General features: G+C 61.3%; 53 protein-coding genes (2 of these 53 running past the window's edge). 30 read left to right on the forward strand and 23 right to left on the reverse strand.

All coding sequences use genetic code 11. The annotated features are described in order from the left end of the window. Nucleotides 1-1,206, forward strand: partial view of a sensor histidine kinase gene (locus C1J04_RS15170; protein WP_114865449.1) — the 3' portion only. 186 nt of this gene lie to the left of the window's left edge; 1,206 of the gene's 1,392 nt are visible here — the last part of the coding sequence; its start codon lies beyond the left edge, outside the window; the stop codon is at nucleotides 1,204-1,206. Here C1J04_RS15170 and C1J04_RS15175 read toward each other — a convergent pair. The 9 genes from C1J04_RS15175 to C1J04_RS15215 all read right to left on the reverse strand — a co-directional run bounded on the left by C1J04_RS15175 (nucleotide 1,188) and on the right by C1J04_RS15215 (nucleotide 10,490). Beyond that, a complete protein-coding gene (locus C1J04_RS15175; RefSeq protein WP_114865450.1) occupies nucleotides 1,188-2,573 on the reverse strand; it encodes a cytochrome P450 in 1,386 nt (461 codons plus the stop codon). The genes C1J04_RS15170 and C1J04_RS15175 overlap by 19 nt on opposite strands. Before the next feature lie 102 nt (nucleotides 2,574-2,675). Further along, nucleotides 2,676-3,074, reverse strand: a complete 399-nt coding sequence (locus C1J04_RS15180; protein WP_114865451.1) for a type II toxin-antitoxin system death-on-curing family toxin — start codon at nucleotides 3,072-3,074, stop codon at nucleotides 2,676-2,678. Next, nucleotides 3,071-3,307, reverse strand: coding sequence for a type II toxin-antitoxin system Phd/YefM family antitoxin (locus C1J04_RS15185; RefSeq protein ID WP_005848692.1), 237 nt, complete (start codon nucleotides 3,305-3,307; stop codon nucleotides 3,071-3,073). Before C1J04_RS15185 ends, C1J04_RS15180 begins: the two co-directional genes overlap by 4 nt. A gap of 86 nt (nucleotides 3,308-3,393) precedes the next feature. Further along, complete coding sequence (locus C1J04_RS15190; RefSeq protein WP_114865452.1) at nucleotides 3,394-4,662, reverse strand: tetratricopeptide repeat protein; 1,269 nt, start codon at nucleotides 4,660-4,662, stop codon at nucleotides 3,394-3,396. A gap of 207 nt (nucleotides 4,663-4,869) precedes the next feature. Then, nucleotides 4,870-5,847 carry a bile acid:sodium symporter family protein gene (locus C1J04_RS15195; RefSeq protein WP_114865453.1) on the reverse strand — a complete coding sequence of 326 codons (978 nt, stop codon included), beginning with the start codon at nucleotides 5,845-5,847 and terminating at the stop codon, nucleotides 4,870-4,872. A 98-nt stretch (nucleotides 5,848-5,945) separates the two neighbouring features. Further along, nucleotides 5,946-7,535 carry a gamma-glutamyltransferase family protein gene (locus C1J04_RS15200; RefSeq protein WP_114865454.1) on the reverse strand — a complete coding sequence of 530 codons (1,590 nt, stop codon included), beginning with the start codon at nucleotides 7,533-7,535 and terminating at the stop codon, nucleotides 5,946-5,948. Further along, nucleotides 7,519-9,036 (reverse strand): tripartite tricarboxylate transporter permease, encoded by a 1,518-nt coding sequence (locus C1J04_RS15205; RefSeq protein ID WP_064215692.1) that lies wholly within the window; start codon nucleotides 9,034-9,036, stop codon nucleotides 7,519-7,521. Before C1J04_RS15205 ends, C1J04_RS15200 begins: the two co-directional genes overlap by 17 nt. After that, the gene (locus tag C1J04_RS15210; RefSeq protein ID WP_240790874.1) at nucleotides 9,037-9,507 is read right to left on the reverse strand and encodes a tripartite tricarboxylate transporter TctB family protein; all 471 of its coding nucleotides are present in this window, start codon (nucleotides 9,505-9,507) and stop codon (nucleotides 9,037-9,039) included. A gap of 35 nt (nucleotides 9,508-9,542) precedes the next feature. Then, complete coding sequence (locus tag C1J04_RS15215; RefSeq protein WP_074637074.1) at nucleotides 9,543-10,490, reverse strand: Bug family tripartite tricarboxylate transporter substrate binding protein; 948 nt, start codon at nucleotides 10,488-10,490, stop codon at nucleotides 9,543-9,545. A gap of 133 nt (nucleotides 10,491-10,623) precedes the next feature. Here C1J04_RS15215 and C1J04_RS15220 point away from each other — a divergent pair, with 133 nt between their 5' ends. Continuing rightward, the gene (locus tag C1J04_RS15220) at nucleotides 10,624-11,508 is read left to right on the forward strand and encodes a LysR family transcriptional regulator (RefSeq protein WP_114865456.1); all 885 of its coding nucleotides are present in this window, start codon (nucleotides 10,624-10,626) and stop codon (nucleotides 11,506-11,508) included. Here C1J04_RS15220 and C1J04_RS15225 read toward each other — a convergent pair. Then, complete coding sequence (locus C1J04_RS15225; protein WP_114865457.1) at nucleotides 11,505-12,917, reverse strand: MATE family efflux transporter; 1,413 nt, start codon at nucleotides 12,915-12,917, stop codon at nucleotides 11,505-11,507. The genes C1J04_RS15220 and C1J04_RS15225 overlap by 4 nt on opposite strands. A 159-nt stretch (nucleotides 12,918-13,076) precedes the next feature. On the opposite strand from C1J04_RS15225, the gene C1J04_RS15230 reads away from it, so the two are divergent. From C1J04_RS15230 to C1J04_RS15260, 7 genes are all read left to right on the forward strand, one after another. Next, nucleotides 13,077-13,535: a winged helix-turn-helix transcriptional regulator gene (locus tag C1J04_RS15230; RefSeq protein WP_114865458.1), complete on the forward strand. Its 459-nt coding sequence runs from the start codon at nucleotides 13,077-13,079 to the stop codon at nucleotides 13,533-13,535. Between the two features lie 91 nt (nucleotides 13,536-13,626). Beyond that, entirely contained in the window at nucleotides 13,627-13,968 is a 342-nt protein-coding gene (locus C1J04_RS15235; RefSeq protein WP_254693874.1) for a hypothetical protein, read from the forward strand. Nucleotides 13,969-14,117: 149 nt separating this feature from the next. Next, nucleotides 14,118-14,360, forward strand: coding sequence for a hypothetical protein (locus C1J04_RS15240; RefSeq protein WP_114865459.1), 243 nt, complete (start codon nucleotides 14,118-14,120; stop codon nucleotides 14,358-14,360). Beyond that, a complete protein-coding gene (locus C1J04_RS15245) occupies nucleotides 14,360-15,823 on the forward strand; it encodes a TolC family protein (RefSeq protein ID WP_114865460.1) in 1,464 nt (487 codons plus the stop codon). The genes C1J04_RS15240 and C1J04_RS15245 overlap by 1 nt, the downstream gene beginning before the upstream one ends. Nucleotides 15,824-15,834: 11 nt before the next feature. Next, nucleotides 15,835-17,193, forward strand: a complete 1,359-nt coding sequence (locus C1J04_RS15250; protein ID WP_107277643.1) for a multicopper oxidase family protein — start codon at nucleotides 15,835-15,837, stop codon at nucleotides 17,191-17,193. Between the two features lie 47 nt (nucleotides 17,194-17,240). Next, on the forward strand, nucleotides 17,241-17,981 hold the full coding sequence (locus tag C1J04_RS15255) for a copper-binding protein (RefSeq protein WP_114865461.1): 741 nt from the start codon (nucleotides 17,241-17,243) through the stop codon (nucleotides 17,979-17,981). Between the two features lie 54 nt (nucleotides 17,982-18,035). Beyond that, a complete protein-coding gene (locus C1J04_RS15260; protein WP_114865462.1) occupies nucleotides 18,036-18,476 on the forward strand; it encodes a c-type cytochrome in 441 nt (146 codons plus the stop codon). 51 nt (nucleotides 18,477-18,527) lie between these two features. On the opposite strand, the gene C1J04_RS15265 is transcribed toward C1J04_RS15260, so the two are convergent. Then, nucleotides 18,528-20,555: a TonB-dependent receptor domain-containing protein gene (locus C1J04_RS15265; protein ID WP_254693875.1), complete on the reverse strand. Its 2,028-nt coding sequence runs from the start codon at nucleotides 20,553-20,555 to the stop codon at nucleotides 18,528-18,530. Nucleotides 20,556-20,771: 216 nt separating this feature from the next. Between C1J04_RS15265 and C1J04_RS15270 the strand changes: the two genes are divergently transcribed. From C1J04_RS15270 to C1J04_RS15320, 11 genes are all read left to right on the forward strand, one after another. Further along, nucleotides 20,772-21,827, forward strand: a complete 1,056-nt coding sequence (locus tag C1J04_RS15270; protein WP_114865463.1) for a hemin-degrading factor — start codon at nucleotides 20,772-20,774, stop codon at nucleotides 21,825-21,827. After that, nucleotides 21,824-22,684 carry a heme/hemin ABC transporter substrate-binding protein gene (locus C1J04_RS15275; RefSeq protein WP_114865464.1) on the forward strand — a complete coding sequence of 287 codons (861 nt, stop codon included), beginning with the start codon at nucleotides 21,824-21,826 and terminating at the stop codon, nucleotides 22,682-22,684. The genes C1J04_RS15270 and C1J04_RS15275 overlap by 4 nt, the downstream gene beginning before the upstream one ends. Nucleotides 22,685-22,688: 4 nt before the next feature. After that, on the forward strand, nucleotides 22,689-23,753 hold the full coding sequence (locus tag C1J04_RS15280) for a FecCD family ABC transporter permease (protein WP_174226633.1): 1,065 nt from the start codon (nucleotides 22,689-22,691) through the stop codon (nucleotides 23,751-23,753). Beyond that, complete coding sequence (locus tag C1J04_RS15285) at nucleotides 23,753-24,541, forward strand: heme ABC transporter ATP-binding protein (protein WP_114865466.1); 789 nt, start codon at nucleotides 23,753-23,755, stop codon at nucleotides 24,539-24,541. The genes C1J04_RS15280 and C1J04_RS15285 overlap by 1 nt, the downstream gene beginning before the upstream one ends. A 146-nt stretch (nucleotides 24,542-24,687) precedes the next feature. Further along, nucleotides 24,688-25,788, forward strand: a complete 1,101-nt coding sequence (locus tag C1J04_RS15290; protein WP_114865467.1) for an HWE histidine kinase domain-containing protein — start codon at nucleotides 24,688-24,690, stop codon at nucleotides 25,786-25,788. After that, nucleotides 25,785-26,159: a response regulator gene (locus C1J04_RS15295; RefSeq protein WP_005848648.1), complete on the forward strand. Its 375-nt coding sequence runs from the start codon at nucleotides 25,785-25,787 to the stop codon at nucleotides 26,157-26,159. The genes C1J04_RS15290 and C1J04_RS15295 overlap by 4 nt, the downstream gene beginning before the upstream one ends. Nucleotides 26,160-26,270: 111 nt before the next feature. Next, nucleotides 26,271-27,506 carry a putative DNA modification/repair radical SAM protein gene (locus C1J04_RS15300; protein ID WP_114865468.1) on the forward strand — a complete coding sequence of 412 codons (1,236 nt, stop codon included), beginning with the start codon at nucleotides 26,271-26,273 and terminating at the stop codon, nucleotides 27,504-27,506. Further along, nucleotides 27,506-28,927, forward strand: a complete 1,422-nt coding sequence (locus C1J04_RS15305; RefSeq protein ID WP_114865469.1) for a UdgX family uracil-DNA binding protein — start codon at nucleotides 27,506-27,508, stop codon at nucleotides 28,925-28,927. Before C1J04_RS15300 ends, C1J04_RS15305 begins: the two co-directional genes overlap by 1 nt. A gap of 78 nt (nucleotides 28,928-29,005) precedes the next feature. Next, on the forward strand, nucleotides 29,006-29,422 hold the full coding sequence (locus tag C1J04_RS15310) for a CopG family transcriptional regulator (RefSeq protein WP_114865470.1): 417 nt from the start codon (nucleotides 29,006-29,008) through the stop codon (nucleotides 29,420-29,422). Nucleotides 29,423-29,452: 30 nt separating this feature from the next. Then, entirely contained in the window at nucleotides 29,453-30,526 is a 1,074-nt protein-coding gene (locus tag C1J04_RS15315; RefSeq protein WP_114865471.1) for an extracellular catalytic domain type 1 short-chain-length polyhydroxyalkanoate depolymerase, read from the forward strand. 1 nt (nucleotide 30,527) lies between these two features. Beyond that, the gene (locus C1J04_RS15320; protein WP_114865472.1) at nucleotides 30,528-31,622 is read left to right on the forward strand and encodes a C45 family autoproteolytic acyltransferase/hydolase; all 1,095 of its coding nucleotides are present in this window, start codon (nucleotides 30,528-30,530) and stop codon (nucleotides 31,620-31,622) included. A gap of 101 nt (nucleotides 31,623-31,723) precedes the next feature. Here C1J04_RS15320 and C1J04_RS15325 read toward each other — a convergent pair whose 3' ends face one another. Next, nucleotides 31,724-32,365, reverse strand: a complete 642-nt coding sequence (locus C1J04_RS15325) for a response regulator transcription factor (protein WP_114865473.1) — start codon at nucleotides 32,363-32,365, stop codon at nucleotides 31,724-31,726. Beyond that, complete coding sequence (locus tag C1J04_RS15330; RefSeq protein ID WP_114865645.1) at nucleotides 32,362-34,530, reverse strand: sensor histidine kinase; 2,169 nt, start codon at nucleotides 34,528-34,530, stop codon at nucleotides 32,362-32,364. The genes C1J04_RS15325 and C1J04_RS15330 overlap by 4 nt, the downstream gene beginning before the upstream one ends. Before the next feature lie 171 nt (nucleotides 34,531-34,701). On the opposite strand from C1J04_RS15330, the gene C1J04_RS15335 reads away from it, so the two are divergent. Next, entirely contained in the window at nucleotides 34,702-35,406 is a 705-nt protein-coding gene (locus C1J04_RS15335; RefSeq protein ID WP_114865474.1) for a hypothetical protein, read from the forward strand. Between the two features lie 83 nt (nucleotides 35,407-35,489). Beyond that, the gene (locus tag C1J04_RS15340; protein ID WP_254693876.1) at nucleotides 35,490-36,764 is read left to right on the forward strand and encodes a surface lipoprotein assembly modifier; all 1,275 of its coding nucleotides are present in this window, start codon (nucleotides 35,490-35,492) and stop codon (nucleotides 36,762-36,764) included. Between the two features lie 155 nt (nucleotides 36,765-36,919). On the opposite strand, the gene C1J04_RS15345 is transcribed toward C1J04_RS15340, so the two are convergent. The 4 genes from C1J04_RS15345 to C1J04_RS15360 form a co-directional block, all read right to left on the reverse strand. Continuing rightward, a complete protein-coding gene (locus C1J04_RS15345) occupies nucleotides 36,920-37,678 on the reverse strand; it encodes an enoyl-CoA hydratase (protein ID WP_114865475.1) in 759 nt (252 codons plus the stop codon). Nucleotides 37,679-37,722: 44 nt separating this feature from the next. Further along, the gene (locus C1J04_RS15350) at nucleotides 37,723-38,589 is read right to left on the reverse strand and encodes an alpha/beta hydrolase family protein (RefSeq protein ID WP_114865476.1); all 867 of its coding nucleotides are present in this window, start codon (nucleotides 38,587-38,589) and stop codon (nucleotides 37,723-37,725) included. Then, nucleotides 38,582-39,052, reverse strand: coding sequence for a MarR family winged helix-turn-helix transcriptional regulator (locus C1J04_RS15355; protein ID WP_114865477.1), 471 nt, complete (start codon nucleotides 39,050-39,052; stop codon nucleotides 38,582-38,584). Before C1J04_RS15355 ends, C1J04_RS15350 begins: the two co-directional genes overlap by 8 nt. Nucleotides 39,053-39,192: 140 nt before the next feature. After that, a complete protein-coding gene (locus tag C1J04_RS15360; RefSeq protein ID WP_114865478.1) occupies nucleotides 39,193-39,894 on the reverse strand; it encodes a haloacid dehalogenase type II in 702 nt (233 codons plus the stop codon). A gap of 170 nt (nucleotides 39,895-40,064) precedes the next feature. Here C1J04_RS15360 and C1J04_RS15365 point away from each other — a divergent pair, with 170 nt between their 5' ends. From C1J04_RS15365 to C1J04_RS15390, 6 genes are all read left to right on the forward strand, one after another. Beyond that, complete coding sequence (locus C1J04_RS15365; protein WP_005848616.1) at nucleotides 40,065-41,045, forward strand: LacI family DNA-binding transcriptional regulator; 981 nt, start codon at nucleotides 40,065-40,067, stop codon at nucleotides 41,043-41,045. Nucleotides 41,046-41,155: 110 nt separating this feature from the next. Then, nucleotides 41,156-42,124 (forward strand): TAXI family TRAP transporter solute-binding subunit, encoded by a 969-nt coding sequence (locus C1J04_RS15370; RefSeq protein WP_114865479.1) that lies wholly within the window; start codon nucleotides 41,156-41,158, stop codon nucleotides 42,122-42,124. 67 nt (nucleotides 42,125-42,191) lie between these two features. Then, entirely contained in the window at nucleotides 42,192-44,096 is a 1,905-nt protein-coding gene (locus C1J04_RS15375) for a TRAP transporter permease (protein WP_114865480.1), read from the forward strand. 21 nt (nucleotides 44,097-44,117) lie between these two features. Beyond that, on the forward strand, nucleotides 44,118-44,882 hold the full coding sequence (locus tag C1J04_RS15380) for an HpcH/HpaI aldolase family protein (RefSeq protein ID WP_114865481.1): 765 nt from the start codon (nucleotides 44,118-44,120) through the stop codon (nucleotides 44,880-44,882). Between the two features lie 104 nt (nucleotides 44,883-44,986). Further along, on the forward strand, nucleotides 44,987-46,318 hold the full coding sequence (gene hisD, locus C1J04_RS15385; RefSeq protein ID WP_114865482.1) for a histidinol dehydrogenase: 1,332 nt from the start codon (nucleotides 44,987-44,989) through the stop codon (nucleotides 46,316-46,318). Nucleotides 46,319-46,343: 25 nt separating this feature from the next. Beyond that, nucleotides 46,344-47,108, forward strand: a complete 765-nt coding sequence (locus C1J04_RS15390; RefSeq protein ID WP_114865483.1) for an SDR family NAD(P)-dependent oxidoreductase — start codon at nucleotides 46,344-46,346, stop codon at nucleotides 47,106-47,108. Nucleotides 47,109-47,157: 49 nt separating this feature from the next. On the opposite strand, the gene C1J04_RS15395 is transcribed toward C1J04_RS15390, so the two are convergent. The 6 genes from C1J04_RS15395 to C1J04_RS15420 are packed head-to-tail and all read right to left on the reverse strand — an operon-like array spanning nucleotide 47,158 to nucleotide 54,288. Next, entirely contained in the window at nucleotides 47,158-48,525 is a 1,368-nt protein-coding gene (locus tag C1J04_RS15395; RefSeq protein ID WP_114865484.1) for an FAD-dependent oxidoreductase, read from the reverse strand. Further along, the gene (locus C1J04_RS15400; RefSeq protein ID WP_009824166.1) at nucleotides 48,512-49,372 is read right to left on the reverse strand and encodes an isocitrate lyase/PEP mutase family protein; all 861 of its coding nucleotides are present in this window, start codon (nucleotides 49,370-49,372) and stop codon (nucleotides 48,512-48,514) included. Before C1J04_RS15400 ends, C1J04_RS15395 begins: the two co-directional genes overlap by 14 nt. Continuing rightward, complete coding sequence (locus tag C1J04_RS15405; RefSeq protein ID WP_114865485.1) at nucleotides 49,369-49,971, reverse strand: cysteine hydrolase family protein; 603 nt, start codon at nucleotides 49,969-49,971, stop codon at nucleotides 49,369-49,371. The genes C1J04_RS15400 and C1J04_RS15405 overlap by 4 nt, the downstream gene beginning before the upstream one ends. Further along, nucleotides 49,968-52,034 carry a hydantoinase/oxoprolinase family protein gene (locus C1J04_RS15410; protein ID WP_114865486.1) on the reverse strand — a complete coding sequence of 689 codons (2,067 nt, stop codon included), beginning with the start codon at nucleotides 52,032-52,034 and terminating at the stop codon, nucleotides 49,968-49,970. Before C1J04_RS15410 ends, C1J04_RS15405 begins: the two co-directional genes overlap by 4 nt. Further along, a complete protein-coding gene (locus C1J04_RS15415; protein WP_114865487.1) occupies nucleotides 52,031-53,725 on the reverse strand; it encodes a hydantoinase B/oxoprolinase family protein in 1,695 nt (564 codons plus the stop codon). The genes C1J04_RS15410 and C1J04_RS15415 overlap by 4 nt, the downstream gene beginning before the upstream one ends. After that, nucleotides 53,722-54,288 (reverse strand): tautomerase family protein, encoded by a 567-nt coding sequence (locus C1J04_RS15420; RefSeq protein WP_064215980.1) that lies wholly within the window; start codon nucleotides 54,286-54,288, stop codon nucleotides 53,722-53,724. The genes C1J04_RS15415 and C1J04_RS15420 overlap by 4 nt, the downstream gene beginning before the upstream one ends. A 141-nt stretch (nucleotides 54,289-54,429) precedes the next feature. Between C1J04_RS15420 and C1J04_RS15425 the strand changes: the two genes are divergently transcribed. Together C1J04_RS15425 and leuC are read left to right on the forward strand one after the other, a co-directional pair. Then, nucleotides 54,430-55,245, forward strand: coding sequence for a GntR family transcriptional regulator (locus C1J04_RS15425; protein WP_114865489.1), 816 nt, complete (start codon nucleotides 54,430-54,432; stop codon nucleotides 55,243-55,245). Continuing rightward, nucleotides 55,242-56,460, forward strand: the 5' portion of a protein-coding gene (gene leuC, locus C1J04_RS15430) for a 3-isopropylmalate dehydratase large subunit (RefSeq protein WP_114865490.1). The gene runs 179 nt beyond the window's last position; only the first 1,219 of its 1,398 coding nucleotides appear in the window; the start codon lies at nucleotides 55,242-55,244; its stop codon lies off the right edge, out of view. Before C1J04_RS15425 ends, leuC begins: the two co-directional genes overlap by 4 nt.

Genomic DNA, 56,460 nt, shown 5'->3' on the forward strand with positions numbered 1-56,460 from the left:
TGCGAAATCTATGACATCGTCGTGCTGCGCTACATCCTGCGCAACACCCGGTCCAAGACCCTCAAGATCCGCAAATCGCTGTTCCACATCTACATGACCACGGCGCTCAGTGCGACGACGATTGCGCTTTTCTGCATCTCGATCGCGATCCAGCAGGGCGTGGGAAACAGCCACTTTCTGCCGCTTTTCCTGTTGATTTCCGCCTCTATCTTCGCGGCGATGAACAACCACCAGTTTTTGTATGTGCTGGGGTTTCGGCTGGCGATCTACATCGGGGCGATCCTCTATATCCCGATCCGCGATGTCGTCGTGGCGCGCCCGTCGCTGGACTCTGAAATCTGGCTGAACCTCTTTACCGCGCTGTTTGTTCTGGGCTTCGTGTTCGAACTCGCCCGGACCTTCATCAAGGGGTATTCCGCGCTCATGAAGAACCGCCTCGCGCTTCAGACCGAGAACAAGAATGCCCTCGCCGCAAGCGAGGCTAAGACCCGTTTCCTGTCCACCGTCAGCCACGAATTGCGCACGCCGCTCACGTCGATCCGCGGTGCGCTTGACCTGATCAACGCAGGGTCAGCGGGCGAGGTGCCGGACAAAATGTCGCGGCTGCTCGATATCGCGACGCGCAACTCGAACCGTCTGGGGGATCTGGTCGGGGATTTGCTGCTTTTGCAATCAGCGGATGTGGGGAAATTCTCGCTTGATCTGGGTAACGTGGATCTGGCCGAGGTCGTGAACACGGCCGCCCATTCGTTCCAGCCCTATGCCAGCCGCTTTGGCGTCGCGGTAGAGATCAACGTTGCCGCAGACCAGCCCATCGTGCGCGGCGACAAGAAACGGCTCGATCAGGTGATCGTGAACCTGCTGTCCAATGCCGCCAAATTCTCGGAAGCGGGGGGCACTATCCGTGTGGGCCTCAAACGCGAGGACGAGAACCTCGTGATTTCGGTCGCGGATCAGGGCATCGGGATTCCCGAGGGCAGTGAAAGCGTCATCTTCGAGGAATTCGGCCAGATCGATTCAAGCGATCAACGCAAGTTCCAGGGTACGGGCCTTGGCCTGTCTATCTCGAAACGTATCGTGGATGCCCACGGCGGCAGCATCGCCTATGAAAGCAAGCTCGGCGTGGGCACCACCTTCTGTGTTGTGCTCAAGGCAGCGGATGCGGCCAAGGCGGTTAAGCCCGAAAGCTATTCCACCGCCGCCTGATCTATCGGCACGGCCCGCAACATCAGCGGGCCATCGGGCCGCATGGTAAAGGTCAGGTTCGGTGGCGCGACAGGGTGGTCCGTCAGTTCAAAAGACGCCCGCCGCAGCGCCGAGGCAAGCAGCACCATAATCTCTGTCTCGGCATATTGCGCCCCGATGCAGATGCGCGGCCCGTCCCCAAAGGGAATATACTGTCCGCGCGGGTACTTACGGTCCAGAAACCGGTCGTGCTGATACAGCGCGGCGTTGTCCCACAGCAGCTCGTTCCGGTGCAGCGCATAGACCGGGAACATGATCACGTCGCCCTTCTTGAACGTCACATCCTTGATCGTCACCTCATCCGTCGCATCACGGGCGAACAAGGCACCTGCGGGGTACATCCGCAGGGTTTCGCGCACATGCGCGTGCAGCTTGGGCATCTTGGGCAGATCGTGAAAGCCGATGGGCCCGTCACCGCAGGCCTCCATCACCTCGGCGCGCAGATCGGTCTGTACCTCGGGGTGCATCGCCAGCAGATACAGCCCCCAAGCGATTGTATTGGCCGAGGTTTCATAGCCCGCCGCGACAAAGGTCAGCAGGTTATCGACCGTCGTTTCTACATCTTCCTTATCCGTCTCAAGCGCCTCGATCAGCAGGTCAAGAAAATCGACCGCCTCTGCATGGCGCTGCGCGCGGCGGTTGGCGATCACGTCATGGGTCAACTGCCTCAGATCACGGATCGCTTTCTTGCTGCGCAGCCATTTCAGACGGGGCACCCACTTCGGCAGACCCATCAGATCGAACAGCGACATATAGCTGATATAGTCGGTGAACCGTCGCATCCCCTGACGGACATCCTGCTTGGACACAGCCTCGTTCCCCGAGAACATCACCCGCGAGATATTGGTGAGCGTCGCCTCTTGCGCCGCATCCGATACATCGACCTCGCCCGCCGTGCGCGCAAAGAAATCCGCCAGCTCGTCGCCGGTCTGGGCAAAGTGTCGGGTCAGCACGGGCAGGTTGCGCGCGGCAAAAAGCGGGGCATAGCGATGCCGTTGCGCGCGCCATTTCTCGCCTTCCGACAGGATCATGCCGTTGCCGACAACGGGGCCGATGACGTTATGTGTAAACTCCGCCTTGGGAAAGCGACGCCCGACACCGGCCAGCAGTTCGGTCACCATATCGGGGTCACAGACATAATGGATCTTGGCCGGCCCTTTCAGATAGCTTTGCGTGCGCGTCGCATCGGGGATCACCGAAAAGATGTTCTTCCCCGCTTTTTTGGCAAAGTCGATCAACCCGACATCGGTCTTGGCCAGATCCGCCTCGACAGGGATCGGGTGCGCCGGTGTCGCCCCATCGGGCGCAGGCATATTCTGTGTATTCATTGTCGTCTCCTTGCCGGCCCACGGGTGGCGTTTATCACACCGGTGTTTCTAGCAGGGAAACAATGATTAATTCTATCTAAAGTTACGCGCCAACGCGAAACGTCAGGTCGCAGAGGTCTTGATGCTGTAGGTGCGTAAATGTGCGGCAGCGTCGGCGCGGGTCATTTTGCCTTGGGCCAGTTCCACCATCATATCGGCGTGTTCCTGATCCACAGCGGCCTGCAGCTCGTATCCGTTCTGGTCCAGAAAATCGCTGGCGACAAAGAAGGCCGTGCGCTTGTTACCATCGACAAAGGCCTGGTTGCGGGCGATGGCTTCGGCATAGCAGGCGGCCAGTTCAAAAAGCGACGTTTCACCAAAGGCATATAGGTTCATCGGGCGGGCCAGTGCGGATTCCAGTAGGTCACCATCGCGCAACCCGCGTGCGCCGCCGGCCAGCTCCAGTACGCAATCGTGCATGTATTCAACAAGTTCGCGGGTGACCCAGCGGGGCTCCGTCATCGTTTGGCGAGTTCCAGTATCGTGCTGCGATGCCGTTCAAGCCCGCGCGCCACGCGGTCTTTATCCTGCGCGGTCACCCCTTCGGTCAGGGCGGTCAGGCGACGGTATTCATCTGCTGACAACAGCACCAGACGGTCACGTTGGTGGCTGGTGATGATGACAGGCTCGCTCATCGCCGCATCGCTGAATGCGCCGATGTTGTTCTTGAATTCGGTGGCGGTGACACGTGTCATGGGGCTCTCCTGTAGCGTCACCGCACAATATAGGCAAAATGGACATTTTGTCCATATGGGCCGTGGTCACAGCTTCGGCTGGACCGTTAAGGTAAGACCAGCTCTTCCCCGTTCTGCCAGCTTTGCGCCAGCGCCTTTGCCTCACCTTTTTGCTGGGGTGCCAACTGTTGGCCCATTTGCATCAACCGTTCTTCGGGCGCATCCAGCGCGCCGTCGCGGTCATAGGCCATGGCGGTATCCTGCAACGCCCATGCGGTCACGGGGTCCGGTGTGACGCTGATCCCTTCGGCATAGAAATGCGCGAGCTTGGAAAGGGATCGCGGCTCTCCGCGTTCGGCGGCGGCACGGTACCAGCGCGCGGCCTCTGCCGGATCAGCGGGGCGGCCCTGACCGTTTTCATACAGCAATCCGACGTTCAGATAGGCAACGGGTTCGCCGTATTCCGCAGCTAGCTGATACCAGACCATCGCCTCGTCAAAGTCCTGCTGCACACCGCGTCCAAGCGCATAGTGCTTACCCATGTTGACCTGCGCAGCGGGGACGCCATTGCGCGCTGCCTCATAGTACCAGCCGACGGCTTTCTCGTCATCTTGCGAGGTGCCAAGCCCCTCGGCATAGAGGTTGCCCAGATTGATCTGCGCGGGGGCATAGCCCTGTTCTGCCGCGAGCCGATACCATTCAAGCGCTTGTCCGTGGTCCTGCTTTACCCCGACGCCGTGGTTGGCCATCCACCCCAGCGAATATTGCGCGTCGGCCAGACCCTGTTCCGCCGAGGCACGCAAAAGCTGTTGTGCTTCTTCGGGGGCCGCCTCGCCGCCGCGACCTTCCAGCAACAGGATGCCCAAGCGGTACTGGCCCATGGCATTGCCTTGCTCTGCCGCTTTGCGATACCAGGCGCGGGCCTCTGCATCGCTTTGCGCTGTGCCTTCGCCCAGTTCATGCATGTTGCCCAGACTGAATTGTGCCTTGTCAAACCCTTGGGCCGCAGCGCGGGTGAAATAGTCGAACGCGGTTTTCGCGTCGGGGTCGACGCCTTGCCCAAAGCGGTAGGACACGCCCAGAGAGTTCAACCCGCAGGGGTTGTTCTGTTCGGCAGACTTCTTCGCCCATGCGACTGAATCATCAAAGCTTTGCGGCACACCATCACCGCCGCGGTAGTACAGGCGGCCGACCTGACATTGCGCCTCGGCGTCGCCCTGTTCGGCTAGCGGCAACAGCAGTTCCAGCGCGTGGGTATAATCGCCTTGCTCGAACGCGGCCATGCCGTCCTGCACAGTCTGGGCCTGCGCGGCCACGGGCATCACCGCGGCCAGTACGGTACGGCCAAACCAGCTTCGTTTTGTTTTATCTGCCATCGAAAGGGTCCTTCTTGTCGGGTGGGCAGCCTGCTGCCTTTTCGCGGTTTCGTAACGCGTTTCCCCTATCGATGCACGCCGCCACCCCGCCAAATCTCGGCGGAAAATTGCGTGTTTCTGCTGTGGCTTAGGCCGTGGTGCCCCGACCGGCAAAGACCCGCGTGCGGGCGCGGGGGTGATCGGCAAAAAGGATACCCATGGGTAACTTTAGGCAGGTGCCGCACCGGCCCGACGCGACGCGCGCTGCGAGACGAAGGCGCAGACCAGAAGCTGCGAGATATGGTAGATCATCAGCGGCAAAACGATGGCACCGACCAGATCGGGCGCAAAAAGCGCCGTGGCAATGGGCAACCCGCTGGCAAGGCTTTTGGTGGACCCGCAGTAGAACAGCACCGCGCGATCCGCGTCGGGCATTCCCGTCGCCTTGCCAAGGGCGATCATCGACCACATGCCCACGGCCAGAAACAGCCAGACCACGGCAAAGAGCAGCATCAGCGTGGTGACGGGAATAGCGGACCAAAGGCCCGAGACTGTCCCCGCGCTGAAAGCAGAGTAGATGATCAGCATGATCGACCCGCGGTCCACGATCATGGTCAGCAGCTTGTGGCGTTGCACAAACCCGCCCACCAGCGGACGCATCACCTGCCCGACGATGAAAGGCAGCAAGATTTGCACGCCGATTTTGCCGATGGCATCCAGACTGACGCCGCCGTCGCCTTGATGCAGCAGCAAGGTCACCAGCACCGGCGTCAGAATGACCCCGATGAGGTTGGAGACGGACGCCGCGCAGATCGCCGCAGGCACATTGCCGCCCGCAATCGAGGTGAAGGCGATAGAGGATTGCACGGTCGAGGGTAGCACCGACAAAAACAACAGCCCCATGGTCACCGTCGCCCCGAGGATCGGGCTGCACAGCGTCGCCAGCAGCAGGCCAATCAGCGGAAACAGCACATAGGTCGCGCCAAAGGTCATCCCCTGCAGGCGCCAATTTGTGATGCCAGCCTTGACCGCGCTTGGATCCAGCTTGGCCCCATAAAGAAAGAACAGCAACGAGACGGCCCAGAAGGTCACCCCGCGCAGGCCTTCGGCCGCAACACCTGTGGCAGGCAGCACAATGCCCGCGATCACGGTGGCCAGCAGCAAGATCATATAGGCGTCGATGCCGATGCGTTTGATATAGTTCATGGGAATGCCTGCGTTGTCGAAAGATCGATATAGGGGCGCTGCCGGCCCGTAAAGGGCGAGCGGAGGCGTGACCCTCCGCTTGCCCATGTGGCGCGGGATCAGAAGCCTGCGGCTTGCCCGTCTTTGCGCGGATCAGAGCCCGCGGCGTAACCGCCTGCCGCGTTGCGTTGCACCAGTTGCGCGCCGCCGAAGCCAAAGGCGTTGTCCGGTGCCTCGATCTGGATCGCATGGCCAAGCGCCTTGAGCCCGTCGAGCAGATCGGCAGGCATCGACGGTTCGCAAGCGACGGCCAACCCCTCGATCGCGCGCCAGCGGGGGGCATCGGCGGCGGTCTGGGGGTCTTGGTCCCACAGCTGCGTGCGCAGCAAAAGCTGCATATGGCCCTGTGCCTGAATGGGCCCGCCCATCATGCCAAAGGCCATCAGGGGCGCGCCGTTCTTCATGGCGAAGCCCGGAATGATCGTGTGAAAGGGGCGTTTGCCCGGTGCGACCTGGTTGGGGTGGCCGTCCTGTGTCGTGAAGCCAAAGCCGCGGTTCTGCATGGACACACCCGTGCCCGGCACCACCACGCCAGAGCCGAAGCCCGCGTAGTTCGACTGGATAAAGCTGACCATCATGCCCGAGGCATCACCGACGTTCAGCAACACGGTGCCGCCCTGTTTCGGGGCCCCCGCGCCAAAGTCCTGCGCCTTGTTGACATCAATCAATGCGGCGCGGGATTCAAGGTAATCGGGGTCAAGCAGGGCCGCTTCGTCCACGTCGGTCATGTGATCGCGATCGGCGACATAGGCGTGCAGATCGGCATAGGCGAGCTTGATCGCCTCGATCTGCAAATGCACGGCAGCCAGATCGTCGGGGCCGTGGTCGCGGATGTCGGTGTGCTGCAACATGCCAAGCGCCATCAGCGCGGCGATGCCCTGACCGTTTGGCGGGATCTCGTGCAATTCCACGTCGTCAAAGCTTTGGCTGATGGTGCCGCACCAGTCGTTGTGATGCGCTGCCAGATCGTCGGCTGTCATCGCGCCGCCATTGGCCTTGGCGAAGGCCGCGATCTCTTGCGCGATCTCGCCTTCGTAGAAGGCGCGGCCCTTGGTCTCGGCAATAGCGCGCAGGGTGCGCGCGGCACCGGGGTTGCGGAAGCGTTCGCCGGGTTTGGGCGCGCGTCCCTCGGGCATGAAAGTCTCGGCAAAGCCGGGCTGGTCCTTGAGCACCGCGGCCCCTTTGGCCCATGCCGTGCCCACGACCGGCGACACGATAAAGCCGTCTTCGGCATAGCGGATCGCGGGGGCCAGCACGGTCGACAGGCCGAGGCTGCCGAATTTTTCAGACAGTTCGACCCAGGCGCTGACGGCACCGGGGACGGTCACGGCGTCCCAGCCATGTTCGGGGATGCCGTCCTTGAAATACTCGGGCGTCCAGGCGGCGGGCGCGCGGCCCGAGGCGTTCAGCCCGTGCAGTTGCTTGCCGTCCCACAGGATGCAGAAGGCGTCAGAGCCAAGGCCGCAGCCCGTGGGCTCGACGATTGTTAGCACAGCCGCCGTGGCGATGGCCGCATCCACAGCGTTGCCGCCTTGTTGCAGGATGGACAGACCGGCTTGGGTCGCCAGCGGTTGCGAGGTGGCGACGACATTCTCGGCCAGGATAGGCGAGCGGCGCGACGGGTAGACGGGATCATGACGTAGGCGCATGGGATGGCCTTTCTGTAGATGTACGGTTTTTGAGGTGACTGCGGATGGCCCAGACAATGGACACGAAAGCCGCAATCAGGAAAATCAGGCTGATGGGGCGGGTGAAGAACAGCGTCGGGTCTTCGTCCGTCATCAGCGCGCGCCGCAGGTTGGTTTCGGCGATCGGGCCCAGAATGACCCCCAGCACCAAAGGTGCCAGCGCATAGCCAAGGGCGCGCAACGTGTACCCGGTGATGCCGATAAAGATCAGCAGGTAAAGGTCGGTCACGCGGTTGTTCAGCGCAAAGGTGCCCACGACGCAGCAGGTCATCACCACCGGCACGATCAGCCATTTGGGCACTTCGGTCACCCGCAGGAACAGCCGCATGGAGCAGATCGAGACGATCAGCATCATGAAGGACGCGACCACCATCGCGATGAACATGCCATAGACAAGGTCACCGTGATCCATGATCAGCCGTGGCCCGACCGAGATGCCATGCACCATCAGCGACGCCATAAGGATCGCATCGACAGCCGACCCGGGGATGCCCAGACCGATAAGCGGGATCAGCCCGCCGCCCGCGGTCGCGGAGTTGCCCGCCTCGGAGGCGACGATGCCGTCGGGTTCACCGGTGCCGAATTTGTCACTGTTTTTGGACCCGCGTTTGGCCTGATCATAGGCGACAAGGTTGGCGATGGACCCGCCCGCACCGGGCAGGGCGCCGATCAGCACCCCCACGATGGACGACCGCAGCAGGTTGACGGGCCGCATCAACACTTCTTTCATCACGGTCCATGTCTGGAAATCGATGGCCCCTGTGACCAGCGCATTGCCCGACCGCACACTGTCGGCATTCTCTACCTCTGACACAAGCTGCGAGATGGCGAAGATCCCGATCAGCACGACCAGAAACGGCAGGCCGGCCTGTAGCATCTCTATGCCGAAATCAAAGCGCGGGCGGCCCATGATCGGGTCTGTCCCCACGGTAGAGATTGCAAGCCCGATCAGCCCCGCCAGAATGCCGCGCATGGCTGAGGTGCCGACAAGGCTGGCGACGATTGTCAGGGCAAAGACGATGAGCGAGAAATACTCCCACGGGCCAAGGCGCACGGCGAAAAGCGCCAGCGGCGGTGCGGCGAAAATCAGCACGATGGTCGAGATCACGGTGCCAAAGAAGGACGCCCAGACCCCGATGGACAGCGCGCGCCCCGGTTCGCCGTTGCGCGCCATGGGGAAGGCGTCAAAGGTGGTGGCGACCGACGATGGCGTGCCGGGGATGCCCAGCAACGCCGCCGAGATCAGCCCGCCAGTATAGCCGCCCACATAGACCGAGAGCATCACGGCGATGCCTTGCAAAGGCTCCATCGTGAAGGTCAGCGGCAGGGTCAGCACAATCGCCATGGTGACGGTGAAACCGGGGATCGCCGCCGCAACGATGCCCGCGACGGACCCCGCCAGCATATAGGCGAGCGTCGCCAGCGTGAAAATCTGCGCGGCCCCTGTCATGAAATCAGTCATTCAAAGCACTCCGCGCGGTAGGAAAACGGTGAACACTTCGGCAAAAAGCCAGTTCAGCCCGAAGGAGAAAACCACAGCCACCACAGCAGCGAGGGCAATAGACTTGGGTGTGCGTGGCATCAGGATCACCTGAAGCACGAACAGGAAGATCAGGCTGGCGATGGAAAACCCCAGCACCGGAATGACCAGCAGATAGGCGGTGAGCGCGCCAAGGCATACAAACACCAGATAGCAGCGTTTGGCCCATGCTACGGCCTGTGCTGCGAAATCACCGTAAGCGTGGCGGGGGATCTGGCGCAGCGCATCAATGATCGCGATGGCTGATACGATCGCCATCGCGCCAAAGATGATCTTGGGGAACGCCCCCGCGCCAAGCTTTTCAAAACGCGAGGTCGCAATGCCGCTGGCCGAGATGAACAATGCGATTGAGGCCAGCAGGAGGAAGACATAGCTCAGGAGGCGGGCAACCAAGCCCGCCTCCTGAGCCTTCATGGGGTCGTGCCCGTTCATGGGGCCAGAACCGACGACAGCGATTTCACTGTCTCGTCCAGTTTGCTCAGATAGGCGCGGTAGTCTTCCTGGCCGCGGAACCCGACATCGGCACCCGCGTTGTTGGTCTGCTCGATATAGGTGGGGTCTTGGGCCATCTCTTGCAGCGCGGCTTCAAGCGTGTCGCGGACCTCTTGCGGGGCTCCTTTGGGCATCACGATGCCGCGGGTCACGTTCAGCTCAAGATCCTGACCCAGCTCTTTGAAGGTCGGCACATCGGGGGCGGCGTCCACCCGGTCGGTCGCGCCGACGGCAAGGAAGGTCAGATCGCCGTTGTCGACGAATTGTTTGGAGGAGCTGATGTCGCCGATCGCCACATCAAGGTTGCCGCCGACCAGCGCGCGCACGCGTTCGCCCGTGCCCTCATAGCCGACGTATTTGAATTCAAGCCCGAAGGCCTGTTCGATCATCGCGGCGTGCAGATGCGGGACGCCGGCCAATGTGACGCCCATCGAGATCTCGCCGGGATGTGCCTTGGCGTAGGTCACGAATTCTTCGAAATTGCTGTAGTTGTCGGATTTGCCCGCCACCAGATATTGGGGCGATGCCGTCATCAGCGCGATCGGGTCGAAGTCATCCCATGCCAGATCGGTGATGCCGGTTTCGGTGGCGACCAGCAGACCTTCGTGCACTTGGCTGATGGTATAGCCATCCGCGGCGCGGCGCGAAGCCTCGCGCAGGCCCACAGTGCCGCCGACGCCGGGCATGTTGATCACGGGCATTTCAGCGCCAAGGAACGGCTGCACGTTGTTGGCCACAAGACGCATCAGCGTGTCAGAGCCGCCACCGGGCGACCAGGGCACGATGAACTCTACCGCGCGCTCGGGGTAGGTGTCGGCTGTGGCGGGGGCTGCAATCAGGCTGGCAGCGGTGAAAAGGGCGGCAAGGCCCGAACGAAACGTCATAGGAGGACTCCCTGTGAGAGAAGCAGCGGTTTATCCGCCACGGGTTTGGTGTCAGTTTCGTGAATAACACAAGAATAACCATATCAAAGCGCGTAATTCTTGCCATTACATTTAGTATATCTTATCTTGAGGTATGGATACACGTCAGCTTGAGACTTTATTGGCCATTAGCCAGCACGGCGGCTTTGCCGCGGCGGCGCAGGCCGTGAACCTGACCGCCTCTGCCGTCAGCCAGCAGATCGCGGCGCTTGAGGCAGAGATTGGCACACAGTTGTTCGACCGCACCCGCCGCCCGCCCGCCTTGACCACCAAGGGCGCCGAAATGGTCCGCTCGGCCCAGTCGATCCTGCAGATCGTGTCGGACACAAAAGCCTCCGTCGCGGGGGAGCAGATGCGCGGCACCGTGGCGCTCGGGTCGTTGCGGACCGGGGCGAATTCACTGATGCCGCAGGCGCTTACGACGCTGCGCGCCAGCTTTCCGTACCTGAACTTTCGGCTGCGGGTCGGTGTGTCCGAGGAGCTGATGAGCGAGGTCGTGTCGGGCCAGCTGGATGCCGCGGTTGTGGCGGATCACGTGGCGGTGCCCAGCAGTCTGCGCTGGACCCCTGTGCTGACCGAACCGTTGATCGTTCTCACACCGCCCGGCACCGGGACGATCACGCTGGATGATTTGATCCGCGACGTGCCCTATATCCGCTATCGCACGCAGGTGCCGCTGGCGCGTCAGATCGACACCGAAATCGCCCGCCTTGGTGCCGCGCCGCGCCAGATCGTGTCGGTGAATACGATGCCTGCCGTGGTGGGCTGTGTGCGCGCGGGTCTGGGCTTTGCCATTATCCCGCAGATCGCGCTGCACGACGCCGAGACAGCCTCGCTTGACTGGTTCCCTTTCGGGGCGCCGCCGATCCATCGCCGTCTGGGGCTGGTGCAGCGGGTCACCTCGCGCCGCGCCGAGGTGCTGGCGGCTTTGGTCACCGCGCTGATCCAGCAGGGGCTCACGGCAGAAGTCTATGATTAGGCCCGCGCGCGCCAGCCCTTACGCCAGATCGCAAGGCCGATCACCGACCCATAGACCACCATCGCGCCGCCGATGGCGATGAAGATGCCGCGCAGGCCTAGGCCGCCGGTTTGCATCAGGATCAGCGCGCCGATCAGCGCCACCGCCATCCTGCTGAGGCTGCTGACCACCGGCCAGACCATATGCCCCGCCCCCTGCGACGCGAAATAGAGCGCGAGACCGAGGGCGAAGAAGGCGTAGAACGGTGCCACGAGCCGGAAATAGCTGCGTCCCGCGTCCAGCGCGCCGGTGTTGGACGGGTCAAGGAACATGCCAAGCCAAAGGTCGGGAAAAACCGCGAGCAGCAGCCCGATACCGCCGACGATCACCGCCGCCGCGCAAGATCCGGTCCAGGCCACGCGCAGGGCGCGGTCCAGCTGACCGGCGCCCATATTCGCCCCGACCATCGCCGTCATCGCGGCACCAATGCCAAAGATCACGGGGATCATCAGAAATTCGAGCCGTGCGCCAAGCCCGTAACCGGCCAGCGCTTCTTCGCCGAACCGGCCCACGAGCCCTGTCATCATGATGATGGTGATCGTGGTCAGCAGGGTATTCACCGCCGCCAGCGCCCCAACGCTGAGGATATCGCGGAACATGCTGATATCGATCCGGCCCAAGGCACCGCCAAAGCTAAGCCCCGTGCGCCCCGACAGGATATGCGCCATCGCCAGCACAGCCCCGATAGCAAAGGCGAGCACGACGCCGATGGGCAGGCCCGCCACGCCAAGCGCGGGCAGGGGGCCCCAACCCAAGGCAAAACCGCCCGACAAGGGGATCGAGATGACGGACACCAGCAGCAAGAGCACGGCAGGGGTCTGCATATCGCCCGTGCCACGAATAATGCTGAGCGAGGCATTGCACAGCCAGATCGCCATGCAGCCGGGAAAGAAGATCAGCGCATAGGTCGCGGCGGCAGAGACGGCATCGGCACCGCCCCCCAGCAGGGTAAAAAACGCCACGCCAAACAGCCCGACCAGAAGGGCCATGATCACGGCAAAGGCACCCGCGATCATCCACGCGACTACTGCTAATGTGGCCGCCCGCGCGCTGTCTTGTGCGCCAAGTGCGCGCGCCACCGCGGCCGAGATCGCCCCGCCGATGGCCCCCGCCGACAGCATTTGCGTCAGCATGACCAGCGGGAACACCAGCGCCAGACCGGCCAGCGCTGTCACCCCAAGGAGGCTGGCGAAATACGCCTCGGATATGCTTTGCACGGTTTGTACGAACATCGCCAAGACATTGGGTGCGGCAAGCTTGGCCAACGTCGGCGCGATTGGTGCCTCAAGCAGGGCGCGGGTCCGGGTGGCGCGAGCCTGCGTCGCGGCGGCGGAAAGGGCAGGGGCGGCGTTCGGGGTGACGCGGGCCATCAGCTGGCCCTGCCGAGCTGCGATGTGGCGACCTGATGTGGCATGGTTTCCCCCGTTCGAATGCTTGGAGTGGCGAGTTTTCGCCTCTCGGTTCCTTTTTGGAATGCACTACGGGTAAGTTCTCTTTCAGAACCTGTCAATGCCTGCTAGGATCACGGGATGAAATGGAACGAACTACAGAATGAATCCTGCCCCGTGGCGCGGGGGCTGTCCGTGGTGGGCGACCGCTGGACCATGCTGGTGCTGCGCGATTGTTTTCTGGGCATTCGCCGGTTCGAGCAGATGCAGGACCGGCTGGGGATCACGCGGCATGTGCTGGCGGACCGGTTGCGCAAGCTGGAGGGGGCCGGCGTGCTGCGCCGCGAGGCCTATCAGGAGCGCCCCCCGCGCCACGAATACCGGCTGACCGAACGGGGCAAGGCGCTGTATCCGATGCTGGTGTCGCTGATCGACTGGGCCAACGCTCATGTCCCGATTGAAGGCAGCCCGTCGGTCACGCTGGTCTCGCGCAGTGCGGGTACGCCGATCGCGCCCATGCTGGTCGACCGTGTCACCGGAGAGGAGATTACCCACCGCAGCGTCAGCGCCATTTCGAACGCCGGTGCCAAAAAAGCATAGCGGCTTTCCGCCGCCCACCGGGTAAAAAACTTCGAAACCTTCCAGCGCAGGACCGATTGACAGGAAGGGGCAGGTGCATCAACTGTCTCCCATGGCTTTTGAACGCACCATATCTTTCTGGCTGAACGCAGTGGCATGTCTTGCCTTTGCTGCGGCGCTGGTGCTGTTTCCGCCGTCCGCGTCCCACGCGGCGTCGGGGATGCATGACGGGCATTATGCCGCGGTCATGGACGATGTGGCCGATATAACCGCGCAAGACGCCCTGCATGATCATAGCACTATGGATCGTGCCGCTGTCGACAATCACAGTGACAACGCCCCTTCAAGCGCGCCTGACGACAGTGCAGGCAATTGCTGCTACGGGATGTGCCTGTCCATTGTGTTGATGGACCACGCGCATCCACAAGACGATGCGGTCACTGCGGGCACCTAGAAGATCGGCCATGCGCAGGCGCGTTCGCTTGAGGCGCAAGGCTTTCTGCGTCCTCCACAATCCTGATCTGATTTAGACCCGCTTTGGGGTCTTTGCGTCGCGCCAGCGTTCCTGCGCGCGATCCCTAGGAGATCAATCAGGTACATCACATGAAAATCCATTTCGTTTTGGGGGCTTGCACCCTGACCCTTGGCGCCTGCACGCAGGATGTCAGACCCTTGCCCTATACGCCGACACCGCTGCCTGCCGTGGCCACGCAAGAAGCCACGCTCAGCACGACCGTCGTCTCTCCCATCAGCCACCCGAACCCGCTGGCCGGCTATACGTATCGTGGGCCCACCGGTCCGCGTGACTGGCACACCGTGAATCAAGAACAATCGGAGGGAAACTGATGCACGTCCGTACACTGCCGCTGATCATCGGCTTTCCCCTTGTGCTCGGGGCCTGCGCCACGGCGATCCCAAGCGCTTATACCGACCCCAAAGCCGGCTTTGCCAATGTCGCCAGCCAGATCACGCCCGCGCTTGGTAAACGCACCGTCTTTGCCGAGACTCAAGCCGAAAACGAAGCGGTGAAACGCGAAGTGCGCGCGATGGTGCAGGGCAAGACAATCTCGGCCGATACGGCGGTTCAGGTTGCCTTGCTCAACAACAAGGGGCTTCAGGCGTCCTATGCGAATGTCGGATTGTCCGCCGCCGAAGCATCGCAGCAATCGACGCCGGAAAACCCGATCGTGTCCATTGGCGTGCTCGGGATCGGGGCGCCCGAACTGGGGGCCTACCGTGCGATCGAAGGGTTGATCCGCGCCAATCTTCTGGATGCCACCACGCGTAAACAACGCCGTGCAATCGCTGACGCGAGCTTTCGTCAAGCGCAGCTGACGGCGGTGAACGATACGCTGACATTGGCCAACCAGACCCGTCAGGCATGGGTAAATGCCGTGTCCGCCTTCGAGGTGGTGGGGTATTTGAAACGCGCCAAGGCGACCTCGGACGCCGGATCGGAGCTGGCACGCAAGCTGGGGGAAACCGGCGCGCTCAATAAAGCCGCCCAAGCCCGCGAGCAGGCGTTCAACGCGGAGCTGGCCGGACAGCTTGCCAAGGCACGGCTGGATGCGACCACAGCGAAGGAAGAGCTGACGCGCCTTATGGGGCTTTGGGGGGCTGACGTGAACTACTATGTGCCTGATGCCTTGCCGGGGCTGCCGCGGTCCGTGGGCGGCGTTGCCAATGTCGAAGCCAAGGCGCTGCGCAACCGTGTCGATCTGCGTGTCGCAAAGCTGGGGCTTGAAGCGCAGGCAAAAGCCTTTGGCCTGACAGACCAGACCCGCATCGTCAGCGATCTTGAGATCGTCGCAGGGGCCGAGCTTGAGCGTGAAGCCGAGGGGGACGATATCGAGAAAGAGATCACACCTCAGGTAGAGCTGGAATTCGCGATCCCGATCTATGACAGCGGCAAGGCGCGGATGCGCAAGGCAGAGCTGTCGTATCTGCAGGCGGCGAATGTGCTGGCGGAACGGGCGGTCAATGTACGATCCGAAGCGCGGGGGGCCGAACGGGCCTACCATGCCTCTTACAAGATCGCGCGCCACTACCGCGATGTTCTTGTTCCGCTACGCAAGACCGTCGAGAACGAAGCCCTGCTGTCTTACAACGGCATGATCACCAACACCTTCGAACTACTGACCGATGTGCGTGAAAAGCTCGGTGCCGAGCTGGAAGCCGCGGATGCGAAGCGGGCGTTCTTTATGGCGCAGGCGGATCTGACCGCGGCCATCTACGGCGGCGGTGCAGGCAGCGGCGGCGGGGGCTCCGAAGGCGCCACGTTGGCCGCTGGTGGCGGCGCAGGACACTGAAAGGAAACGATATGATGAACAGACGTCAACTACTCGGTGCCGGTGCGGCGGGGGCGACACTTGTGTCCTCTCAGGCGTGGGGCAAAACTCTGAACATGGGGCTGCCGGAAGCGGCGCATATGGACAGCGCTGCGACTGCGGTCACGGCGCGCCCCTCGACGGGGGTGGATTACACGCCCGTGGTCACGCTGAACGGCTGGACGCTGCCCTACCGCATGAACAACGGCGTCAAGGAATTCCACCTTGTCGCGGAGCCCGTAGAACGCGAACTGGCCGATGGCATGATCGCGCATCTGTGGGGGTATAACGGCCAGTCCACCGGCCCCACGATCGAAGCGGTCGAAGGCGACCGTGTGCGGATTTATGTCACCAACAAGCTGCCAGAAAACACATCCGTCCACTGGCACGGGCTGATCCTGCCTTCGGGTATGGATGGCGTGGTCGGGCTGAGCCATCCGGGGATCAAACCGGGCAAGACCTTTGTCTACGAGTTCGACCTGACCAAATCCGGCACCTTCATGTACCACCCCCATGCGGATGAGATGGTGCAGATGGCGATGGGGATGATGGGCATGTTTGTCGTCCACCCCAAAGACCCGACGTTCATGCCGGTGGACCGTGACTTCCTGATCATGCTCAACGCGTTCGACATTGACCCCGGTACCTATGTGCCGCGCGTCATGACGATGAACGACTTTAACCTATGGACATGGAACAGCCGGATTTTCCCCGATATTGATCCGCTGGTCGTGAACAAGGGCGACAGGGTACGGGTGCGCGTCGGAAACCTGACGATGACAAACCACCCGATCCACATGCACGGCTATGATTTCAAGGTCACCTGCACCGACGGCGGCTGGGTGCCGGAAAGCGCGCAATGGCCCGAGGTCAGCATCGACATTCCTGTCGGCGCGATGCGCGCCTATGAGTTCACGGCGGACCATCTGGGCGATTGGGCGATCCACTGCCACAAGTCGCACCACACGATGAATGCCATGGGCCACGACGTGCCGACCTTTATCGGTGTCGATAAATCCCAGCTTACCCCCAAGATGCGCAGCTTCAAGCCGGGCTACATGCCGATGGGCACGGCGGGCATGGGGGACATGGGCAAGATGTCGATGGAACTGCCCGAGAACACGATCCCCATGATGAACGGCTGGGGTAAACACGGGCCGATCGAAATGGGCGGCATGTTCTCTGTCGTGAAGGTACGCGACGGCATCGCGCCGGACGATTATTCCGACCCCGGATGGTACGACAACCCCCCCGGCGAGGAAGCCTATGAGTGGACCGGAGAACTACCGGAATTCGCCACGAACAACAGCCCCAAAACGATCCTGACCCCGAAACCAACGCAAAAGGGATAACCCCTTTTGCATCCATATAAAACATTGAAACAATACAGGAAAACACGATGAAAAACCTTCTGATGACCACCGCCTTCGCCATTGCTTTGACCGGCCCTGCCTTTGCGGCGGGTTCCCACTCTGGCGGGCATGGTGACGACCACGCCGACAAGCATGCCGAAATGATGGCAGTGGGCAAACCCGGTACGGCGGCTGACGTCACCCGCACCATCGCTGTCACCATGCGCGAGACCGAAGACGGGGATATGATCTTTGAACCCGACAACTTTGCGTTCGAGCAGGGGGAAACCATCCGCTTTGAGGTCACCAACAAGGGCGAGCTTGAGCATGAATTCGTGATCGATAACGCCGAAGGCAACGCCAAGCACAAGGAAATGATGGCGAAGATGGATATGGAACATGATGACCCCAATTCGGTCCGTCTTGAGGGCGGCCAGTCGGGCGAGGTCATCTGGACCTTTGCCAATGCCGGTACGTTTGAATTCGCCTGCCTGATCCCCGGTCACTATGAATCCGGCATGTACGGCCCCATCGAAGTCAGCGCCAAAGCCGAGGCAGAAACCGAAGCGGCAGAGGTCGTCTATACCAAGGGCACCGTCAAGAAAGTTGACACCAAAGGCGGGAAGGTCACCATCGATCACGGACCTTTGGTCAACCTTGATATGCCCGCGATGACCATGGTGTTTCGCGCCGATGAAACCATGATCGGCAAGCTCTCTGCGGGTCAGAGCATCGAATTCGTCGCAGAGCCCGTCAAAGGCAAGCTGACCGTCGTCGAGTTGAAGTAATCCGCGCGCGGGCTCCGGTCATGTATCGGTGCCCGCCCCATAAGAGGCGAAGACATGAAAACATCGCGTGTATTGCTGTGGGTTGTCCCCTTTGCGTTGCTGACGGCAGCGGCGGGCGGGTGGTATTTCTCGCATCATGATCAACCCGAGACCAGCCCGACCGAGCTTGCGGAGGGTGCCTTGGCACCCGTGAAGGTGCCGGACAGTTTCACCGATCAGGAGCAGCTGGGAAAGCGCGCCTATGATGCGGTTTGCGCGGCCTGCCACGGGGCCAATGGTCAGGGGCAGGACGGCGTCGCACCGCCTTTGGTGCATGTGATCTACGAGCCCAGCCACCACGGCGACCGGGCGTTCCTGCTGGCCGCGCAAAACGGGGTGCGGGGGCATCACTGGCCGTTTGGAAACATGCCTCCCGTCGAAGGGATCACGCAGGCCGATGTGATCGACATTGTGGCCTATATCCGCCGCCTTCAGCGCGAGAACGGGATCGACTAAGCCAAAGGGCCGGGCCCCGAGGTGCGTTACACCCCGGGGGGCCGCGCCGTTTCAGAACATCCGCGAGATCGAGAATTTCACGTTCCGACCCGGTGCCGTGCGGGTCGACAGATGCGGCGTATAGGTTTTGTCGAAAGCGTTCTCCAGCCCGACGCGGAACTGCGTATCCTTGAGGATACCGTTTTGCGGGACATAGGTGGCGCGCAGATTATGGACCCCAAATCCTGCCGAGGTCTCGCCGTCGTCTGTTACGGATGTGTTGCCCACGACCTCCCAGCTCAGGTCAAGCTCTTTGCCGAATTTCTTGCCCACGGTGACCCGCAGACTGTCCGCGGGCAGCAACCGCCAGTCGCCGGAAGAGCCGCCCGGTTCATACTCCGTCCCGCGCACCACATTGGCATTCACGTCAAAGTAAAGACCGGTGTCCAACGCGTAAGAGGCTTCAAGCTCCAGCCCCGAGGTTTCGACCCGGTCCAGCGCCGGTGCAGGCGGGCGTACCCCCGAAACCGAATAGCTGCTGACATCGGTCAAGGTGGTCTCGTAGTAGACGCCCTTGATCGCGAATTGGTCCCCGCTGCGGAACAGATCATGGCGGTCAAACGAGGCGCCGATCTCGTATGTTTCGGCCTTCTCGGATGAGGTGATCGCGGCATCGGTGCCCAGATGGTCGATCATCGGCAGCACTTCGGTATAGGCGGCACTGGTGAACAGGGCCAAACCATTCCCGAAGGCATAGCGCACCGACAGCCCGCCCATCAGCGCGTTGTTATCATAGGTGCCATCATTCGGGGCCGCTGATCCGGTGATCTTCGACGTCTCGTAGCGCAGCGCCGGTGTCACGGTCCATGCATCGCCAATGCGCATATCGTCCACCGCATAGACAGCGACGCGACGGTCCTTGCCGCCGGGGGCGTTGCTGGCATCAAGGCGTTCTTTGTGGATCAGTTCAAGCCCGGTCCGCAGATCATGGGAGACAACGCCTGTGGTGAACAGGCTTTGGTTTTTAAACGCCAGTTTCGTTGTTTGATACCGATGATCCGCATTCGCCAAGGCAAGAACACCGGCCCCTTGCGGGGTGCCTTCAAGGGGGGAGCTGCCCGAGACATAGCTTTGGTCGATCTGTTGGTCGGCGTAGGATAGCACGACATCAAGGTTCACCAGATCATTGTCAGCCGGGTTGAAGTTGTACGTGAGCACCGCGGTCGTAGACTCCGTATCGCGGTCAACGGTGCCAAAGGAATCCGCAGTGGTGGTAAAGCTGTCAAAGGGCACGTCGCGATCGCTTGCGGTGGTGTGCGACAGGCTGAAGGTCAGCGATTGATCGCGGTTCTGGCCAAAGCTGTATTTTGCCTTGATCAGACCCGACGGCAGGGTGAAGGCGCTGTTACCGATAGTCGCCCCGTCCCCATCCACCTGATCGTTCTGGTCGCGCCACGTGTAGTTCAGCAAAAATTCCATATCTTCGGTCGGTTGCCACGCCAGCACGCTGGAAGACGTGATGCCGTCGCCGTTCGTGCTGAACTCCAGCGTTTGACCCAGCACATAGCCAAGCTCACCGCCCGTCAGATCCGACGCGTCTTTCGTCTCAAGCCGGACGACACCGCCCACGATGCCGGATCCGTATTCAAAGCTGCCGACGGAACCGCGGATCACATCGACCGACTTATAAAGGAACGGATCGGTGAACAGCTGGGTGCCGATCCGGTAAAGCCGCTCTGCCCCGGTGGTGGCCCCGTCGATCTGCACGGCGACTTTGGAATCCGCACCGTAGATATCGTTCGCGCCGAAGCCGCGGATGTTGATGCCGGACCCTTGCGGGGTAGACCCGTTCACAAGGCTCACGCCGGGAACTGAATCGATCAGCTCTGCCACGGTGCCCGCCTGACGGTCGTCGATCTCCTCTTGGTCGACTGTGGTGATGGATACTGCCGTATCGGTCTGCACCTCGCGTTTGCTTTCGCCCAGAACGAGCGTGCCTAGAAAGCCCTCCTGCGCGGCGAGGGGGAGCGGGGTGAGGGAAAGAAGTATCAGGCTTGTCGTACCCCTCAATAGGGCACGGGTTCCAGTGGCTTTGGTCATCGAAGACATCCTTGCAAGCAATAGGTTTGACGGAATGCTTGCGAGGGGCTGGCGGTGAAAAAAGGGGCGTAGACGGGTTGCGCTCTTGCGGGTTCTAAAAAGACCGACTAAAAGTGTCAACATTAAAGGGCAGGTTCTGATCTGCGCCTTTGCCAGCGGATGCCCGACGCGCGTCGCCAGCCCCCTCTCATTCAATCTATATGGCGAAGGTGCTGCATGACCCATTCCGTTCCCCCGACCCCCGAGGATATTCGCGCCTTCCGCGCCGACCACGCAAAGCTGCGCGAACGTGATGTGGCCGACAAGCTCAAGATCAGCGAGGCGCAGTTGCTGGCGGCCTATACCGGCGATGGCGTGCGGCGTATCAATGCGCACCCCGACAAGATCATGCGCGCCGCCCAGACCCTGGGCGAGGTTATGGCGCTGACCCGCAACCCGTCCTGCGTGAACGAAAAGGTCGGCACCTATGATAACTATCACCCCGGTCCCCATGCATCGATGATCCTCACCGATGACATCGACCTGCGCCTCTTTCCCAGCCGGTGGCATCATGCCTTTGCCGTAGAGAAGCAGACGGACGCCGGTACGCGCCGCAGCCTGCAGGTGTTCGATGCGGCGGGGGATGCGGTACATAAGATATTTCTGCGCGAGGGGTCCGAGGTGGCGGCCTTTGATCGCGCCAAAGCGGGGCTGACGCTGGAAGACCAATCCCCCACCCTTAACGTGGTGCCGCGCGACCCTGACGAGGTGCCGAAATCCGATCTGTCGAAGCTGGACATCCTGCAAAAGGAATGGGCGCGGCTGACCGACACGCATCAGTTCTTGCGCCTGACCTCCAAGCTCAAGATGAACCGCTTAGGGGCCTACCGCATCGCGGGCGAGCCCTTTGCACGCGCTTTGCAGCCTTCTGCTGTCGATGCCATGCTGCATCAGGTGGTCGCGCAAGAGCTTGAGATCATGGTCTTTACCGGCAATCGCGGGTGTATCCAGATTCATTCGGGCCCGATCACCACGCTGAAATCCATGGGTCCGTGGCAGAATGTGCTGGACCCCCGCTTTAACCTGCATCTGCGGCTTGATCACATCGCCGAGGTCTGGGCCGTCGACAAGCCCACGCAACGCGGCCCCGCTGTTTCGGTCGAGGCGTTCAACAAGGATGGGGGGCTTATCCTTCAGGTCTTTGGCGTCGGCAAGGAAGGGCGCGATTGTCGTCCCGCATGGGGCAAGCTTGTCGCGGGGCTGGAGAGCCTGAACGTCGAGGTGCCCGCATGATCCGCGCTTTCACGACCGCTATCAGCGTCGCGGCGCTTGGCCTGATTACAGCACTGCCCGCCACGGCACAGGAACCCACAGGGGGCGTCGTCTCCATCGGCGGCGCGGTGACAGAGATCGTCTTTGCCCTCGGCGCGCAGGACCAGCTGGTTGCGCGGGATACGACCTCTAGCTATCCGCCTGAAACCGCTGCCTTGCCGGACGTGGGCTATATGCGCGCGCTCTCGCCCGAAGGGGTGCTGGCCACAGGCCCCAAGCTGATCATCGCCGAGGAAGGTGCCGGACCGCCCGAAACAATCGAGGTGCTAGCGCAGGCGGATATCCCCTTTGTCATCGTCCCTGACGACTATACCGCCGAAGGGGTCAGCGCCAAGATACACGCCGTCGGGCAGGCCCTTGGGAAAGGGCCGCAGGCCGAAGCGCTGGTTGCTGAAGTGCATCAAAAGCTGGCAGCCGTATCCCGTGCGACGCAAGACCGGCCCGCGGCAGAGCGCAAGCGCGTGATGTTCATCCTCAGCACCCAAGGCGGGCGGATCATGGCGTCGGGCACGGATACGGCAGCCGCGTCGATGATAGATCTGGCTGGCGCGGTGAATGCGGTCACGGGGTTTGCGGGCTACAAACCCATCACGGACGAAGCCGTGCTGGCCGCAGCCCCCGATGTGCTGGTGATGATGGCGCGTGAAGGCGATCACAACAGCACCGAGGCAGAGCTTTTCGCGATGCCTGCCATATCCGTCACCCCTGCGGCGAACAGCCGATCGGTGGTGCGGATGGACGGGCTTTATCTGCTGGGGTTCGGGCCGCGCACGGCAGATGCGGTCGCCGATCTGCACGCCGCGCTTTACGCCGACTGATCCGATGACAGCGCTTGCAGATTTCGCCCCGCCCCGCGACCGCCGCCGTGCTGCGCGCAAGGCGCATGTGTGGATGGCGGCTGTTCTGGCAGTCGCCGCCATCGGCAGCCTTGCGATCGGGGCGTCGGGCACATCGCTGTGGCATGCCCTGGCCAAGATCGTGACCGGTGCGCCGCTGACGCAGCTTGAACGGGTAGTGCTTTGGGATATCCGTTTGCCGCGGCTGATCATGGGCATCTGTGTCGGGGCCGCGCTGGCTGTGTCAGGCGCGGTGATGCAGGGGCTGTTTCGCAACCCGCTCGCGGACCCGGGCCTGCTTGGGGTAAGTGCGGGTGCCGGATTGGGCGCGATCGTGGCAATCGTTCTGGGCGGGCTGTTGCCGGCGGCTGTGCTCACCGTGGCGGGCTTTTGGCTGATCCCGCTGGCGGCCTTTCTGGGCGGATGGGCGGCAACCTTGCTGCTGTATCGCGTATCGACGCGGCGCGGGCGCACCTCTGTCGCGACGATGCTGCTGGCGGGCATTGCCTTGGGTGCGCTGACAGGGGCCTTGGGCGGGCTGTTGATCTATTTCGCCGATGACACGCAGTTGCGCGATCTGACGTTCTGGGGGCTCGGCTCGCTTGCCGGTGCCACATGGACCAAGGTCGCCATCGCGGGGCCGCTGATCCTTCTGGCGACGGGTGTGGCTATGCGCTTGGGCGGCGGGCTGAACGCACTCGCTTTCGGGGAGGCAACCGCCGCGCATATGGGGGTGCCGGTGCAGCGGGTAAAGCATACCGCCATCCTCACGGTCGCCGCCGCCACCGGTGCCGCGGTCGCTATGTCCGGCGGGATCGGTTTTGTCGGGATCGTCGTGCCCCATCTGTTGCGTCTTGCCACGGGGCCGGATCACGAACCCCTGCTGGTGAACGCTGCACTGCTGGGAGCCACGCTGTTGCTGACCGCCGACATCATCAGCCGCGTGATTATTGCGCCGGCGGAACTGCCCATCGGGTTGATCACCGCCATTCTGGGCGCACCGGTGTTTTTCTGGATCCTACTGCGGCGCCGTGGGTTGGTGGACCTGTGATGCTGCGCGCCTGCGATATTGTAGCCCGTATCGGCAAGAAGGAGATTCTGCACGGGGTCAGCTTCACCGCCCCTGCCGGCGCGCTTACGGCGATTGTCGGGCCCAACGGGTCGGGCAAATCAACGTTGCTCAAGGCGATCACGGCCGAGGTCGACTTCACCGGCCGCATTCTGCTGAATGGCGAAAACGTCGCCGATCTGCACCCGTGGGAACTTGCCGCCATGCGCGCGGTGCTGCCGCAGTCAGCCACGCTTGCGTTCCCCTTTACCGTGGCCGAGGTCGTGCGCATGGGGCTACGACGCGGCATATCGGGACACCGCGACGATATCCCCGCCCGCGCCCTGCATGCCGTCGGGCTAGAGGGCTACGCAGACAAGCTTTATCAAGAGCTTTCCGGCGGAGAGCAGCAACGCACGCAGCTGGCGCGCGTGCTCTGTCAGGTTTGGCATCCGGTGCAGAACGGCTTACCCCGTTGGTTGCTGCTGGACGAACCTGTTGCCAGTCTGGATATCGGCCATCAGCTTATGGTGATGCGGCTTCTCAAAGATTTCGCCAATCGCGGCGGCGGCGTGGTCGCGGTCATGCATGATCTGAACCTGTCGGCCATGTTCGCTGATCACATGGCGATGATCAAAGACGGCCAGATCCTGAAGCACGGCGCGCCCGCCGACGTGATGCAAAACGCCATCCTGTCCCAAGCCTATGGCTGCACCCTGACCGTCAATACGCCCGCCGCAGCCGGTCAAAGCTATATCCTGCCACACGTCGCGCAGGAGCGTATGCGGTAGGGGCGGGACCACGCCAGCGCGCTGACATATATATCGGTTGACGTATGAGCTTCGACAGAATGACGTAAATGTGACACTACACCTAGACACCAGCGTCTGACGGTCTATGTCAACCGACACACCGCACCAATCACCCAGGACAAACCATGCCGACACAGCCCACCGATAAGATGGCGACAGAGCTTTTGCATGTGCAAGAGGAGCTGGCGGCAAAGAATGTTGACGCGGATGCGCCGAAGAAACAGGCGCAGCGGGCGTCGCATCGCTTGAACTTCCTTGAAGCGATGATGGAGACGGTGCCCGTCGGGGTCGTCATGGCCGATGCCGAAGGCAAGATTATCTACGGCAACAGCCACGTCGAAAAGATGGTGCGCCATCCTGTGTTGCATTCGGACGACGTGAACGCCTATGGCGAATGGGTATCGTACCACGCTGATGGGTCCCGTGTACAAAGCCACGAGTACCCTTTGGCGCGGGTGATCCAGAACCGCGAGGACCATGTCGAGATCGACGTGGATTATCAGCGCGGCGACGGCACCCGTTTTTGGATGCGAATCATCGGCGAGCCAGTGCTCGACGGGGAGGGGGAGCGGATCGGGGCGACCGTCGCCCTGATTGATATCGACGAAGAGCGCCGCTTGCGCGAGGCGCAGAACATCCTGATTGCCGAGTTGAACCACCGTGTGAAGAACGCATTTAGCGTGGTGAAATCCATCGTCAGCCAGTCGCTGCGCAAGATGAGCATTCAACGCGGTATCCGTGAAACGATTGACCAACGGCTTAACGCCTATGCGACGGCCCACTCCAAACTGGTGGGCACCACTTGGGACCGTGCTGCGATTGGTGCCGTGGCTGCCGATGTGCTCGACCCTATAGGCGGCGGTCGGATCACGTTGACGGGGCCGGAGGTAGAGGTGCCATCGCGCCAGGCGCTGTCCTTGTCGATGGCATTTTACGAACTGGCAACAAACGCGATGAAATACGGCGCCCTGTCGGTTCCTGACGGTGTTGTGAACTTATCTTGGGAACAAGGAAGTACCGCCGAGGGTTCCCCCCTTGAACTCCACTGGGTGGAAAAGGGCGGCCCTGCCGCCGAGAAACCCAGCGAGACAGGTTTTGGTAGCTTCATCACAGGGCGTGCCCTCGAGGCGGAAACGGGCGGGAAAATCGATACGGTTTTCGGGCCAAATGGATATGAATGGCATTTGAAGATGCCGCAACAGACGGAAGAGCAGGCAGTAGAATGACAAATCAACCTCAGAATATTTTCATCGTCGAAGATGAGGTCGTGGTCGCATTCGAGATGTCCGACCTGCTGGAAGACATCGGCTTTAACGTCGTCGGCCCCAGTATCCATCTGGAAGACGCCAAGGAAAAAGCGCGCGACGGCGATATTGATATCGCCTTTCTTGACGTGAACCTTGGACGCAACAAGACATCGAAACCCGTGGCGGATATCCTGCGCGAACGGGGTATCCCTTTTGTGTTCATCACCGCATATGACGCCGACCAGATCAGCTTTCTCGGGCCGGATGACCGTGTGGTGAAAAAACCCGTGAGCAGCCAGAAGCTGATCGAGACGCTGCGCCGCGTCTACCCAAGCCTAGAGACCGAGTAAGCGCAGACAGGAAACCCCGCAGGCAAAAACCCGCGCGCCGCGACACTGCGGCGCAGGGCAGGGATGCTTTGACCCCGTGACATCGGCCGTATGTGAACATATAGTGAACATATGGCTAAGCAATCTGTAGAGCAAAAACTGGCAATCCTGAGCGACGCGGCGAAATATGACGCGTCCTGCGCCTCTTCGGGGTCGACGAAACGCGACTCGCGCGATGGCAAGGGCGTCGGGTCGAACGAGGGGTCGGGCATCTGTCATGCCTATGCGCCGGACGGGCGCTGTATTTCGCTTCTGAAAATCCTGATGACGAATTTCTGCATCTATGATTGCAGCTATTGCATCAACCGTGCCTCGTCCAACGTCACTAGGGCGCGGTTCAGTGTCGATGAAGTGGTGAAGCTGACCATCGAATTCTATCGCCGCAATTATATCGAAGGGCTGTTCCTATCCTCGGGCGTCATCAAGTCGCCCGATGCGACGATGTCGGACATGGTACAGATCGCGCGCAAGCTACGCCACGAAGAGAATTTTCGCGGCTATATTCACCTGAAAACCATCCCCGACGCCGCGCCAGAGTTGATTGCCGAAGCAGGGCTGCTGGCAGACCGGCTGTCGATCAACGTCGAGCTGCCCACCGATGCCGCCGTTCAGCAATATGCGCCCGAAAAGAAGCCCGATCAGATCCGCAAAGCGATGGCCGATTTCCGGCTGCGTAAAGAGGTGTCGAAAGACACATCCCACACCGGCAAGCGCCCGCCGCGGTTTGCGCCTGCGGGGCAGTCGACGCAGATGATCATCGGGGCGGACGGGTCGAATGATGCGGCCATTCTGGGCCAGTCGACGCGGCTCTATTCCAGCTACAAGCTGAAACGCGTGTATTATTCTGCCTTCTCGCCGATCCCTGACAGCTCGGCCAAACTGCCGCTGATCCGGCCACCGTTGCAACGCGAACATAGGCTCTATCAGGCGGACTGGCTGCTGCGGTTCTATGACTTCCAGCTGGACGAGATTACATCCGTCACCGCGGACGGGAACCTTGATCTTGAGGTCGACCCGAAACTCGCATGGGCGCTGGTGCACCGCGAGGTGTTCCCGCTGAATGTGAACCGCGCCACCCGCGAGATGCTGTTGCGGGTGCCGGGGTTCGGGGTGAAGACGGTGAACCGCATCCTGTCCACCCGCCGCCACCGCACCCTGCGCTACGAGGATTTGATCCGCATGGGTGCATCTATGAAAAAGGCCCGCAGCTTTGTCACCGCGGGGGGCTGGTCCCCCGGCGGGCTGACCGACAGCATCGACCTGCGCGCGCAGTTTGCGCCGCCGCCCGAACAGTTGACCCTGTTCTGATGCACCGCGCGGTCATGCCCAAGATCGGCACGGCACAGGCGTGGCGCGATGCGGCGCGGCAGTTTCTGGCCGCCGGCGTCCCGCCCGAGGCGATCCTGTGGGGCGATACCAGCACGGCATCCGATCTTTTTGGCGACACCGCCCCGATGCAGACGGACGGGCAGGTGACCGTGCCGCGTAGCTTCGTCAGCATGGCGCGCAGTGTCGTCTGGCACAGTGACCCCGAACGGTTTGCGCGGCTTTATGCGTTTCTCTGGCGGTTGAAGGATGCGCCGCAGTTGATGACGGATCGCGGTGATGCTGATCTGTCGCGTCTGCGGCGGATGGAGAAGAATGTGCATCGCTGCCAGCACAAGATGAAAGCCTTCGTCCGTTTCCGAGAGATTGGCGCGCCCGATGCCCCTCGCCGGTCCTTTGCCGCGTGGTTCGAGCCGACGTATCACACGGTAGAACCCACCGCCGATTTCTTTCTGCGTCGGTTCAGCGATATGGATTGGCGCATTCTTACGCCGGATGTCTGCGCGATTTTCGAGGGGGGCAAACTGACCTTCTGCGAGGGGCAGGAAAAGCCCGCCCTACCTGAAGACGCGAGCGAACAGCTGTGGATCACTTATTTCCAGAACATCTTTAACCCCGCGCGGCTGATGGTCAAAGCCATGCAGTCCGAGATGCCCAAGAAATACTGGAAGAACATGCCCGAGGCGGCGCATATCCCCCAAATGATCGCCGACGCCCCCGCCCGTGCCCGCGCGATGGCCGAGGCAGCACCGTCCTTTCCGCCGCAGCGATTGGCGCAGGTACAGGCGCAGCTCGCCGCGCATCAATCCGCGTGGGAGGGTCCGAAAGACGCGTTGGCCAAGGATATCGCCGCCTGCACCCGCTGCCCCCTGCATTGCAATGCGACACAGGCCGTACCGGGCGAGGGCCCCATGGATGCCGAGCTGATGATTGTTGGCGAACAGCCCGGCGATCAGGAGGATTTAAGCGGGCGGCCCTTTGTCGGGCCCGCGGGGCAGCTCTTTGATCAGATCGCAGGGCGGGCGGGGCTGCAGCGGGACAAGGCGTTTGTGACCAATGCGGTGAAACACTTCAAATTCACCCCGCGCGGTAAACGCCGTCTGCATCAACGGCCCAATGCGTCAGAGATTCAACATTGCCGCTGGTGGCTGGATGCCGAGATCGCACAGGTCAAACCCAAGCTGATTTTGGGCATGGGGGCGACGGCCGCCGAAGGGCTGACCGGACGGCGCGATGCCATCACCGCCCGCCGTGGCACGGTCGAACAAACGCCGTCAGGCACGCCGGTTCTGCTGACGCTGCACCCCTCGTATCTTTTGCGCCTCCCCGATCCTCAGGCCAAAGCCGACGCAACTGCCCAATTTCAAGACGATTTGACCGCCGCCGTACGAATGTTGGCCTGAAAAGGCGAAATCTCTTAGGGGGCAGTTGCAATATGGCTATGGGATGCCATATACCATCCACATGGATGGAGAATCGAGATGAGCAACGTCAGGGAGCTACGGGAAAAGCAACCCGAGAACGAAAAGATCACGATCAACCTCGGCTTTGTCGATCTCGGGCGGATCGACCTGTTGGTGCAGGAGGGGTTCTATTCCAACCGCAGCGATTTTATCCGCACGGCGATCCGCAAGCAGTTGGATCACCAGTCGGAAACGGTGACACGGTCTATCGACCGTCACACAATGGAAATGGGTCTGCGCGATTACTCCGTCGCGGATCTCGAGGCGGTGCAGGCAGCAAATGAAGTGCTGCACATCAAGGTTGTCGGACTGGCCCGTATCGCGCGCGATGTGACGCCAGAGCTGGCCCTTGCGACCATCGGCTCCATCAACGTGCTGGGGGCGCTTCAAGCCAGCACCGAAGTCAAGAAAGCACTCGGCGACCGGATCAGTTAGCTCCGGCATCATCCTAAAAAGGAATGCGACATGACAGATGAATTTAACGCGGCCCTGCGCCGTGCCGGAAAACTTGTGCGCGCGGGTAACCCCAAAGCGGCGACCGAAGCCATCCAGAACGCGCTTGGCGCCGGTGGGCTGGGGAGCATGGCGAAAGGTAGCAAAAGCCCCTTTAGAAAAGCCAAGATCGGCCGCGGCCTGCGCGAGACGCTTTCGGGGCTGGCGCAATCAACCCTGAACGGCGGTGATAGCATCGAGCCGGACCTGCCCGAGGGTGCCACATTCGGCAGCGGCAGCTTTTCCTGCAGCGCAGGCAGCCGCGACTATCGGCTTTATATGCCCAACCTCAAAGGCTCTGCGCCGACAGGTTTGGTGATGATGCTGCACGGGTGCAAACAATCCCCTGTGGATTTTGCCAAGGGCACGGGCATGAACCAACTGGCAGAGGCGCATGGGTTGATCGTGGTCTATCCGGCGCAATCCCGCATGGCGAATATGCAGAACTGCTGGAAATGGTTTGACCCCGCCGATCAGATGCGCGGCGCTGGTGAACCGGCGATCCTTGCGGGGCTGATGCAACAACTTCAGCGCGACCATGCCATTCCCAAAGGGCGCAGCTTTGTTGCGGGGCTGTCGGCCGGCGCGGCGATGGCTGTGGTGCTGGGACAAACCTATCGGGATGTCTTTGACGCGGTGGGTGCCCATTCCGGTTTGCCCTACCGCGCCGCCCATGACGTGCCATCGGCTTTTGCGGCCATGGGGCAGGGGGCAACAGGCTTTGACACAGGGGAATGTATCCCGACGATCATCTTTCAGGGCGATGCGGATAGCACTGTGAGTGCCGCAAATGCGGATGCGATCGCCAAACAGGCCCCAAAAGGCCCCGAGGTTCTGGACGACGGCAGCACGGGCGGGCGCCGTTTCTCCCGCCGCAGCGTGATGGCACCGAAAGGCCATGTCGTGATGGAACAATGGACCGTCTCGGGCCTCGGTCACGCGTGGTCGGGCGGCAACAGCGCGGGGTCATACACGGACCCCACAGGACCGGATGCCAGCCGCGAAATGCTGCGGTTCTTCCTCGATTTGCCTATTAAAGGCGCATGATATGACACACTCTCTTACCTTTGACGCCATCAGCGAAGCCGCGCCGGGCCCGAAATGGGCAGCCCGATGGGCCCGTTCATGGCCCGCCTACGAGGCATGGTTCACCGCACGCGGCGGCGATAACGGCCCTGACCGCGCAGCCTGCGAGGCGGCGCTAAAGCAATATATGCCCGAGTTAGTGCCTGTTCACGCCAAGCTCGCAGCGCTCGCGGGCGGGTCGGACCGTGCAGCACGCTTCCTGTCCACGTGGTGCCCGCCAAGCTATCTGGGCGGCTGCTCCCTCGCCGTGGCCACGTCGGACGACGACATCCGGCTGGTGCGCAACTACGATCTGTCGCCTGACCTGAACGAAGGCCTACAGCTGCACAGCGCCTGGACCGGCCGGCGCGTGATGGGTATGGTCGAATTCCTTTGGGGTCTGTCCGATGGCATCAATGATGCGGGGCTCAGCATCGCGCTGGCTTATGGCGGGCGGCAGGAAACAGGGCGCGGGTTCGGTATCACCACAATCCTGCGCTACGTTCTGGAAACCTGCGAAACCGTGCCCCAAGCGCTGCGCGTGCTGCAACGCGTGCCGTCGCATATGCCCTATAATGTGGTGGTCGCCGATGCCTCGGGTGCGGGTGCCAGCGTCGAGATGTACGCCGGTGGCGGGGCAAAGGTACATCCGCGGCTGGTCGCCACAAACCACCAGACCGACGGCAGCACGCCCGACAGAGGCAGCTTTACCCGCACGTTTGAACGGTCAAAACACCTTGTGAGTGTCTTATCCAAAGGGGTCACGCCGTCAGCGCTGGCAGGTCAGTTCACCCAAGCGCCGCTCAAGCAAGACCGCTACGCCGAAGGGTTTGGCACGCTTTTCACCGCCGAATATGAACCCAAACGCCGGAAGATGACGCTGCATTGGGACGATGAGGTCTGGCCTCAATCAATTGACGCGTTCGAGGAAGGCACGCGACAGGTCACCTATGGCAGCACCCCGTCATCGGTGGCCGCAGGGGGTGCCATCGATTGGGTGCAAATCGGTCTGGACTACGCAGCGGGCCGCGGGGTTGATTGGCGTAGGTTTGTTCCCGCCGGGGGCGATGTGGCGTAGGGCGTCGAAGCGGAAGGCCTTGCTATATTACGCGGAACAGACCCTACAACACGCCAACGGCAGCCGCTCCTTCGTCGAAATCGAACTGCCGAGCACAGGCGCTATTCCGGTTTCAGTCCAAGCCCCAAGCGGTTCGCGTGCCATGCAGCTTCCGCCCGTGAGGAGATGCCGAGCTTGCGATAGACGATCTTGATATATCCCGCGACGGTCGTTTCCGCGATGTTCAATGCGGAGGCGACCTCGGCGTTGCGCAGACCTTTGGAGATGAGCGTGAGCACTTCGGTCTCCCTCTCCGTCAGGCGCCCGTCCAGGCTGGCGACTGGCCCAGTGAGGCGGAAGTGTTCCATGATGCGGCGGGCGACAGAGGGTGATATCGCCGGTAACCCCATAGAAAGCTGTGTCAGCTGGCGAGAGAGCACCGCCGCCTCTGTCTCTTTCAGCAGATACCCGTCCGCCCCGGCCGAGAGCGAGGAAACAATGCTCGCGTCGTCGCCCATTACCGTGGTTATGACTTTGATTGCAGAGGGGCTGGCCTTGTTCAGGCCGCGCAGGATTTCGAGACCCGACCCATCAGGCAGGCCCAGATCAATCAGGGCGAGATCTATCTGGCCATCCAGTTTTGACAGCGCCGTCCGTACCGAGTTGGCCGTGCATATTGTGGCCGCCGGATATGCTGATTGTACGATCTCGACCAGCCAACGCAGGGTTTCGACGATATCTTCGACAATCAGGATACGCTTCATTCTGCTGCGGCCTCTTTCTGAGTGCTGAAAAGAGGTAGAAACGCGGTCAAGGTGGTGCCCTTGGCACCGGTGCTGTAGCTGAAGGCACCTTGCAACTGGGTGAAGCGGTTTCTCAGATTTCTGAAACCATTGCCAAGCGACGCAACGCTGCTGTCAAAGCCCGAGCCGTTATCGCTTAGCGTAAGCTGCAACCCATCGCTTTCCAGGGCAATCCGGACCTTCGCCTCTGTCGCGCCCGAGTGGCGTAGGATATTGCTGGTCCCCTCTCGCAGGAAGGCGCGCAGCGCATGCGCCAACCGATGGGATATACGGCCTTTGGTGATCTCGTCGGCCTGCCACGTGACGGTGATATGGGCGGCCTCGAAATGGGTGATGATTTCGGCACGCAGATCGGCGAGCAGATCACGCAGATCCCAATCTGTCTGATCCGGGTTTGAAATCAACTCTCGTAGATCGGCGAGGGTCTGGCGGATAAGAAGGTCTTTGCGTTCCCGAGGGCCGGTGTGCAGGGCGCTGAGCAGCAGCACACCTATATTGTCATGCATGTCGCGATTGATGCGCAGCCGCTCTGCGCTGACGGCCTGAAGATAGGTCTCGTGCTGGGACAGGCTGGCATCAAGCAACGACAGGATCGCATCGGCACGCGCCAGATCGCGCGACGAGAAAAGACGCGATCCCTGCCCGGCCAGCTCAAGCGACAGTGCGGGCAGATTGCCGATAGATGCGAGCGTCAGGATACGGCCATCGTCTTGCAGTGCGGTGATCGTGGTAGACGCCGGTTGATCCTTGATGCGCAACGGATTGAAAATATCGGACCAGAACTTACGCAGCAGCCTCTGCTTGTCTTCGGGGTCTCTCGCATGGGCGATCTGGGTCACTCTGCGATACAGCTCTTCCGCCGGGATCTCGCGCTTGCGCTTGAGCAGCACCCAGACTTTGTCGCGCAAGGGCAGGTAAACCGTGCAGATCGCCGCGAGGGCGATGCCAAAGGCAGGGGCGCGCCCCAGCGAAAGCCCGTAGATGAGCGCGGCATCAAGCCCCAGAAGCAAAGCCACCCCAAGGCCATAAAACAAGATGCCGTAGGACCAATTCGCCAGATCGAACAGCCGGTAGCGCGTCACCGCCAAGGCAATACCAGCATAGATGATCAGGAAAAACAAAAACGCAGTGCTTTGTTCGATCACCGGGGCCAACCCCATGAGCGTCGGCAGGATGGACGTCAGCACAAAGCCACCCGCACCGACCGCAACCGAAACGCCAAGCCAGCCCAGCATCGCCCGCGCGGCCGGGTCGCGGCGATTGGCGGCGACCTGTGCGGCAATGACCAGCAACAGGGCCACCATGATGATCGCGATGAAATCCGGGGCATTGTTCAGGTTGTCCGGCCAGCCGGGGCCAAGCACCAAGAGGATACAGGCACCGATCAGAAGTGTCGGCAGCCAGAGCACAGGTTTCGGAACAATGCGCCGCGGGTATGAGAGGAACAACGTCACCATACCGATCCCGAACAGCAGCGATCCACCGGAATTTACCCGGCAGGCCACCGAATAGGCCTTCAGACTAAGCGCGAGCTCGCGCGAGCTGTAGATCGCGGCGCTCGACGATGCCAAAGCCAGCCCGATCCCGGAAAGCAGAAACCACCATCCGGCCTGTTCATGAGGGCGTAGGCAGACGACCCAAGTCCCGATAAACATGCCCACGAACGCGACAAAAATTTGCGTCCAGAATTTCATCGGCAGATCCGAAACCGGACGGCTTTCCTGGACCCTTACCGCTACGCTTTCAGGGCCGTCGGCTTGGTCGAACGTCAGGGTGACTGCGCCGCTGCGCAACGCGTCATGCAGGCGATCCTGACGGTCAAAGAAGCGACGCTGGGTCTCTTGATCACCGATCCCGTCGGGCTCTTCTATCAGATCTAGGGGTGTCACCGGGATTGTGGGCTGGTTATCCGCTGAAAGGCCAAGAAGCGCCTTGCCGATCATATCGCGGCTTACGGCGCTGCCCTGCGCGATGTCAGTGACGACAACGCTTTGCCCCACCACGCCAAGCCTGAGCCCGAGCCACGGCTGGGCTGTCGCCACCCATGTCAGGGCAGCGGCGGCGGCCAGATAGAGCCCGACGCAAAGCGCGAAAACGGCTCCGGGGGCGACATGTGGACGTGTCATCTTATGGACCACACAGCGGAATTTATAATTGCAAATTTAATCATTCTATACGGCTCATCTTCTCAAAATACTCTTGTCGGAGGACACCCCCTGAACGGGGGGGAGACGATTTCATGAAGTAGGTATCTAAAAAGTGAAGAAGAATTTTTTAAATCAAGCAAGGGGAATTTCATGAAACACGCACGTCTTAGTATTGTTATTGCAAGCCTTGGGGCAGCAACGGTCTTGTCTGGTTGTAATGGAAGCGGCTCCGCCGGCGGGCTTGTTGGCGGCGGCGCAGGTGGCGGGCAGGATTTTGAAACAGCCTTTAACGCTGTCAGTCAAAAGGCCCCCACTTCGGATATGCCCACGTCGCTGAAAGCCAGCTATGAGGGTCAGATGAAGGTCGGCGTGAACAGTGGATCGGCCCAGATTTTCGGCACCGATATCGATGCGAATAGCGCGGAAATCATTGGCGATCTGGCAGTCGATGTGGATTGGACCGACGGGCAGACCACCAATCCGTTCACCGGAACGGCCTCCAACATCGTCGCGACAGAGGCGGGCACCTCGAACTCCGTCAAACTGGACGGGACGCTGACGGTCGATCAAGGCTTGCCAGCCTCACTCAGCCGTACCACCATTCCGGCGCAGGTCGTCGCGGGCGTCAATATCCCCGAGCAGAACACCGGCGCGATGCTGTTCCATATGTCCGGTCGGCTTAGCAGTGACGAGAACGAAGGGGACGCCACCTTGCAGTTCGGCGGAAACTTCATGGGGCCGGGTGCAGAATCGATGCTTGGACCGGTATCTGGCGGTATCAACGATGTGAACAATCCCTCGCCGCAGATTTTCGACGCGGGCGTCGGTGGTACATTCTACGCCAACAAGAAATAGAAGCGACGGATAAGCGGGTCTCTTGGATGCGGTCAATTACCGGCCGCAAAAACCCGCTTTCCCCGCGGTAGCCGAGGTCTTTGATGCGGCGAATTTTATACAATCTATTTTTAATCTTACTGGCCTCGCCATTAGCGGCCTTTTCCCTTGATGATGCAGAACAAAGCATCCTCAAGGGAAAAGCCGCAGAGGTTATTCCATTGCTCGAGGGGTATTCACCCAAGACCGAGACAGAGACCCTGCGCCGGATGTGGATTCTAGGGGTCGCCTACAACCGTTCCGGAAAGTCACACCAAGCCGTTGCCCCGCTGGCGCGGCTTGTGATCTTGCGGCCAGACGATCCCACGTTCCGGCTTGAGCTGGCGAACGCATTGGTGAAAAGCGACCAGATCGAACGGGCGCGATATCACCTTGAACTGGCCAAGGGCGCGGGTTTGTCGCCCTCTGTCCAGGCAAAAGTGCAGGCGGAGCTTGACCGTTTGGCCAAACCGAAAAAATGGCAGGGCTATTTCCGTTTTGCCATTGTGCCCGAAAGCAATGCCGCCCGCCGGACCTCTGCAGAGACGGTGAACCTCAGCGGCTTTGTGCTGCGGCTGGACCCGAATTCCCGCGCCCAATCCGCCACAGCGTTCGAGATTGGCACGGGCGTCGCGACCGTGCCGCGTCTTACGGACGCCTTACGCGCCAGGTTCGCGCTGGATCTGGATGCCCGGCTTTTCGACGGGCGTGCGCCCGATGAAGTGACCCTTCGGACCAGTGCATCCCTGCTGCATTTCGCCGATGAGGGGCGTCTTGTCTCGGCCGAGATCTATGGATCGCAGCGCTGGATTGATGACGCGGCCTATGCGCATACCTTGGGCCTTGGCCTGTCCTATACGCGCAACCTCGGCACCCGCGCCCGCGCCACGGCGGTGCTTCAGCGCGAACGTATCACCTACGATGGCAGCGGTGTCGACGTGAACCGAACAGCAGGTGCTGCGCAATTCGCTTATGCGGCATCGTCGCAGCTTGTGTTTCGCGTAGGTATGCGCGCGGAAACCCGTGCCAGTTCTTACAGCCCCGTCGCGGGCCATGCGGCGGGCGTCACCATCGGCGGCGATTATTCCTTTGCCGGCGGTCTTCGGGTCGGGCTGGATCTGTCGTTTGATCGGAACGAATTTGACGGCGTGCATCCCATCTTCGGCGTTGCCCGCGTCGACAAGAAATCAAGCGTCATGCTGAACCTGTCCAACCAGAACTGGAGCTACAAGGGATTTACCCAGGTTCTGAGGCTCGGGTTTGAAGAGCAACGCTCCACCATCTCGATCAACAGGTTTCGCAACGCCACTGCCAGCATCGGCCTGACACGATCGTTTTGAAGAACTTCGGCCCTAAGTCGCTGGCCGCTTACATAAGGTTCGGTCGTGCCTTCGAGATATGGCTCGTCACCCGGCAAGCGAACCTGCGGCCGACCCGGAAAACCGGGTTGAACCGTCAGGTTTGCCCGCCGGGTGCCTTAGGGCAAAGCGGCGCGTTATTTGAAGACCGGCTGACGCTTTTGCATCTTGGCGGCGACGACCTCTGCGAATTCCGGAGATTTCAGCTGCTCGGCGAACAGCACCGATTCACGCTCCATCTGGGCGGTCATCTGGTCCTTGCCATGACGGATCAGCGCCTTGGTTTTGATAACCGAGGTCGGTGCCGCCTGCGCCAAACCAGCCGCAAGCGACGCGACTTCGGTGGTAAAACCGGACGAGGGAGCGACACGCGACACCAACCCAAAACGCAGCGCCTCTGCCGCATCAAGAACGCGATTGGCCAGCAGCATATCGTTCGCCACGGCCATGCCGACGGTGGCGGGCAGCAAAAGCGACGAGGCGGCCTCGGGTACCAGTCCCAGTTGGACGAATGGCGTGCTGAATGTGGCCGTGTCGGCGGCGATAATCAGGTCGCAATGCAGTAGCATCGTCACCCCGACACCAATGGCCGGTCCGTTTACAGCGGCAATCAGGGGTTTGGGGCAGGTGGAGATCGCGGTCAGAAACCGGATAACGGGCGGCACACCGTCGCTGCGGGCTCCCTTGGCAAAATCCTGCAAGTCATTCCCGGACGTAAAGTAGTCTTCCGCACCTGTGATTACGAAGGCGCGTACGGCGTCGGATTGGGCATAGTCTTCCAGCGCGTCGGCCATAGCGGCATACATATCCTGCGTAATGGCATTGCGCTTTTCGGGGCGCGCGATGGTCATGGTCGTGACTCGTTGGTCGGTGTGTAGCTTGATGTTTTCGGTCATGTTTGATCCTGTTGATTTGAATGGCGATGGAAATCGGTTGCGGTTCAAGACGCGCCCATGAGCCAATTGCTGAATTCGGCCCATAAAGCGTCGCGGCCTTTGCGCAATGCGCCTTCGTGCCCGATCCGCGTTACACCGACCTGCGATGGTGTGCGGATGATCACCTCGTGCGGGGCGGCTGGATAACACTTTAAAAGGTCGGATGCGGTTGACGGCGTCGCAATCGGGTCATCGGGGAATATCCAAGACCGGATAGGGGCTGTGACCTCGTCGTAGTGATGCGGGGCCAGTTTCGTTGCGAGGTCCGGTTGAAAATAGCTGCGGCGCTGGCTCCACCGGCGCCATGTCTTGAACAGTTTCGGTGGCAGCGCTTCGCCCCGCCAGCCGCCCGCCGGTTTGATATAGCCGTAGCGCAGCAGCAAATAGGGGCCCAACACCCACCAGAAATAAAGCTCGGACGGGATATTGCGCAGGTGGTGGCCGCCGAAATAACCGGTCCCGACAGAAACAAACGCGTGTCTGGTGATCTTGGAGTGGTTCGGCATGAGGCCGACAAAATGCCCGCCGACACTGTGGCACAGATGGGTCAGCGGTAGGCCCGGTGCCGCCTCCTCCAGCGCATTTAGGGCGGCGGGCGCGTCAAGCCGTCCCCAGTCGGGGTAGTCGATACCGGATCTAGCCAGATCCTTGCCCTTCGATCCCCCAATCCCCCGATAGTCATAGGTCAGGACAACGGCACCTTGGCGGGCCAGATACATCGCGAGGCCCGTATAAAACTGACGCGGGAACCCCGTGCCGGCCGAGATCAATACCGCGATTTTGGGCGAGGGTGAGGTATAGATGTCTGCCTCCAGCTCCCATCCATCGGTGGCGGCGAAGCGGATGGTCGTTTGGGTAATGTCTTCAGTCATCGGCTGGCCCTTTCTTCGGCGGGGTAGGGCCGTTCACAATGCCGTCCGCATTGTCTGCCAGATGCGTCAGAAACCGTTCAATAATGACCTGTTCCTCAGCAGGGAAAGGCGCAAGCAGCGCCGCGTTGAACTGGCTGATTTCGCCCGCGCCGTGTTCAAGCACCGCGCGGCCCGACTGTTCAAGGTAGACGTGTATGACGCGGCCATCTATCGGCGACGGCGATCGCCGCACCAGACCCTTTGCGCACATGCGATCCACAAGACCCGTCAAGCTGGACTTACCCATAGCAAGGGTCGAAGAGAGGTCACTAATGGGCTGCCCGTCCTTTCGCGACAGGATCAACAGCACCGCAAGCTGTGACGTGGTAAGCCCTATCTTATTGCGCGTCCGACGGTCGGCAGCGCGAAAGAGCGCTGAATGTGCGATCTGGAGCTTGTGGAAAACCTTGAATGTATTGGCCATAAATCAATTCGCATGTGAACTAGTTTGTTCGTATATGAATTAAATGCACTCGACAACATGTACCGCGTCACAGACAATGGTGACGTTACGACACGGCCGCGGCCTGCGGCACAGCGACGGCGAACAGCGCTTTTTGCTGCTTACCCGGCCAACTTCTGTGCCTGAATGATCTGGTCGGCGAGCTTGGCGAGATCATGTGAGGTAAAGTCAGGTCCCGGTACGCCGGGCACGTGCAGGATGCTGTTGTGTGGCCGCGCGATAAAGGCACCGCGGCACCCCACGGACTGCGCGCCGATGGTGTCCCAGATATGACATGCGACCATGCACAGGCTTGAGACGTCGACGCCCAGACGGTCGGCAACCATCTGATATGTCGACGGATGTGGTTTGAAGTGACCGACCTCGGCTACGCTAAAGTGGTGGTCAAAAAGCGCAGCGATGCCAGCTTTTTCAAGGGGTGTCGGTGCGGGGGATCGGGCGGAGTTCGTCAGGGTCACAAGCGTGAACCCCACGTCGCGCAACTTGGTCAAGGCCGGGACCACATCGGCATGGGCGGGCATCGATCCAATCAGTGACTTCAGTTCGGATACGTCGCTGTCCTGAATGGCGATGTTATTATTGTCGCCAACCATCCGCAGAACACCGCCGGCCAGATCGCCGAAGGGCGCATAGAGCCCGGACAAGGTCACTGTTTGCGAATACAAGACCAGCTCTGGAAACCATTCGCGCAGGGCCGCGGCATTGCCGAACACGCGGTCGAAAAACGGCTCTAGCGTCGCGATATCCAGAAGGGTTTCGTTTACGTCGAAAACAATGGTCGAAAAATCTGTACGGTCTGGCATGGGGGGCTTTCTGAGCGTGTTACTTTTCGGCAGCATTCATCCAAGTATTTGAACGCAATGGCGGGTACGTTTCACAATTGCACCCATGTCATTGCTTCGTCAAACTATGCGCGAAGTCAGCCGTCAGTCCCCATTTCGGGCAAGCGCAGCAATCGGGTAAGGCAATCGATATGAAAAAGGTCACTGCCAAAGATGTTGCCGCCCGCGCGGGCGTTTCAGTGTCTGCCGTGTCGCGCGCGTATCGGGGGAATGCCCCGATTGCCGAGGATAAGCGCAAAGCGATCTTTGCTGCTGCTACGGCGCTTGGCTATGTCAGCAAAGTCGATCAGGTGTTGGCCAAACAATCCAGCAACACGATCTCGATGGTGCTGAGCGAAATGCGCAACCCGTTCTACCCCATCGTGATGGACGAATTGACCCGAATGCTACCGGGGCGGGGGCTCAAGGCGATTATGCATGTGGTGCCAGCGGCCGAAGATGTGGACACGATGATCCGGCAAGTCATCGACTTCCGCACGCAGGGGGTCATTCTGGCAAGCTCCACAATCACCTCCGGGCTGGCGCGTGCCTGTCGTCAGAACGGAATTCCCGCCGTCTTGCTGAATCGGGTACAGACCGACAGTACCATGATGGCGGTGTGCTGCGACAATTACGGGGGCGCGCGAACGATAGCGCGGCGGTTTCTTGACGGTGGCCGACAGCGCATCGCCTTTATCGGTGGGCGGCGTGATACGTCGACGCATCTGGAACGCATGCGAGGGTTTCGCGACCAGTTGGAAGAGGCCGGACGCGAGATCGCTGTGCAGTTCGACGGCGGGTTCAGCTACCGCCAAGCCTATGCCGCTGCGCAAGAAATGTTGGTCCAGCGTCCGATGCCGGACGCCGTGTTTTGCGCCAATGACATCATGGCGATTGCCATGCTCGATGCTGCAAGAAACAAAGGCATCTCGGTCCCCGGTGATCTGGCTGTGATCGGGTTCGACGACATTCCGATGGCGGCGTGGGAATCCTACCGGCTGACCACAATGCGCCAGCCACTGCGCCGCATGCTGGATCAAGCGGTCGATATCATATTAAGCGCCGAGAGCTATGTCGGCACCGGTGATATCCGTGTTTTGGCGGGTGAACTCCAAGAACGTCAAAGCGGGTAGTGAAATTATTTCATTAACGCAGACAGGAATTGCATAGCGGCTATGCACTGTGGCTAACCTCCATTCGAACGTCCCTATTGGGATCGTTTCATGATATTTGGAGGATACCCATGAAACTACGCAACTTCGCTGTCGCCGCTGCACTGTCTCTTGCCGGGCTTGGGGTGGCATTGCCTGCTCAGGCTGAAACGCGGCTCGCTTTCGGTGCGACCAATTCGCAAAGCGCGCATTATGCCTATTTCGCCTCGCTCGCGAAAATCATCAACTCTGCCTATCCGGACGCCTATCAGGCTTCGGTCGTGGAAACGGGTGCTACGGTCGATAACCTCAAACGTATGGCGCGCGACCAGTTGGATATCGGGCTGATCACGACGTCGACGCTGTATCACGCCTACAATGGCATCAAGAGCTTCGACGGCAAACCGATCGAATCCAAACTCCTGTGGGCCTATTCCCTGGCACCGCAGAACGCAGTCGTTCGCCGCGATTCCGGCATCGAGAAACTGTCGGATATCGACGGCAAGAAGTTCGGACCGGGCATGCGTGGGTCGTCGACCGAGGCCACGGCCTTGGCTGTGTTCGACCTGCTGGAAATCTCGCCTGATTGGGTGCGCGGGACCAACAGCGAACAGGCCAACGCCATCAAAGACGGCCGGTCCGAAGGCTTCGTCAAAAGCGCCGTGGGAACGTCTTTCGATGCGCTTACCACCGATATCGCGGCCTTCACGCCGCTGACTGCGCTTGGCATCGACGACGCGCAAGAAGCCAAGATCCGCGAAGCGCTGCCGGAGCTTTCCATCGTGGACATGCCGGGCGGCGAGATGGAGAACACAGGCCCTTACAAGGTCTGGGGATTCATGATCGGTGTCTCTGCGCGCCCCAATATGGACGATCAGACGGCGTATGATCTGACCAAAGCCGTGATGGAGAATGTGGAAGAGCAATCCGCCGCTTTCCCGACGGTAAAGGGCTTGAACCTGCCAGAGCTGACCCTGCAATACGCAACCAGCCCGCTGCATCCTGGTGCTATCCGCTACTACGAGGAAATCGGCCTGACCGTGCCCGCGCGCCTCAAGTAAAAGACCTGATCTCAAAAGGGGCGGCGCGTGTCGCCCCTCTATTTACCATTTTCGCCAAGGTGCCGTGATGAATACTCTTCCGATCTTCGCTCATTTTCGACAGACCGCCATCGCGGCTCTTGCAGTGCTTCTGGGGGTGTTTGTGTTCTACACCTCTTTCAACGGGCCGTTTGAATCGCTCGTGCAGCGTGCGATCTTTGTGATGATGATCACCGCCCTGGCCGTGCTGATGCACCCGCTTTTCGAAGGCAGCCGCCTGCGCCCGCTGGGTATCGCGATTGATGCGGTAATCGTCGGCGTGGTGACGGTGTCAGGTGCCTATATCATAGCCAACTACGAAACCATTATGAACGATCTGCCTTGGGCGAACGGTTGGGATATGGTCATGGGGTTCGGCACATTGGCCTGCGTGCTTGAACTGGCAAGGCGCAGCTCCAACTGGGTGTTCCCACTGATCGTCATCGCGGCTGTTACCTATGCGTTCTTCGGCTATTTGATCCCCGGCCAATTCGGGCACCGTGGCTTTGACGCCGGCTATCTCACCGAGATCATCTTCCTGTCCGACCGTGGCCTATGGGGTATGCTGGTCAATGTGGCCTCGACGACGCTGGCAGCATTTGTGCTGTTCGGCGCGATCCTGCTGCACACGGGCGCAGGCGAGACATTCTTTGACCTCTCGGCCCGTTTGGGTGGCTCCCGGCCCGGTGGGGCGGCGAAAATCGCGACCTTCGCATCGGGCTTCTTTGGTGCGATCAACGGCTCGACCGTCGCCAATGTCGCAACGACGGGGAACTTCACGATCCCCCTGATGAAGCGGCTGAAATACCCCCCTGCCTATGCCGGAGCGGTAGAAGCTATCGCATCGACCGGCGGGCAGCTCGCCCCCCCGATTATGGGGACTGCCGCATTTGTCATGGCCGAGCTTGTGGGCGTGAACTACTGGTCTATCGCGCTTGCGGGCGTTGTACCTGCGCTGTTGTTCTACCTTGGCATCTATTCCACCGTTCACGTCATCGCGCGCCGTCAGGGCTTTCGTCCGGTGACGTCTGAAGATCTACCCGACTGGCGCGGTGCCATGACCTTTGCGCGGCTCGCCCCTATTGTCGCCGCTTTGCTGGGGCTGGGATTTGGCGTCCTTAACGGCAATTCCGTCGAGCTGACGGCCTGTTACGGCATGATTGCCATGTTGGTGGCCGTCCTTGTCGCGCGGATCTCGAGTGGTGAGGATCCCCGTGCCGTCATCGGTATCATCATTCGTGCGCTGGAAGCGGGCGGAAAAGGTGTTGTCATTGTCGGGATCCTTCTGGTCGGCGCACAGGTGTTTGTCGCCATGATCAACCTCACCGGGTTTGGCGTCGCGGTAACAGCAGCGGTGTTGTCGATCGGGCAGGGGCAAATCTGGCTCATTGCCGGGCTCATGGCCATTGTCTGTCTGATCGCGGGCATGGGTCTGCCGACCTCGGCAGCCTACGTCATGGTCGCGGCTGTTTTCGCTCCGGCGCTGATCCAACAGGGTATTGATCCGCTCGTGGTGCATATGTTCGTGCTCTACTACGCGGCGCTGTCGGTCATCACGCCGCCTGTCTGCCTTGGCGTTTTCGTTGCGGCGACCATTGCGCAGGCGCCGTGGATGAAGGTCGCGGGCGAGACGTTGCGCCTTGGGGCGACCGCATATGCCTTGCCGATGCTGTTCCTCGCCTATCCCGGAATGTTGGGCGGTGGCGAAGCCGGAGACATCCTGCGTGCCATCCTGTCCGGAGGCGTTTTCGCCTTGGGCGTTGCGCATCTTCTGGGCGGCGCACGGCTGCCTTGGGGCGGTCTGTCGCGGCTGCTTTGGGTCGTGCCGATTGGGCTTGCGCTGATGCCGCCTTGGCCGGCGACGGCGGCAGCCGCGGTCGTGTTCGCGGTCTTGGTGGTCTTCTCTCGCAAAGCCTTGGGCGCTGCGGATAATATCGAAATGCAAACGGCTTAAGGGCCAAGGAGGGAACTGGAAATGATGACGAATGCTGAATTCAAGGCACGGCTGGTCGCACGAGAGCCCATGCTGGGGGCTTTCATCAAAACGCCCCATCCGATCGTGATCGAAATCATGGCCCGGGCAGGGTTCGATTTCCTCGTCGTCGATGCCGAACACGCGCCTTTTGATCGGGGCACCGTTGACGCCATGACAATGGCCGGACGTGCTGAAGGATGCCCCATCGTGGTGCGCGTGCCAGTGGCAACAGCGGATTGGGTGCTCAATGTGCTGGACGGCGGCGCGGCCGGTGTCATGGTGCCTCATGTCGAAACTGCAGCGCAGGCCAAAGAACTGGCGCGCGCCGTGACTTACGGCCCCGGCGGGCGTGGTTTTGCCGGCACGTCGCGGGCGGCAGACTATGCTGGCCGCAGCCTGAAAGAGCATCTGTCCGTGGCGCGAAGTGAAGTCGCCTTGATCTGCCAGATTGAAGACCCCGACGGCGTGGTCAACCACAGTGAAATTGCGGATGTAGACGGCGTAGATGCGCTCTTTATCGGGCGCGCTGATTTGGCCGTTTCTCATGGTCTGTCCGATTTCTTTGCGCCTGAAGTGGCAAAGATGACGCGGGACATCCTTTCCGCGACAGGCGCAGCCACGGGACTCTATTGCGCCCCGACAGAGCCCCTAGACGCGCACCGCGACGCCGGAGGAAGTTTCTTTGTCGTGGGGTCCGAACACACGCTCATGCAATTGGGCGGTGCCGCGCTTGTGGAAGATTTCAAAAAGAGAGACGCGCGCTGACATGACTATAAAATAATTGCAGCAAATATAGAAATTATTTCAACTCGGATTGGTCAGCCTAGAAATGACCTATCACTGCCAGCGCCTGACCAAAGGACCGAACCATGACAATTACCTACCTAAAGAAGGGCAAATCCGATGCTGCCCGTGCCGATGACGACGCCAAGACCCGTGCGGTCGTCGAGCAGACCTTGCAGGACATCGAAACGCGCGGCGACACAGCGGTGCGCGAATTGAGCGAAAAGTTCGACAGCTACAGCCCGGAAACCTTCCGGCTAAGCCAGCAAGAGATTGACGACCTGATCGGTCAGCTCAGCGCACGGGAATTGCAGGACATTCAGTTTGCGCAAGAGCAGGTCGTGAATTTTGCCCGCGCGCAACGCGCTTCCATGACTGACATCGAAGTAGAGACGCTTCCGGGGGTTATTCTGGGGCACAAGAATATCCCGGTTCAATCCGTCGGCTGCTACATCCCGGGCGGGAAATTTCCTATGGTCGCCAGCGCGCATATGTCTGTCGCCACGGCCAAGGTTGCCGAAGTACCGCGCATCGTGGCCTGCACGCCGCCCTTTAACGGAAAACCAAACCCGGCTGTTATTGCGGCCATGCATTTGGGCGGTGCGGATGAGATCTATGTCATGGGCGGGATCCAGGCGGTCGGGGCTATGGCGCTTGGCACAGAGACGATCGATCCGGTACACATGCTGGTTGGCCCCGGCAATGCCTTCGTCGCCGAGGCCAAGCGTCAGCTTTATGGACGGGTGGGTATTGATCTCTTCGCCGGCCCGACCGAGACGATGGTTATCGCGGATGAGACAGCAGCGGATGCCGAGCTGTGCGCGACCGATCTCTTGGGGCAGGCGGAACACGGCTATAACTCTCCTGCCGTTTTGCTGACCAATTCGCACCAGTTGGCCGAGGATACTTTGGCCGAGATTGACCGGCTGCTCCAAATTCTCCCGACTGCGGCCACAGCCCAGACAAGCTGGGAGGAATACGGCGAGGTGATCGTCTGTGATACCTACGACGAGATGTTGCAGGTGGCGGATGATATCGCGTCAGAGCATGTGCAGGTCATGACGGACCGTGATGACTGGTTCTTGGAAAACATGACCTGCTATGGCGCGCTGTTTTTGGGCCCGCGTACCAATGTCGCCAATGGCGATAAGGTGATCGGGACCAACCACACGCTGCCCACGCATAAGGCGGGGCGCTATACAGGGGGCCTTTGGGTTGGTAAATTCCTCAAGACCCATTCCTATCAGAAGATTATGACGGATGAGGCCGCAGCAATGGTCGGGGCCTATGGTTCGCGTCTATGCATGTTGGAAGGCTTTGTGGGGCACGCCGAACAATGCAATGTCCGCGTGCGGCGCTATGGCGGCGAAAACGTGCCCTATGGCGCAGCCGCAGCCTACCGCGAAGCGGCCGAATAGTCCGCTGTTCACCTAGGAGATATTGATGCAACTTCCGTCCTTTGCCGGCTTTGACCTTTCGGGGAAACGCGCGTTTGTGACCGGTGCCACCTCTGGCATCGGTCTGGGGGCCGCGACGGCCTTGGCCAGGGCGGGGGCGCATGTCATCTGCGCCGCGCGCCGGGCCGGGCCGTTGGGTGACCTTCAGGCGGCGATGGAGGCTCAGGGCCTGAGCTGCGAGACGCAAGAGCTCGACATCACCGATGTGGATGCGACCCGCACGGCATTCTCCGGTCTTGGGGCGGTTGACATCGTGGTCAATTCCGCCGGCATGGCCCGCCACGGGCCTGCGCTGGACACGACGCCCGAGGATTTCGACGCCGTCATGAATGTTAACCTTCGGGCAGCCTATTTCCTTTCCACAGCCGCCGCCGACCAAATGATCGCAGCGGGCCGTCCCGGTTCGATCATCCATGCGAGCAGTCAGATGGGCCATGTCGGGGGCATCGATCGGGGGGTCTACTGCGCATCGAAGCACGCTTTGGAAGGGATGGTGAAAGCGATGGCAATCGAATGGGGCCCAAAAGCGGTGCGCATCAACACGCTATGCCCGACCTTCATCCGCACGCCTTTGGGAGAGCAAACCCTATCCGATCCCGCGCGTCTGGCTTGGATTGAAGAAAAGATCAAACTGGGCCGCGTCGGCGAGATCGAGGATATCATGGGCCCGATCGTCTACCTCGCGAGCGATGCTTCTGCCATGGTGACGGGCACAGCCTTGATGGTCGATGGCGGTTGGACAGCCGAGTAAGCGACAAAGCGGTCAACGAACACGGCAGACGCAGGATGGTGGCAAACCCCTATCCGCGCCCCGCAATGAATCCGAGCGTAACAGCCGCGAGCAGGCCGTTGCCCGACAGATAGCCGCTGTCGCCCTTGCCCGATACCCCGCAAGCGGCGCCGCCAGCGGCGTATAGATTGTCGAATGTGCCACCCTCTGTCCTGCGCACCTTCGCCGTCGTCGGGTCGACCTCAAGCCCGCCTTGCGTGTGAAACAGCGCGCCGGTCACCTTCACCGCGCAGAAGGGGGAAGAAAGGGACGCCGCACCCCATGTGCGGCCAAAGCCATCTCGCCCGCCCGCCGGAATATCAGTGATCGTTTTCGCCAAAACATCTGCGGGCAATCCGACCTTGGCAGCCAGTGTTTCGACCGTGTCCCCTGTAATCACCGCCCCTTGGGCCTCGGCGTTCTTGAAATCCTCGAACTGGCGAGCAATCTCGGCGATGCGGGCGTCGAATATGGTCCACGCCAGGCCGTCAGGCTGCGCCAGCACGGCCCGCGCCGCTTCGGAGTAGCCTTGCGCTTCGTTCCAGAACCGCTTGCCGGTCGTATTCACCTGAACGCCGCCTTCGGTGATTGTGGCCCATGTGATCAGGATGCCGTGGGGGTGGGCGACATTGCCGTGCCCCTGATAGGCGCCCAGACGACGGCGGCGCGCGCCAAGCGCCTCGCCCCAGCTGATCGCCTCTCCTCGGTTGCCGTCATGGCCGAACCAGATCGCGTCCGCGATATCCGGCATGTGGTGGGCGACCATGGCGCGGTTGCCGCCGAACCCGTTGCACGCAAGGATCAGCCGGTCGCAGCCGATATCCTCGCCGCTTTGGTCAGGCAACGATACCCGCGCCCCTGCGAGCGTTGCGCCTGCCGCATAAAGCCGGGTGGCGCGGCGGTTGCAGATCAGCGGGATATCAAGCGCCTCGATCCGCGCGCGCAGGGCGTCGATCAATTCGCGCCCCGACCGTGAGGGCAGCCCGTGCATCCGCCGTTGGCTGTGACCGGGATAATCAAAGTCGCGCACGAGGGAGAACGGCAGCCCATGTGTTTCGACAAGCCAGTCGATGACCTGAGGGGCGGTGTGGGCCATCGCGGTGACCAGTGCGTCATCGTTTTCGTGGTGCGCCTTGGCCTGAATGTCGGTGGCAAAACCGTCGGGGCTGTCACTGATCCCCGCGTCCTGTTGCAGGCGCGTCCCTGCCGCGGGGATCAACCCGGCGCTCAGCGCGGTCGAGCCTGTGGGGATCGGGTCAGCCTCTAGCAGCAGCACATCCTGACCCGCCTCATGCGCCGCCAGCGCCGCGATCATGCCGCAGGCCCCCGCGCCGATGATCAGGGTTTCGACCTCTAGATCGAAAGCCGACGGCGGGGCGGCGACATCAGGACTTGCCATCGAACCGCTTTCCAAGGGCCAGCATCTCGGGGGTGCCAATCGCTGCATTCAACCCGTCGAAATCATGCATCCGGTCGGAAAACGCTTTGTTAGAGCCGGTTGCTTTCAGGCTCGCGTAATAGTCCTGCGCCGATTTCGCCAAAGCGCGCACGATGCCGCCGGGGAAGATCACGATATCGAACCCCATATCCTCTAGCGTGGTCGCCGAAGAGATCGGGGTCGCGCCGCCTTCCACCATATTGGCCAGCAGCGGGACACGCCCCTTGAAGGTATCGGCGATGCGCGAAAGCTCTCCGCTGTCGCGGGGGGCCTCGATGAACAATACATCGGCACCGGCGTCGATATAGCTGCCCGCGCGATCAATCGCCGCGTCAAAGCCTTCTACCGCGATGGCGTCGGTGCGGGCGATGATCAGCGTATCGTGGCGGCGCGCATCGGCCATGGCGGCGATCTTTCCGGCCATTTCCTCTTTCGGAATCAGCGACTTATCAGACAGATGACCACATTTTTTGGGGTAGGTCTGGTCCTCCACCTGCAAAGCAGAGGCGCCCGCGCGTTCATAGCTTTGCATCGTACGTCGCGCGTTCAGTGCATTGCCGAAACCGGTGTCGGCGTCCATGATCACCGGCAGGTCGGTGCGATCGGCAATCAACGCCATCGTATCGGTCATCTCGGACGCGGTGCTGAGCCCGATGTCGGGGCGGCCCAAACGGGTATAGGCAACCGCTGCACCGGAAAGATACAGCGCCTCGAACCCCGCGTCGGTGGCAAGGGCGGCGGTCAGCCCGTCATAGACACCGGGGGCGATCAGAATATCGGGGGCGGTCAGGCGTTGGCGCAGGGTCATTGGGCACCTCCGACAGCGGCGGTGGCCTCGGCGCAGGTCATCACCTGCGTCACCGACCCCAGCGAGGTCAGCGTCGCCTCGTGCACGTCCTGTTTGAACGCGGCGCAACCGTCCGAAAGCAGCACCGTATGGATGTCGCGCAGATGCGCATCCCGCACGGTACTGGCGACACCGCCGTTGGTGACGATCCCGCCGATGATCAGCGTGTCGATCTTCATCGCGCGCAGCACATATTCAAGCCGTGTCTGGTAAAAGGCGGAATAGGCGACTTTCTCTATCGTGAAATCCGCCGGGGCGAGCGTATCTACCAGCGCGTGGCCAAAGCCGCCCGGGGTAAAGTCGCCCTTGGTCAGGAAGGGGCGAAGCTTCTTGAGATGCGCGGCGATCAGCGGTTCGTCATCGCGCCCCGGTACCAGCGTGAACTGCGCCGAGATATAGGTGCCGCCCGCCTTGGTCAGCGCGGACTTGAGCGGCGCGATCCGGTCGGGCAGGGCGAGGATGCTTTCGGCCCCCTGACCCGCACGGCCATAGGCACCTTCCGGATGCAGGAAATCATTTTGCAGGTCGATGGTCAGCAAAGCGGTCGTGGCAGGGATCATGCGGTGGCCCTTTCGATCAGAGTGTTGCCGTAGGCGTCGACTTTGCCGACCAGCCCGGGTTCGATCAACACGGTTGTGTCAGGTTGTTCAAGGATTGCGGGGCCGGGGATTTCGGCCCCGACCGGCAAGGAAAGACGGTGATAGAGCTTTGTCTCGTGCCATTGACCGTCAAAGTGGACCTGCCGCGTTCCCTTCAGCGCGTCTTCAACGCTGCCACCGACGGGGGCGAGCGTGGACAGATCAAAGCGCGGGCGCCGTCCGGTAATGGCCGAGCGCAGGTTGATCACCCGTCGCGTACCATTCTCAAGCAGCCGCCCGTAGGTGGCGCGGTAGGCGCTGTCGAATGCAGCCGAGATATCGGCCTCTGTCGGGGGTGTCACTGTGCCGTCGGTCACTGTCACCGGCAGTGTCACCGATACCGTATGCGTCTGGCCGAGATAGGCCATATCAAGCGTGAACTCCGTATCGCGCCGTTCAAAATGGGTACGCGCGGCTTCAAGCGTGGCAAGCCCGTCATCGACGTGGGTTTGCATGAAACCAGTCAGCGCCCCAAGGTCGATGCCCGACAGAGTCGAGTTGATGGTTTGCACGAAATCCTGCCGCATATCCGCGATGACGCAGCCCATGGCAGATGTTACCCCCGGGTAACGCGGCACGATGGACCGCGCCAGCCCGACCTCTGCCATCATGGCACCGGAATGCAGCGCACCGCCGCCGCCAAAGGGCATGAACGCAAAGCGTTTTGGATCAAACCCGCGCTCGATAGAGACAAGACGCAGCGCGCCGGCCATGCGGCTGTTGGCCACGCGCAAGATCGCCTCGGCGGCTTGCAGGGCGTCCAGCCCAAGGGGCGTGCCCACATGTTCAAGGATCGCAGCTTTTGCGGCCTCCACATCCAGCCGGTCGAGCTTGCCGCCGATGGGGTTGTCGGGATCAATACGGCCTAGAACGACATTGGCGTCGGTCACAGTGGGGCGCGTGTTCCCCTGACCATAGGCGACAGGGCCGGGCGTGGACCCGGCGCTTTCCGGCCCGATGTTTAGCAAGCCGCCCTTATCGACCCGAGCGATAGAGCCACCGCCCGCGCCGATTGTCGTAATCTCGATCATGGGGGACCGAACCACCATGCCGAAGTCGATCGAGGTCTGCTGCGACAGCATCGACTGGCCTTTGGCGATCAGGCTCACATCGAAAGAGGTGCCGCCCATGTCGCCGGTGATGATATCGGGAAAACCGGCGGCTTCGGCGATGTAACCCGCGGCGATGACCCCCGCTGCCGGACCCGACAGCGCAGTGCGCACGGGCAGACGCGCCGCGGTCGCCGCATCCATCACCCCGCCATTGGACTGCACGATCATGAACTCGCCTGCAAACCCGTCCTGTTTCAGCGCGGTTTCAAGCCGCGCGAGGTAGCCAGAGACTTCGGGTTGCAGATAGGCGTTCAACGCGGTGGTAGAGAACCGTTCGAACTCGCGGATCTCGGGCAGGATTTCGCTTGAGGCCGAGACATGGGCATTCGGCCAGATGGCGCGCACAGCTTCGACCGCCAGTCTTTCGTTTTCGGCATTGGCATAGCTGTTGGCAAAGAGGATCGCACAGGCAAGACAGCCCTGATCCAGCAGCTCTTGCGCGGCGGCTTGCACCGCTTCGAGGTCCACCGCCTGACGGATCGTGCCATCGGCAAGCGTGCGTTCCGGTACTTCAAGGCGCAAGGCGCGATCGACAACGGGCGTGAAATCCCCTCGCAGGCCCCAAGTGCGCGGCCGGTCACGGCGGCGCATTTCCAGCACGTCGCGCAGGCCCATCGTGGTGATCACGCCGATCTTGGCACCTTTGCGTTCCAGCAGCGCGTTGGTGCCGGCAGTGGTGCCATGTACGACGACAGAGACAGTTGACAGATCATCGACCCGCGATCCGATGCCCGACAAAAAGCCCGCCGATTGGTCGGGGCGCGAGGTGGGAACCTTGGCGACCTGCGCGCTGCCTGTTGCCTCGTCCAGAACGAAAATATCGGTGAAGGTGCCGCCGACATCGACGCCGATCATGCGGTTTGCGCTGGTCATTGGGTCACCTCTTTCCAGTCAGGGCCATAGGTCTGTGTCGCGTAGTCGGCTGTCAGCAGGCCGCCCGCCACGTCGCGGGCCACATCGGCCGCAGCACGGTTTGCGGGCGCGCCATAGCCGCCACCGCCGGGGGTATCGAGCCGTACGGACTGGCCGCGTTGCAGCTTGATGCCCACCATTTTCGAGGCCATGGGCGGGGCGTGCCAGCCGTCGTCTTGTTCGTACTCAAACCGGTTCAGCGCCGCGTCGCCCCCGCCTGCGACCCCTTTCGGCGCAAAGCGCCCGCGTTCGCCGAACAGAAAGGCGGTGGCGGATTCCTCAAGCACTTCGATCTCGTAGGTGGCCCCCATGCCGCCGCGATGCTGACCCGCACCGGCGCTGTCAGGGCGCAGCGCCCATTGTTTGAACATCACCGGATAGGCGGATTCGAGGATTTCCATCGGGGGGATGGTCGCGGTGGAGATCGGCGCATTGCCGTGGTTCAGCCCGTCCCCTTCGGGAGAGCCCCCATGCCCGCCGCCGTAAAAGCTGAACATCACCCAGGGTTGACCATTCGCGCGTTTGCCCGAAATCGACAGCGCGTTGATCGTGCCATACGCGTTGGCAACCACGCGGTCCGGTGCCGCCTGCGACGCGGCGGAAAAGATCACGTCGACCATCCGCAGGATCGTTTCGGTATAGCCGCCGACCGGCGCCGGGAAGGGGGCGGACAGCAGCGACCCTTCGGGGATCTTCACCTCGATCGGGCGCATCACACCGGCGTTGGCGGGCAGGCTGGGAAAGATATGTTTGATCGCGACATAGGCCGTCGCCACCGCCGTGGGGAGCGCGATATTGACCGGCCCTGCACAGCGGTCTGCCGTGCCGGCGAAATCCAGCAGCATCTGATCGCCCTTGATCTCGAGCGCGACCTTGATCGGCAGCGGCGTATCGGTGATGCCGTCGTTATCCAGAAAATCCTCTGCCTCCCAGCGTCCATCTGGCAGGTCTGTCAGCTCTGTCCGCATCAGGGTTTCGGCGCGGTCCTGCAGCGCATCCAACGCCGCGCGCACAGTGTCGGCACCGTATTCCGCCAGCAGTTCGTCCAGACGTTTCTTGCCCAGGTCAAGCGCGCCGAGCTGGCCGTTCAGATCGCCTTGGGCCGATTGCGGCAGGCGGGTGTTGCGCATCAGGATGTCGATAATGTCGGTCTGGACCTTGCCCGCCTTGGCAAGACGCACAGGCGGCAGGACAAAGGCTTCCTGGAAGGCGTCGGTGGCGGCGGGGTTGTAGTTGCCCGGCACCGCGCCGCCCACGTCATGCCAATGCCCGACCGAGGCGAGATAGCAAAACAGTTTGCCGTCGTGAAAATAGGGGCGCACCAACCGCATGTCGGACAGGTGCGTGCCGCCCAGATGGGCATCGTTGAAGATATAGATGTCGCCGTCTTCCAGATCGCCATTCTCGGCCGCTTTGTCGATCACCGCCTTCACGGCAAATGACATCACCCCGACAAAGATCGGCAGCCCGGACTTGCCCTGCACCAGCGTGTCGCCCGACACCGCATGATACAGCCCGTGCGAGGCATCATGTGCTTCGGCAATGATCGGGTTAAAGGCGGCGCGGAACAGGGTTGCGTCCATTTCATCGGCAATCTGTTCCATCCGTCCGGCCAGAACGGCCAGTGTAATCGGGTCGATGTCTTGGGTCATGGTTGGGCCTTTGTTTCTGCGATGTCATTCCAGACGTCTTGGCGGGTGATGAAGCCGTCGGTGACTTCGAAGCGGTCGATAAAGCGAATATCGGAAAATGCGGTCCCGTCGGGCCATTCGCCTGACAGCGTGCCGTGGCAATAGACGACCGTGGCCGGCCCGTCGCCGGGCGCAAGGTCAATCGAGCGAATGGTTTTCTTGACGAAGCGATAGCGCGGCGCGGCCCACTCCAGCAGATCATCAAGCTCTGTCATAGGCGCGGCACCGGGGAAGTGCATGGTGAACCCGTCGCCTAAAAGCGTGCGGGCGGTAACGATGTCGCGCTGCTCCATCGCGCGCAGGTATCGCGCCACCATTGACGGGGCATCCGGCAGGGCGGGGGCGGGCGACCGGTGCTGACCGCCGCGCATATAATCGGTGGCGGGCATTTCCTTGATCATCACTGTCACCGCATCCGGTGTCGCGGGAATCACCGTGCGCGCGGCATTGGTCAGCGCCTTGCACAGCCTTGTTTTCTGGGCTGCGTCATACCCTTGCAGCACATGAATCTCGATGATCGGCATAAAGCCTCCTGCGTCAGATCTGTATTTTTTGTAATACAGATAATTAAATGTGCATAGATCAAATAATTTGATTTTTGGCAGATAGATTTCTTGCTTTTGAAAAAACTCTTTGTAGGGTTGGAAGGGATTGGAAGGATTCAAATGACACTTCAAAGCACATCTTCGAAGGGCAGGGGGCTTCCCGAAGGGGGGAAGGCGCGGCGCGTTTACCTGCATCTGCACGAAGAGATCATGCGCGGCGTCTACGCCGCCGGTGCGGTTTTGCCCGGCGAGCAAAAGCTGGCGGTGACGCTTGATGTATCGCGGGTGACCGTGCGCCGCGCGCTGGACGCGCTGGAAGGGGACGGGCTGATCTCGCGCCGTGCCGGATCGGGGACGACTGTTTGCGCGCCCAAGGTGCAGCCGGCACTTGCCGCGGATTTCAATACATTGATGCCGCAGTTGGTCGAGATGGGGCAGAACACCACCGCGCGGCTTTTGTCCTTTAGCTATGGTGCCGCGCCGGGCAGTGTGGCCACCGCGATGGGGCTGGATGCGCAAGCGCGTGTACAGGTTGCGGTGCGTCTGAGGTTGGTGGAAGGGGAGCCGTTTTCCCACCTGACCACCTGGGTGCCCGAAGATATCGCACATAACTATACAGAGGCAGAGCTGGCGACGACGCCACTTTTCCGCTTGCTAGAGAGGTCTGGCGTCAAGGTTGCTTCAGCCCATCAAACGGTAAGCGCGACCCTCGCGTCGCCCGATGTGGCGGATGCCCTCGGGGTCAGTGTCGGCGCGCCGCTGCTGTCGCTGGACCGTGTGGTGAAGGATGAGGGTGGACGCGGGGTTGAATACCTGTCTGCGCTCTACCGCCCCGATATGTTCCGCCTTGAAATGGCGCTGAGCCGTGTCGGCGCAGGCGAGGCGCGCCATTGGGAACCGGTGGTGAAACCGGGCCGCAAGGGGGCCGCAGAATGACCGCGCCGCAGACCCTCTTTGGCAAGCTTTGGGCCGCACATGAGGTGATGCGACGCGATGATGGCACGTCACTGCTATGGGTTGATCGACATCTGGTGCATGAAGGATCGCACCACGCATTTGTGAAACTGGAGAGCCGCGGCATGAAGGTCGCCGCCCCTGATCTGACCTTCGGAGTCGTCGATCACTATGCCCCCACCCGCGCCGGCGAGATGGCGGCGGATATCCGGCGGATGATCGACACATTGGGGCGCAACGCCAAGGCGCAGGGCATCCGGCTCTTCGATCTGCGCGATCCGGGGCAGGGCATTGTGCATGTGATCGGCCCCGAACAGGGGCTGACCTTGCCGGGGCTGCTGATCAATTGCGGCGATAGCCATACTTCAACGCATGGGGCCTTTGGTGCGCTGGCCTTTGGCGTCGGTGCGACAGAGGTGGCGCATATTCTGGCGACGCAGACAATCTGGCAACAACGCCCCAAAACGATGCGGATCACCGTGGACGGCGAACTGGGGGCCGGTGTCACGGCCAAAGATCTGGCGCTGCACTGGATCGCAGAGCTGGGGGCCGATGGGGCACGCGGCCACGCGATTGAATATGCCGGCCCCGCTGTCCGCGCGTTAAGCATGGAGGGGCGCCTGACGCTGTGCAATCTCAGCATCGAAGGGGGAGCGCGGTTGGGGCTGGTGGCCCCGGATCAGGTGACATTCGATTATATCAAAGGGCGCAACTTTGCCCCGAAAGGCGCGGATTGGGAGGCGGCCCTGCGCGACTGGTCGCAGCTTGCGACTGACACAGACGCCCGTTTCGACCGCGAGGTTGCACTCAACGCCAGCGATATCGCGCCAACCGTGACCTGGGGCACCTCCCCCGAAGAGGCGCTGCCCATCACCGGACATGTCCCTGATCCGGCGCGTCTGTCGGGCAGCAAACAGGCGCAGGCGCGCGCGGCGCTGGAGTATATGGCGCTGGAACCTGGAATGGCGCTGGACCAGATTACAGTGGATCAGGTGTTTATCGGATCGTGCACCAATGGCCGGATCGAAGACCTGCGCCTTGCCGCCAAAGTATTGGCGGGGCGCAAGGCCGTCGTGCCGGGGTTGGTGTCTCCGGGGTCCGCGCAGGTCAAGAAGCAGGCCGAAGCCGAAGGGCTGGCCGACGTGTTTGCCCAAGCGGGGCTTGAATGGGCCGCATCGGGCTGCTCGATGTGTGTCG

The organism is Sulfitobacter sp. SK025 (genome assembly GCF_003352105.1).
In the GTDB taxonomy this organism is placed as follows: Bacteria; Pseudomonadota; Alphaproteobacteria; order Rhodobacterales; family Rhodobacteraceae; genus Sulfitobacter; species Sulfitobacter pontiacus.

Excerpts from the sequence above, each read along its gene's own strand:
- C1J04_RS15175 (WP_114865450.1), bottom strand. The coding sequence starts at position 2,573 with ATGAATACACAGAATATGCCTGCGCCCGATGGGGCGACACCGGCGCAC.
- C1J04_RS15180 (WP_114865451.1), bottom strand. The coding sequence starts at position 3,074 with ATGACGGAGCCCCGCTGGGTCACCCGCGAACTTGTTGAATACATGCAC.
- C1J04_RS15185 (WP_005848692.1), bottom strand. The coding sequence starts at position 3,307 with ATGACACGTGTCACCGCCACCGAATTCAAGAACAACATCGGCGCATTC.
- C1J04_RS15190 (WP_114865452.1), bottom strand. The coding sequence starts at position 4,662 with ATGGCAGATAAAACAAAACGAAGCTGGTTTGGCCGTACCGTACTGGCC.
- C1J04_RS15195 (WP_114865453.1), bottom strand. The coding sequence starts at position 5,847 with ATGAACTATATCAAACGCATCGGCATCGACGCCTATATGATCTTGCTG.
- C1J04_RS15200 (WP_114865454.1), bottom strand. The coding sequence starts at position 7,535 with ATGCGCCTACGTCATGATCCCGTCTACCCGTCGCGCCGCTCGCCTATC.
- C1J04_RS15205 (WP_064215692.1), bottom strand. The coding sequence starts at position 9,036 with ATGACTGATTTCATGACAGGGGCCGCGCAGATTTTCACGCTGGCGACG.
- C1J04_RS15215 (WP_074637074.1), bottom strand. The coding sequence starts at position 10,490 with ATGACGTTTCGTTCGGGCCTTGCCGCCCTTTTCACCGCTGCCAGCCTG.
- C1J04_RS15220 (WP_114865456.1), top strand. The coding sequence starts at position 10,624 with ATGGATACACGTCAGCTTGAGACTTTATTGGCCATTAGCCAGCACGGC.
- C1J04_RS15225 (WP_114865457.1), bottom strand. The coding sequence starts at position 12,917 with ATGGCCCGCGTCACCCCGAACGCCGCCCCTGCCCTTTCCGCCGCCGCG.
- C1J04_RS15230 (WP_114865458.1), top strand. The coding sequence starts at position 13,077 with ATGAAATGGAACGAACTACAGAATGAATCCTGCCCCGTGGCGCGGGGG.
- C1J04_RS15235 (WP_254693874.1), top strand. The coding sequence starts at position 13,627 with ATGGCTTTTGAACGCACCATATCTTTCTGGCTGAACGCAGTGGCATGT.
- C1J04_RS15240 (WP_114865459.1), top strand. The coding sequence starts at position 14,118 with ATGAAAATCCATTTCGTTTTGGGGGCTTGCACCCTGACCCTTGGCGCC.
- C1J04_RS15245 (WP_114865460.1), top strand. The coding sequence starts at position 14,360 with ATGCACGTCCGTACACTGCCGCTGATCATCGGCTTTCCCCTTGTGCTC.
- C1J04_RS15250 (WP_107277643.1), top strand. The coding sequence starts at position 15,835 with ATGATGAACAGACGTCAACTACTCGGTGCCGGTGCGGCGGGGGCGACA.
- C1J04_RS15255 (WP_114865461.1), top strand. The coding sequence starts at position 17,241 with ATGAAAAACCTTCTGATGACCACCGCCTTCGCCATTGCTTTGACCGGC.
- C1J04_RS15260 (WP_114865462.1), top strand. The coding sequence starts at position 18,036 with ATGAAAACATCGCGTGTATTGCTGTGGGTTGTCCCCTTTGCGTTGCTG.
- C1J04_RS15265 (WP_254693875.1), bottom strand. The coding sequence starts at position 20,555 with ATGACCAAAGCCACTGGAACCCGTGCCCTATTGAGGGGTACGACAAGC.
- C1J04_RS15270 (WP_114865463.1), top strand. The coding sequence starts at position 20,772 with ATGACCCATTCCGTTCCCCCGACCCCCGAGGATATTCGCGCCTTCCGC.
- C1J04_RS15275 (WP_114865464.1), top strand. The coding sequence starts at position 21,824 with ATGATCCGCGCTTTCACGACCGCTATCAGCGTCGCGGCGCTTGGCCTG.
- C1J04_RS15280 (WP_174226633.1), top strand. The coding sequence starts at position 22,689 with ATGACAGCGCTTGCAGATTTCGCCCCGCCCCGCGACCGCCGCCGTGCT.
- C1J04_RS15285 (WP_114865466.1), top strand. The coding sequence starts at position 23,753 with ATGCTGCGCGCCTGCGATATTGTAGCCCGTATCGGCAAGAAGGAGATT.
- C1J04_RS15290 (WP_114865467.1), top strand. The coding sequence starts at position 24,688 with ATGCCGACACAGCCCACCGATAAGATGGCGACAGAGCTTTTGCATGTG.
- C1J04_RS15295 (WP_005848648.1), top strand. The coding sequence starts at position 25,785 with ATGACAAATCAACCTCAGAATATTTTCATCGTCGAAGATGAGGTCGTG.
- C1J04_RS15300 (WP_114865468.1), top strand. The coding sequence starts at position 26,271 with ATGGCTAAGCAATCTGTAGAGCAAAAACTGGCAATCCTGAGCGACGCG.
- C1J04_RS15305 (WP_114865469.1), top strand. The coding sequence starts at position 27,506 with ATGCACCGCGCGGTCATGCCCAAGATCGGCACGGCACAGGCGTGGCGC.
- C1J04_RS15310 (WP_114865470.1), top strand. The coding sequence starts at position 29,006 with ATGAGCAACGTCAGGGAGCTACGGGAAAAGCAACCCGAGAACGAAAAG.
- C1J04_RS15315 (WP_114865471.1), top strand. The coding sequence starts at position 29,453 with ATGACAGATGAATTTAACGCGGCCCTGCGCCGTGCCGGAAAACTTGTG.
- C1J04_RS15320 (WP_114865472.1), top strand. The coding sequence starts at position 30,528 with ATGACACACTCTCTTACCTTTGACGCCATCAGCGAAGCCGCGCCGGGC.
- C1J04_RS15325 (WP_114865473.1), bottom strand. The coding sequence starts at position 32,365 with ATGAAGCGTATCCTGATTGTCGAAGATATCGTCGAAACCCTGCGTTGG.
- C1J04_RS15330 (WP_114865645.1), bottom strand. The coding sequence starts at position 34,530 with ATGACACGTCCACATGTCGCCCCCGGAGCCGTTTTCGCGCTTTGCGTC.
- C1J04_RS15335 (WP_114865474.1), top strand. The coding sequence starts at position 34,702 with ATGAAACACGCACGTCTTAGTATTGTTATTGCAAGCCTTGGGGCAGCA.
- C1J04_RS15340 (WP_254693876.1), top strand. The coding sequence starts at position 35,490 with ATGCGGCGAATTTTATACAATCTATTTTTAATCTTACTGGCCTCGCCA.
- C1J04_RS15345 (WP_114865475.1), bottom strand. The coding sequence starts at position 37,678 with ATGACCGAAAACATCAAGCTACACACCGACCAACGAGTCACGACCATG.
- C1J04_RS15350 (WP_114865476.1), bottom strand. The coding sequence starts at position 38,589 with ATGACTGAAGACATTACCCAAACGACCATCCGCTTCGCCGCCACCGAT.
- C1J04_RS15355 (WP_114865477.1), bottom strand. The coding sequence starts at position 39,052 with ATGGCCAATACATTCAAGGTTTTCCACAAGCTCCAGATCGCACATTCA.
- C1J04_RS15360 (WP_114865478.1), bottom strand. The coding sequence starts at position 39,894 with ATGCCAGACCGTACAGATTTTTCGACCATTGTTTTCGACGTAAACGAA.
- C1J04_RS15365 (WP_005848616.1), top strand. The coding sequence starts at position 40,065 with ATGAAAAAGGTCACTGCCAAAGATGTTGCCGCCCGCGCGGGCGTTTCA.
- C1J04_RS15370 (WP_114865479.1), top strand. The coding sequence starts at position 41,156 with ATGAAACTACGCAACTTCGCTGTCGCCGCTGCACTGTCTCTTGCCGGG.
- C1J04_RS15375 (WP_114865480.1), top strand. The coding sequence starts at position 42,192 with ATGAATACTCTTCCGATCTTCGCTCATTTTCGACAGACCGCCATCGCG.
- C1J04_RS15380 (WP_114865481.1), top strand. The coding sequence starts at position 44,118 with ATGATGACGAATGCTGAATTCAAGGCACGGCTGGTCGCACGAGAGCCC.
- hisD (WP_114865482.1), top strand. The coding sequence starts at position 44,987 with ATGACAATTACCTACCTAAAGAAGGGCAAATCCGATGCTGCCCGTGCC.
- C1J04_RS15390 (WP_114865483.1), top strand. The coding sequence starts at position 46,344 with ATGCAACTTCCGTCCTTTGCCGGCTTTGACCTTTCGGGGAAACGCGCG.
- C1J04_RS15395 (WP_114865484.1), bottom strand. The coding sequence starts at position 48,525 with ATGGCAAGTCCTGATGTCGCCGCCCCGCCGTCGGCTTTCGATCTAGAG.
- C1J04_RS15400 (WP_009824166.1), bottom strand. The coding sequence starts at position 49,372 with ATGACCCTGCGCCAACGCCTGACCGCCCCCGATATTCTGATCGCCCCC.
- C1J04_RS15405 (WP_114865485.1), bottom strand. The coding sequence starts at position 49,971 with ATGATCCCTGCCACGACCGCTTTGCTGACCATCGACCTGCAAAATGAT.
- C1J04_RS15410 (WP_114865486.1), bottom strand. The coding sequence starts at position 52,034 with ATGACCAGCGCAAACCGCATGATCGGCGTCGATGTCGGCGGCACCTTC.
- C1J04_RS15415 (WP_114865487.1), bottom strand. The coding sequence starts at position 53,725 with ATGACCCAAGACATCGACCCGATTACACTGGCCGTTCTGGCCGGACGG.
- C1J04_RS15420 (WP_064215980.1), bottom strand. The coding sequence starts at position 54,288 with ATGCCGATCATCGAGATTCATGTGCTGCAAGGGTATGACGCAGCCCAG.
- C1J04_RS15425 (WP_114865489.1), top strand. The coding sequence starts at position 54,430 with ATGACACTTCAAAGCACATCTTCGAAGGGCAGGGGGCTTCCCGAAGGG.